Source organism: Streptomyces swartbergensis, assembly GCF_002148965.1.
Taxonomy (GTDB): domain Bacteria; phylum Actinomycetota; class Actinomycetes; order Streptomycetales; family Streptomycetaceae; genus Streptomyces; species Streptomyces swartbergensis.
The window spans coordinates 1-43,479 of record NZ_NGFN01000027.1; the positions used below are offsets into that span (position 1 = coordinate 1).

General features: G+C 70.5%; 42 protein-coding genes and 6 pseudogenes. 23 read left to right on the forward strand and 25 right to left on the reverse strand.

Annotation, left to right across the window (positions count from 1 at the left end; all coding sequences use genetic code 11):
- Positions 1-269: 269 nt before the first annotated feature.
- Positions 270-1,553: a sensor histidine kinase gene (locus CA983_RS07080; protein ID WP_425276427.1), complete on the reverse strand. Its 1,284-nt coding sequence runs from the start codon at positions 1,551-1,553 to the stop codon at positions 270-272.
- Positions 1,554-1,733: 180 nt separating this feature from the next.
- Here CA983_RS07080 and CA983_RS07085 point away from each other — a divergent pair, with 180 nt between their 5' ends.
- Positions 1,734-1,934 carry a hypothetical protein gene (locus CA983_RS07085; RefSeq protein WP_086600016.1) on the forward strand — a complete coding sequence of 67 codons (201 nt, stop codon included), beginning with the start codon at positions 1,734-1,736 and terminating at the stop codon, positions 1,932-1,934.
- 48 nt (positions 1,935-1,982) lie between these two features.
- Here the strand turns inward: CA983_RS07085 and CA983_RS07090 are convergent, their stop codons facing one another.
- Together CA983_RS07090 and CA983_RS07095 are read right to left on the reverse strand one after the other, a co-directional pair.
- On the reverse strand, positions 1,983-2,378 hold the full coding sequence (locus CA983_RS07090) for a guanyl-specific ribonuclease (RefSeq protein ID WP_086600017.1): 396 nt from the start codon (positions 2,376-2,378) through the stop codon (positions 1,983-1,985).
- Positions 2,379-2,529: 151 nt separating this feature from the next.
- Positions 2,530-3,156, reverse strand: a complete 627-nt coding sequence (locus CA983_RS07095) for a dihydrofolate reductase family protein (RefSeq protein ID WP_086600018.1) — start codon at positions 3,154-3,156, stop codon at positions 2,530-2,532.
- A 173-nt stretch (positions 3,157-3,329) separates the two neighbouring features.
- On the opposite strand from CA983_RS07095, the gene CA983_RS07100 reads away from it, so the two are divergent.
- Positions 3,330-4,091 (forward strand): SDR family oxidoreductase, encoded by a 762-nt coding sequence (locus CA983_RS07100; protein WP_086600019.1) that lies wholly within the window; start codon positions 3,330-3,332, stop codon positions 4,089-4,091.
- A 90-nt stretch (positions 4,092-4,181) separates the two neighbouring features.
- On the opposite strand, the gene alc is transcribed toward CA983_RS07100, so the two are convergent.
- Positions 4,182-5,297, reverse strand: a complete 1,116-nt coding sequence (alc, locus tag CA983_RS07105) for an allantoicase (RefSeq protein ID WP_086600020.1) — start codon at positions 5,295-5,297, stop codon at positions 4,182-4,184.
- Between the two features lie 36 nt (positions 5,298-5,333).
- Positions 5,334-6,674, reverse strand: a complete 1,341-nt coding sequence (gene allB / locus CA983_RS07110; protein ID WP_086600021.1) for an allantoinase AllB — start codon at positions 6,672-6,674, stop codon at positions 5,334-5,336.
- Positions 6,675-6,838: 164 nt separating this feature from the next.
- Between allB and CA983_RS07115 the strand changes: the two genes are divergently transcribed.
- A complete protein-coding gene (locus tag CA983_RS07115; protein WP_086600022.1) occupies positions 6,839-7,633 on the forward strand; it encodes an IclR family transcriptional regulator in 795 nt (264 codons plus the stop codon).
- A gap of 20 nt (positions 7,634-7,653) precedes the next feature.
- Here CA983_RS07115 and CA983_RS07120 read toward each other — a convergent pair whose 3' ends face one another.
- Complete coding sequence (locus CA983_RS07120) at positions 7,654-8,556, reverse strand: LysR family transcriptional regulator (protein ID WP_086600023.1); 903 nt, start codon at positions 8,554-8,556, stop codon at positions 7,654-7,656.
- Between the two features lie 95 nt (positions 8,557-8,651).
- On the opposite strand from CA983_RS07120, the gene CA983_RS07125 reads away from it, so the two are divergent.
- Positions 8,652-9,809, forward strand: a complete 1,158-nt coding sequence (locus CA983_RS07125; protein WP_086600024.1) for a nuclear transport factor 2 family protein — start codon at positions 8,652-8,654, stop codon at positions 9,807-9,809.
- A gap of 280 nt (positions 9,810-10,089) precedes the next feature.
- Here the strand turns inward: CA983_RS07125 and CA983_RS07130 are convergent, their stop codons facing one another.
- On the reverse strand, positions 10,090-10,419 hold the full coding sequence (locus CA983_RS07130) for a DUF5955 family protein (RefSeq protein WP_086600025.1): 330 nt from the start codon (positions 10,417-10,419) through the stop codon (positions 10,090-10,092).
- Between the two features lie 207 nt (positions 10,420-10,626).
- Between CA983_RS07130 and CA983_RS07135 the strand changes: the two genes are divergently transcribed.
- Together CA983_RS07135 and aceB are read left to right on the forward strand one after the other, a co-directional pair.
- Entirely contained in the window at positions 10,627-11,241 is a 615-nt protein-coding gene (locus CA983_RS07135) for a nucleotidyltransferase family protein (protein WP_086600026.1), read from the forward strand.
- A gap of 207 nt (positions 11,242-11,448) precedes the next feature.
- Positions 11,449-13,074, forward strand: a complete 1,626-nt coding sequence (gene aceB / locus CA983_RS07140; RefSeq protein ID WP_086600027.1) for a malate synthase A — start codon at positions 11,449-11,451, stop codon at positions 13,072-13,074.
- 1 nt (position 13,075) lies between these two features.
- On the opposite strand, the gene CA983_RS07145 is transcribed toward aceB, so the two are convergent.
- The 4 genes from CA983_RS07145 to CA983_RS07160 form a co-directional block, all read right to left on the reverse strand.
- Complete coding sequence (locus tag CA983_RS07145; RefSeq protein ID WP_086600028.1) at positions 13,076-13,369, reverse strand: Rdx family protein; 294 nt, start codon at positions 13,367-13,369, stop codon at positions 13,076-13,078.
- A complete protein-coding gene (locus CA983_RS07150) occupies positions 13,366-14,286 on the reverse strand; it encodes a HipA family kinase (RefSeq protein ID WP_341866651.1) in 921 nt (306 codons plus the stop codon). The genes CA983_RS07145 and CA983_RS07150 overlap by 4 nt, the downstream gene beginning before the upstream one ends.
- Before the next feature lie 73 nt (positions 14,287-14,359).
- On the reverse strand, positions 14,360-15,676 hold the full coding sequence (locus CA983_RS07155; RefSeq protein ID WP_244206697.1) for a tyrosine-type recombinase/integrase: 1,317 nt from the start codon (positions 15,674-15,676) through the stop codon (positions 14,360-14,362).
- 126 nt (positions 15,677-15,802) lie between these two features.
- Positions 15,803-16,147 carry a hypothetical protein gene (locus CA983_RS07160; protein WP_086600030.1) on the reverse strand — a complete coding sequence of 115 codons (345 nt, stop codon included), beginning with the start codon at positions 16,145-16,147 and terminating at the stop codon, positions 15,803-15,805.
- A gap of 80 nt (positions 16,148-16,227) precedes the next feature.
- On the opposite strand from CA983_RS07160, the gene CA983_RS07165 reads away from it, so the two are divergent.
- Positions 16,228-16,662: a heavy metal-responsive transcriptional regulator gene (locus tag CA983_RS07165; RefSeq protein ID WP_086600031.1), complete on the forward strand. Its 435-nt coding sequence runs from the start codon at positions 16,228-16,230 to the stop codon at positions 16,660-16,662.
- Between the two features lie 46 nt (positions 16,663-16,708).
- A pseudogene (locus CA983_RS47675) lies at positions 16,709-16,838 on the forward strand (DUF427 domain-containing protein); the annotation flags it as partial.
- 41 nt (positions 16,839-16,879) lie between these two features.
- Here CA983_RS47675 and CA983_RS07175 read toward each other — a convergent pair.
- From CA983_RS07175 to CA983_RS07185, 3 genes and pseudogenes are all read right to left on the reverse strand, one after another.
- Complete coding sequence (locus CA983_RS07175; protein WP_244206699.1) at positions 16,880-17,848, reverse strand: heavy metal translocating P-type ATPase; 969 nt, start codon at positions 17,846-17,848, stop codon at positions 16,880-16,882.
- A 58-nt stretch (positions 17,849-17,906) separates the two neighbouring features.
- Positions 17,907-18,035 (reverse strand): annotated as a pseudogene (locus tag CA983_RS49405) (tRNA-dependent cyclodipeptide synthase); the annotation flags it as partial.
- Between the two features lie 246 nt (positions 18,036-18,281).
- Positions 18,282-18,953, reverse strand: a complete 672-nt coding sequence (locus tag CA983_RS07185; RefSeq protein WP_086600033.1) for a CDP-alcohol phosphatidyltransferase family protein — start codon at positions 18,951-18,953, stop codon at positions 18,282-18,284.
- Between the two features lie 146 nt (positions 18,954-19,099).
- Between CA983_RS07185 and CA983_RS07190 the strand changes: the two genes are divergently transcribed.
- From CA983_RS07190 to CA983_RS07200, 3 genes are all read left to right on the forward strand, one after another.
- The gene (locus tag CA983_RS07190) at positions 19,100-19,666 is read left to right on the forward strand and encodes an SRPBCC family protein (protein WP_086600034.1); all 567 of its coding nucleotides are present in this window, start codon (positions 19,100-19,102) and stop codon (positions 19,664-19,666) included.
- Between the two features lie 295 nt (positions 19,667-19,961).
- Complete coding sequence (locus tag CA983_RS07195; RefSeq protein ID WP_086600035.1) at positions 19,962-20,177, forward strand: hypothetical protein; 216 nt, start codon at positions 19,962-19,964, stop codon at positions 20,175-20,177.
- A 147-nt stretch (positions 20,178-20,324) separates the two neighbouring features.
- A complete protein-coding gene (locus CA983_RS07200) occupies positions 20,325-20,873 on the forward strand; it encodes a restriction endonuclease (RefSeq protein WP_086600036.1) in 549 nt (182 codons plus the stop codon).
- 10 nt (positions 20,874-20,883) lie between these two features.
- Here CA983_RS07200 and CA983_RS48870 read toward each other — a convergent pair whose 3' ends face one another.
- Both CA983_RS48870 and CA983_RS46160 read right to left on the reverse strand, forming a co-directional pair.
- Complete coding sequence (locus tag CA983_RS48870; RefSeq protein WP_143645461.1) at positions 20,884-26,466, reverse strand: CHAT domain-containing protein; 5,583 nt, start codon at positions 26,464-26,466, stop codon at positions 20,884-20,886.
- Between the two features lie 113 nt (positions 26,467-26,579).
- Positions 26,580-26,783: a hypothetical protein gene (locus tag CA983_RS46160; protein ID WP_158101844.1), complete on the reverse strand. Its 204-nt coding sequence runs from the start codon at positions 26,781-26,783 to the stop codon at positions 26,580-26,582.
- A gap of 68 nt (positions 26,784-26,851) precedes the next feature.
- Here CA983_RS46160 and CA983_RS47690 point away from each other — a divergent pair.
- Positions 26,852-27,007, forward strand: a pseudogene (locus CA983_RS47690) (helix-turn-helix domain-containing protein); the annotation flags it as partial.
- Positions 27,008-27,128: 121 nt separating this feature from the next.
- On the opposite strand, the gene CA983_RS07210 reads toward CA983_RS47690, so the two are convergent.
- Both CA983_RS07210 and CA983_RS07215 read right to left on the reverse strand, forming a co-directional pair.
- The gene (locus CA983_RS07210; RefSeq protein ID WP_244206712.1) at positions 27,129-27,641 is read right to left on the reverse strand and encodes a hypothetical protein; all 513 of its coding nucleotides are present in this window, start codon (positions 27,639-27,641) and stop codon (positions 27,129-27,131) included.
- A gap of 177 nt (positions 27,642-27,818) precedes the next feature.
- Positions 27,819-28,772: a DUF3179 domain-containing protein gene (locus CA983_RS07215; RefSeq protein WP_244206701.1), complete on the reverse strand. Its 954-nt coding sequence runs from the start codon at positions 28,770-28,772 to the stop codon at positions 27,819-27,821.
- A 202-nt stretch (positions 28,773-28,974) separates the two neighbouring features.
- Between CA983_RS07215 and CA983_RS07220 the strand changes: the two genes are divergently transcribed.
- The 8 genes from CA983_RS07220 (at position 28,975) to CA983_RS07260 (ending at position 37,049) form a co-directional block, all read left to right on the forward strand.
- Positions 28,975-29,430: a MauE/DoxX family redox-associated membrane protein gene (locus tag CA983_RS07220; RefSeq protein ID WP_086600039.1), complete on the forward strand. Its 456-nt coding sequence runs from the start codon at positions 28,975-28,977 to the stop codon at positions 29,428-29,430.
- A 317-nt stretch (positions 29,431-29,747) separates the two neighbouring features.
- Positions 29,748-31,316 carry a radical SAM protein gene (locus CA983_RS07230; protein WP_086600040.1) on the forward strand — a complete coding sequence of 523 codons (1,569 nt, stop codon included), beginning with the start codon at positions 29,748-29,750 and terminating at the stop codon, positions 31,314-31,316.
- Complete coding sequence (locus tag CA983_RS07235) at positions 31,313-32,143, forward strand: class I SAM-dependent methyltransferase (protein WP_086600041.1); 831 nt, start codon at positions 31,313-31,315, stop codon at positions 32,141-32,143. Before CA983_RS07230 ends, CA983_RS07235 begins: the two co-directional genes overlap by 4 nt.
- A 90-nt stretch (positions 32,144-32,233) precedes the next feature.
- A complete protein-coding gene (locus CA983_RS07240; protein ID WP_086600054.1) occupies positions 32,234-32,719 on the forward strand; it encodes a hypothetical protein in 486 nt (161 codons plus the stop codon).
- 176 nt (positions 32,720-32,895) lie between these two features.
- On the forward strand, positions 32,896-33,597 hold the full coding sequence (locus CA983_RS07245) for a Crp/Fnr family transcriptional regulator (protein ID WP_244206703.1): 702 nt from the start codon (positions 32,896-32,898) through the stop codon (positions 33,595-33,597).
- A gap of 111 nt (positions 33,598-33,708) precedes the next feature.
- A complete protein-coding gene (locus CA983_RS07250; protein WP_086600043.1) occupies positions 33,709-34,284 on the forward strand; it encodes a redoxin domain-containing protein in 576 nt (191 codons plus the stop codon).
- Positions 34,285-34,290: 6 nt separating this feature from the next.
- Complete coding sequence (locus tag CA983_RS07255) at positions 34,291-35,175, forward strand: cytochrome c biogenesis CcdA family protein (protein WP_086600044.1); 885 nt, start codon at positions 34,291-34,293, stop codon at positions 35,173-35,175.
- 377 nt (positions 35,176-35,552) lie between these two features.
- Entirely contained in the window at positions 35,553-37,049 is a 1,497-nt protein-coding gene (locus CA983_RS07260; RefSeq protein ID WP_244206706.1) for a vanadium-dependent haloperoxidase, read from the forward strand.
- Positions 37,050-37,103: 54 nt separating this feature from the next.
- Here CA983_RS07260 and CA983_RS07265 read toward each other — a convergent pair.
- The 6 genes and pseudogenes from CA983_RS07265 to CA983_RS07295 all read right to left on the reverse strand — a co-directional run.
- Positions 37,104-37,508, reverse strand: a pseudogene (locus CA983_RS07265) (peroxiredoxin-like family protein); the annotation flags it as partial.
- Between the two features lies 1 nt (position 37,509).
- Complete coding sequence (locus tag CA983_RS07270; RefSeq protein ID WP_341866652.1) at positions 37,510-37,962, reverse strand: universal stress protein; 453 nt, start codon at positions 37,960-37,962, stop codon at positions 37,510-37,512.
- 19 nt (positions 37,963-37,981) lie between these two features.
- Positions 37,982-38,155 carry a hypothetical protein gene (locus CA983_RS44955; protein ID WP_341866653.1) on the reverse strand — a complete coding sequence of 58 codons (174 nt, stop codon included), beginning with the start codon at positions 38,153-38,155 and terminating at the stop codon, positions 37,982-37,984.
- Positions 38,156-38,408: 253 nt separating this feature from the next.
- Positions 38,409-38,633 carry a hypothetical protein gene (locus tag CA983_RS07275; RefSeq protein WP_086600047.1) on the reverse strand — a complete coding sequence of 75 codons (225 nt, stop codon included), beginning with the start codon at positions 38,631-38,633 and terminating at the stop codon, positions 38,409-38,411.
- 542 nt (positions 38,634-39,175) lie between these two features.
- Complete coding sequence (locus CA983_RS07285; protein WP_086600048.1) at positions 39,176-39,871, reverse strand: ester cyclase; 696 nt, start codon at positions 39,869-39,871, stop codon at positions 39,176-39,178.
- A 941-nt stretch (positions 39,872-40,812) separates the two neighbouring features.
- Positions 40,813-40,953 (reverse strand): annotated as a pseudogene (locus CA983_RS07295) (IS5/IS1182 family transposase); the annotation flags it as partial.
- Here CA983_RS07295 and CA983_RS07300 point away from each other — a divergent pair.
- A pseudogene (locus CA983_RS07300) lies at positions 40,948-41,466 on the forward strand (transposase); the annotation flags it as partial. The pseudogenes CA983_RS07295 and CA983_RS07300 overlap by 6 nt on opposite strands.
- 291 nt (positions 41,467-41,757) lie before the next feature.
- On the opposite strand, the gene CA983_RS07305 reads toward CA983_RS07300, so the two are convergent.
- Complete coding sequence (locus CA983_RS07305) at positions 41,758-42,432, reverse strand: lytic polysaccharide monooxygenase auxiliary activity family 9 protein (protein ID WP_483027211.1); 675 nt, start codon at positions 42,430-42,432, stop codon at positions 41,758-41,760.
- Between the two features lie 377 nt (positions 42,433-42,809).
- On the opposite strand from CA983_RS07305, the gene CA983_RS07310 reads away from it, so the two are divergent.
- Entirely contained in the window at positions 42,810-43,070 is a 261-nt protein-coding gene (locus CA983_RS07310; protein WP_244206707.1) for a chaplin family protein, read from the forward strand.
- A gap of 40 nt (positions 43,071-43,110) precedes the next feature.
- Positions 43,111-43,233, forward strand: coding sequence for a hypothetical protein (locus CA983_RS48875; RefSeq protein WP_279628425.1), 123 nt, complete (start codon positions 43,111-43,113; stop codon positions 43,231-43,233).
- Positions 43,234-43,479 lie beyond the last annotated feature (246 nt).

Here is a 43,479-nt window from a genome sequence, read left to right on the forward strand (position 1 = left end):
GCCGTACGGTGCCGGGCCCGGCTGGGGCGGCACGTAATGGGGCGGCGCGTAGGGGCCGTTGGCCGGAGGCGGCGGGTACGGGCCGCCGTTCGGCGGCACGGGCGGCTGGTACGGATTGGTGGGTCCCCCGAAACTCACGTGCAAGTCCCTTCCGTTACTCACGGTGCTGAAGGCGGCACAAACATCAGCCATCGCCTCAGCCAAGTCAACTCGCTTTGGAGCCGGGGGTCATGGGGTCGGCACGCACGCGACCCCGAACTGCCGAACAGTCAGCAACCCCACGGCAGCCTCGCCCGCACCTCGAACCCGCCCTCCGGGGTGTGGCCGTGCTCCAGGCGGCCGCCCGCGAGGGTCGCTCGTTCCGTCAGGCCGATCAGGCCCTGGCCGGATCCGGGGACGGGCGGCACCTCGCCCTCGGGGGGCGGGTTGTGCACGGAGACGGTGAGGCCGTCGCCCGGTGCGCCGGTGACGGTCACCGTGACCTCCGTGCCGGGGGCGTGCTTGCGGGCGTTGGTCAGGCCCTCCTGGACGATCCGGTACGCGGTGCGGCCGACGGAGGACGGGACGTCGGCGGCGTCGTCGACGCGGTGGTCGAGGGCCACCTTCATGCCGGCCTCACGCGACTCGGCGACCAGCGTGTCCAGCGCGCCGAGCGTCGGCTGCGGCCGGCCCGTGTCGTCGGGCTCCCCCGCCCGCAGGACGCCGATGATCTCGCGCAGGTCCTGGAGGGCCTCGTGCGCGCTCTCCCGGATCACACCCGCCGCCCGCGCCGTCTCCGCCGGGGGCGCGTCGGGCCGGAACTCCAGGGCGCCCGCATGCACGCTCAGCAGGGTCAGCCGGTGCGCGAGCACGTCGTGCATCTCCCGCGCGATGTCCTCACGGGCGAGCCGCTGCGCCTGCTCGGCCCGCAGTTCCGCCTCTGTCTCGGCCCGCCGGGCCCGGTCCCTGAGGCTCACCATGAGCTGTCGCTTGGCCCGTACGAACATGCCCCAGCCGACGATCGCCACCGTCAGCAGCACGGCGAAGGGCACGCTCACCAGGTAGGGGACGTCCGCGTCGGGACGCACCCAGTAGTACAGCGGAGCCAGGGCCGCGTTGATGCCACCCACCCAGGCCACGTACCGGAAGGGGCGGTGCACGGCGAGGGTGAACAGCGCGATCAGACCCGCCCCGCCCGCCGTGTCCGAGACGAAGGTGAGGGGAGTCATCGCCACGGCCAGCCCCAGCGGCCAGCGGCGGCGCAGCCAGACGGCCGCGCAGGCCAGCGCCCCGGTCAGCTGGTCGACGGCGGCCAGCCATTCCGGGACATGGGGGTTGTCGTTGAGCGCCTCTATGGCGGCCGCGCCCACCAGCACCGCCAGCAGGAAGCAGGAGAAGTCGACGACCCAGTCGCGGGCGGTACGCCGGGGCCGTCGCCCGGCCCGCGCGGCGTCGGGGTCGAGCTCGTGCAGCAGGGCGGACGGGATGAACCATCTGCGTCCGGTGAACAGCGCAGGTGTCGGTGTCTCGCCCGTCAGAACCGGGGAGGCCTGCCCCGCGTCGTCACCACTCACGGTCGACAAATCTACGCAGGTCCGGGCCCGTTCACCTCTCCCTGGCCGGTATCGTCGACCAAAGTCACCGCATCGCAGACTTTCGGCGCGGGCGGCCGGGGCCGGACAGGGACTTCCGTCCGACGCACGCTCGCCCCGCGGCCGATGTGCGTGGGGGGTCCGCGGGGCGAGGCTCGTGCCATGAAGCAGGTGCTGGAGATTCTCGGCTTCCTCGCCCTCGTACAGGGCGTGGCGGGCCTGGTGCACGAGTTCACCGACTGGAACTGGGGCCTCGTGCAACGACTGGGGTTCCTCGACGGCTACGAGATCTACGCGAGCGTCGTCCTGCTCGTGCTGGGCGTCGCCCTGTTCGCGGCGGCCGGGAGCCGGAAGTCCGTCTGAGCACCCGGGCGGACTTCCGGCCGGCGTTCCGGGAAGTGGCCGCCCGGCTCAGCAGCCGTAGTCGACCAGGTCGAACGACTCGTAGTGGTCGGCCGTGTAGTAGTCCTCCCGGTTCTCCTCACCGGTGACGATGCGCCGCGCACCGCGGGTGGAGGAGCCGGGGGTGATGACCGTGTACTCGTGGTAGTAGCCGGACGACTGGCTCGGCAGGATGCGCTCCCGGTTCTGGAAGACGGTGCCGTCCTGCTCGAACGGGAAGGGGCCGCCCTGCTCGATCAGGTCGAGCGTGTCGTGGGCCTGGGACGGCAGGTCGCCGTAGCAGATGCTGCCGACGGCGGTGGGGGCCGCGTCGGCCGTGGTGGCGGAGACGGTACCGCCGACGAGGAGGGCGGACAGGAGGGCGGCTGCTGCGCCGAGCCGCGAGGCGCGTGGGGGGAAAATCATGCGCACATGATGACGCGCGTAGACCGTGGCATGTCAATGACAAGTTCGGAGATTTTCCCGTCAAGTCCCATCAGTTAGCGGGAAGTTAACCTGCCCCCGGCGCCCTCACGCGCTGTTCACCGGGGCCGGTGAGGGCGTCGGGGCGGGGCGGTCACGCGTTCTCCGGCAGCGTGTACTCGCCGTACTCCGGGCGGCCCGCCACCTCGTACGTCTGGATCGAGACGCCCGTACTGGTGACGCTCCCTCCGGCATGCCGGAACGCGGTCGGTACGGCGCCCTCCGGGAACAGCCGGAACCCGGCGCCGAGCACGACCGGGAAGGTCAGCAGATGCAGGGAGTCGACGAGGCCGTGGGCCAGCAGGGACCGGACGAGGGCGCCGCTGCCGTGCACCTGGATCTCGCCGTCGGTGCGCTCCTTCAGGGCCGTGACCTCCTTGGCGAGGTCTCCGGTGAGCACGGTGGTGCCCGCCCACTCGGGGTCCTTGAGGGTCGAGGACGGGACGTACTTCGGCAGTGCGTTGAGTTTTGAGGCGACCGGATCGGCGGGGTCGGTCACCTTCGGCCAGAAGGTGCTGAAGATGTCGTACGTACGGCGCCCGAGCAGGAAGGCGCGCGGACGTGCGAAGACCTCGTCGATGAACCGGCCGAAGTCCTCGTCGGCGTACGGGAAGCTCCAGCCGCCGTGGGTGAAGCCGCCGCGGGTGTCCTCGTGAGGGCCGCCGGGGGCCTGGTAGACGCCGTCGAGGGTGACGAAGAGGGTGGAGACGAGCTTGCCCATGGCGGGTGCCCTTCTGCTCGGAACGGTGGGGGTCTGTTGTCATCGGTTCAGACCCCGTGGGCGTCCGCAACTCATCGCTCGGCCGTGGGCTCCCGCGGTGAGGGACCACAGGAGCCCACCTCGGCGTCCGTTCACCGCCAGCACCGCTGCCGGCCGGCCGGTGGGATGGACCCATGACTTCTCAAGGAACTCTCGGACATCTCGGAACTCTCAACGGCAAGGCGGCTCTCGTGACCGGCGCCAGCCGTGGCATCGGCGCGGCGACGGCCCTGCGGCTGGCCCGGGAGGGCGCGGACGTGGCGGTCGGCTATGTGAACGGCAAGGAGGCGGCCGAGGACGTCGTACGGGCCGTGGAGGCGCTGGGGCGCCGGGCGGTGGCGGTGCGCGCGGACGCGGCGGACGCCGCCGAGGCGGCCGGTGCCGTGACCGCTGCGGCCGAGGCGCTGGGCGGCCTCGACATCCTGGTGAACAACGCGGGCATGGGGGTGCTCGGGCCGCTGGAGACCCTGTCGCTCGCCGAGGTGGACCGCGTCCTCGCCGTCAACGTGCGCGGTGTCTTCCTGACCTCCCAGGCCGCCGCCGCGCGCATGCCCGAGGGCGGGCGCATCATCACGATCGGCAGTTGCATGGCCCAGCGCGTGCCGGGGCCCGGCGGCACGCTCTACGCCACCAGCAAGGCGGCCCTGGCCGGTATGACCAAGGCCCTGGCCAGGGAGCTGGGCGGGCGCGGGATCACGGCGAACCTCGTCCATCCCGGGCCGATCGACACCGACATGAATCCGGCGGACGGGCCGTACGCGGCCGGCCAGGCGGCGCTGACGGCGCTGGGGCGGTTCGGCACGGCGGACGAGGTGGCGTCGATGGTGGCGTACCTGGCCGGGGCGTCGTACGTGACCGGGGCGGAGTTCCTGGTCGACGGCGGGCACGCGGCGTGAGACAGGGGCGCACCGGAACGACAGGGCACACCGGTGCCAGGGGGCGCACCGGTGCTGTCGGGCCGGTGCGCCCCCTGGGGCGGGGTCGGCTCAGCCGCCCAGCTCCTGGTGACGCGCCGCGAGGCGCCGCGCACCGTCCTCCGTCAGGGAGCCGAACAGCCGCAGCCGGGAGATGCCGCCGTCCGGGAAGATGTCCACGCGCGCGTGCGTGCCGACGGCCGGGACCGGGAGGACGAAGCGGTGGTCGGTGTCGGGCTGGAGGCGCGTGCGGGGCAGGATCTCCCGCCACTGACCGTCCTCGCCGTCGCGCACGGACACCGAGGCCCAGCCGGCGCTGTTGCCCTTGAGGTACGCGGTGTCGATCTCCAGGGCGCGGATCCGGGACTGGGCGGCCAGCCGGTAGCGGATCCAGTCGTGGCCCCGGTCGCGGCGGCGCCGGGTCTCCCAGCCGTCGTCCATCTTGCGGGAGCGGCCCGGCTGGATGGTGTTGGTGGCGGGCGAGTAGAAGAGGTCGGAGGCGTCCTCGACCTGACCGCCGTTCTCCAGGGCGACGACGTCGAAGGTGCCCAGCGCCGCCAGCCAGGCGGGGTCCGGGACGACCTCGCCGTGCACGCGCAGGCGTGCGATGCCGCCGTCGGGGTGCTGGTTGACCCGCAGGTGGGTGAAGCGCTGCTCGACCGCGACGGGGAAGCCGTTCGCCGCGTGGCCGCCGACCGGGGTGCGCGGCACGAGGGTCGTCCACTTCACGTCGTCCCCGAGGAGTTCCCCGGGCGACGGGGAGCCCGGCACGCAGGTGCCCTCGACGGACACGGCCTGCGGGTAGTTGCCGCGGAAGTGCGCCGTGTCGACGACGATCCCCCGGACCACGCCCGGGGCGCCGAGGCGGACCAGCGCCCAGTCGTGGTCCTCCGCGGTCGGCCAGGGGTGCTCGGCGGAGGCGCCCCGGCGGCGGCGCGTCTCCCAGCCGTCCATGATCTTGCCCTTGTGCCCGAAGTGCTCGGGGTCGAACTCGGCGCGCCCGGGCACCAGCAGGTTCTCGCGCTGGGCGAAGAACTCGTCGTTGGCGGCGATGACACCGGCACCGAGGCGCCGGTCGGCGAGGTCGGCGTACTGAGTGAAGGGGAAGTCGGCGGTGCGGTAGTCCGCGTACGGGTCGCCGCCTCCGTAGGGGTTCGCGTCGCCGGTGAAGCTGGGAATCGCCGTCACGGTGATCAGGTCTGCCTTTCGAGTCCGGGATGGGGATCAGTTGGTTCGGGTGAGGAGTCGCCCCTTCGGTTCGGTGAACTCGCCGTCCGCGACGATCCGCTGCCCGCGCAGCCAGGTGGACTTCACGACGCCGTACAGGGTCCTGCCCGCGTAGGCCGTGACGCGGTTGCGGTGCTGGAGGGACGCGGGGTCGACGGTGAACGTCTCGTCGGGGGCGAGGACGGCGAAGTCGGCGTCGCGGCCCGCCGCGATGGCGCCCTTGCGGTCGTCGAGCCCGACCAGTTCGGCCGTCCGCGCGGACATCCAGCGGACCACGTCCTCCAGGCCGTGCCCGCGCCCCCGGGCCTCGGTCCACACCGCCGCCAGGCTCAGCTGGAGTCCGGAGATGCCGCCCCAGGCCGTCGCGAAGTCGTCGGTCTTCAGGTCGGCGGTGGACGGGGAGTGGTCGGTGACGACGCAGTCGATGGTGCCGTCGGCCAGCGCCTGCCAGAGCAGGTCCTGGTTGGCGGCCTCGCGGATCGGCGGGCAGCACTTGAACTCGCTGGCGCCGTCGGGGACTTCCTCGGCGGTGAGGGTCAGGTAGTGGGGGCAGGTCTCCACGGTGACGCGGACGCCCTCCGCCCGCGCCTCGGCGATCATCGGCAGGGCGTCGCTGGAGGACAGGTGGAGCACGTGCACGCGCGCGTGGAGGGCCTTCGCCTCGCGGATGAGCTGGGCGATGGCGGTGTCCTCGGCGTCCCGGGGGCGGGAGGCGAGGAAGTCGGCGTATCTGGGGCCGGGCCGCTGCGGGGCGGAGGCGAGGAGGTGGGGGTCCTCGGCGTGCACGATGAGCAGGCCGTCGAAGGCGGCGATCTCGGCCATGGTGCGGGCGAGCGGGTCCCGTTCGAGGTGGGGGAACTCGTCGACGCCGGACGGCGACAGGAACGCCTTGAAGCCGAAGACGCCTGCCTCGTGCAGCGGGCGCAGGTCCTTGATGTTGTCGGGGAGGGCGCCGCCCCAGAAGCCGACGTCGATGTGCGCCTTGTCGGCGGCGACCTGCTGCTTGGTCCGCAGGTGCGCGACGGTCGTGGTCGGCGGGAGGGAGTTGAGGGGCATGTCGACGAGGGTCGTGATGCCACCGGCCGCGGCGGCGCGGGTGGCGGTCCAGAAGCCCTCCCATTCGGTGCGGCCGGGATCGTTGACGTGCACGTGGGTGTCGACCAGGCCGGGCAGCAGGACGTGGTCGCCCACGTCCTCCAGGCGAGCGGTCTCCGGTACGGGTGCGTCGTACGGGAGGACGGCAGTGATCTTGCCGGCGGCGACCGCGACCGATGCGGCACGCGTCCCCTCCGGAGTGATGACACGCGTCGAGCGAAGCACCAGTTCAGCGTCGGACACCCGGGACCCCTTTCTTCAACGTTCTGTTGAAGGAGTCTTCACTCCCCTTGCGGCCCCGTCAAGGGCACACTGCTACAGGGCACACCAGCACCCCGCCCCTAGACTTTTCCACGAAGCGGAATTAAGATCCCGGGAAGCGAAATGCTACCCGAAAGGAACGCGCCGTGCCGTCCAGCGCCAGCACCACCGACTCCGCCCGGTCCTCCGCCAACGGCGGGGTCCAGTCCCTGGAGCGCGCCTTCGACCTGCTCGAACGGATGGCGGACGCGGGCGGCGAGGTCGGCCTGAGCGAGCTGTCCGCGAGCAGCGGGCTGCCCCTGCCGACCATCCACCGCCTGATGCGCACGCTGGTCGCCTGCGGGTACGTACGGCAGCAGGCCAACCGCCGCTACGCACTCGGCCCGCGCCTGATCCGCCTCGGCGAGTCCGCCTCCCGGCTGCTGGGCACCTGGGCGCGGCCCTATCTCGCCCGCCTGGTCGAGGAGACCGGCGAGACGGCGAACATGGCGCTGCTGGACGGGGACGAGATCGTCTACGTGGCCCAGGTGCCGTCGAAGCACTCGATGCGCATGTTCACGGAGGTCGGCCGACGCGTGCTGCCGCACTCCACGGGCGTGGGCAAGGCCCTGCTCGCCGGTTTCCCGCCGGAGGAGGTGCGCGCCCTGCTCGCCCGTACGGGCATGCCCGCCGCGACGGACAAGACCATCACGACGCCCGACGGGTTCCTCGCGGCGCTGGAGGACGTGCGCCGCCAGGGCTACGCGATCGACGACAACGAGCAGGAGATCGGCGTCCGCTGCCTGGCGGTCTCGGTGCCCGACTCCCCCACCGCCGCGGCCATTTCCATCTCCGGCCCGGCGGGCCGGGTCACGGAGGCGGCCACCGAGAAGATCGTGCCGGTCCTCCAGCAGGTCGCCGGCGAACTGTCCGAGGCCCTGGCGACCCAGAGCCCCGCCTGACGGTTTCACGAACGGCTCGCTCACGATTCCGTGGGACCGGTCGGGGCGAAGGCCGTGGCGAGTCGGTCGAGCAGGAGCGCCGCGGTGGGATGCGGGTCGCGGTGGGGTGTGATCGTGTAGACGCCCCGGGTCGGGGGATCCACCAGGCGCACCGTGGTGACGTCGGTGCGCAGTGCGCACGTCAGTACGCCGGGTATCAGCGCGATGGCGTGACCGGTCGCGACCAGGGCCAGCTTGCCGAGCAGATCGGCCGCGGTGAGGTCGATGCGGGCGCTGACTCCGGCCCGGGCGGCGTGCTGGCGCAGGAGGGCCGCCGAGCCGTCGTTGTCCTCCACCCAGGTCTGTTCGGCCAGCGTCCGCATGTGCACCGGGCCGCGCCCGGCCTGCGGATGACCGAGGGGCAGCGCGACGACCATCTCGTCCAGGCCGAGAAACCGGCGCTCGACCCTCGGGTCTTGGGGCAGCCCCGGCGGTGCGTCCGTGACGACGGCGAGGTCGAGGTCGCCGGCGATCACGCGCTGATGCAGGTCGGGGCTCAGGCCGGGAAGCAGGCTCCAGCGGACGGCCCGGGCGCGCTCCAGCAGGGCCCGGATGGCCTCGGGCACGATCCCCGCCGCCAGTGAGGGTGTCGCACCGACGGCCAGGGGCCGGCTGACCGCCCCGTCGCGGGCGTCACGTACGGCGCGGACAGCGCGGTCGGCCTCGTTGAGGGTGGCGAGGGCGTGGCGCCGGAAGACCTCGCCGGCCGGCGTCGGACGCACCCCGCGCGCATGACGCTCCATCAGGGACACGCCGAGCTGCCGCTCCAGCCCGGCGATCTGCCGGGAGACCGCCGACTGCGTGTGGTGGAGCTCGGCGGCCGCCGCGGACAGCGACCCGAGCCGGCACACCGTCACGAAGGTTCGCCACACCGTCAGGTCCATGATCCCAGTATGACCAGCAAGTATGCGCGTTCCGCAGGGCAGGCCTGCGAAATCTGCGCTGTTCGCAGCCGTCGCGGTGCACGACTCTGACGCACATGACCACACCGCACACGATCGCCGTCCTCGGCCTGGGGCGCATGGGCACCGCGATCGCGACACGACTGGCCGCTCAGGGACACCACGTCATCGGCTGGACCCGTTCCGGACGCACACCGGGCGCCGTCAGGACGACCGGCGACCCGCACGGCGCCGTGGCGCAGGCCGGCCTCGTGCTCCTGGCGCTGTTCGACGGTCCGGCCTGCCGACAGGTCCTCGACGACGTCCGGGGCGCGCTGCGAGCGGACACGGTCGTGGTGAACACCAGCACCATCGCCCCCGCCGAGGCGTCGGAACTGGCCCGGCGGCTCGGCCCGTCCTACGTCCACGCACCCGTGCTCGGCTCGGTTCCGGCCGCGTCCGCCGGTGCCCTGCGCATTCTCGCCGCCGCCGAGGGAGGCGCCCTGGAGCGAGCCCGGCCGGTACTGGAGACGCTGGGCTCCGTGCTGTCCGTCGGGGACGCCGCCACCGCCGCCGCGCTCAAGCTGATCGCCAACAACGGCCTCGCCGGCGCGGTCCTCGCGCTGCGCGACTCACTGCGGCAGGGCGACGCCCTCGGCCTGCCGCGCGCCCAGGTGCTGGACGTGCTCGAACTCGGCCTGCTGGGCGGGCTCGTGACTCACAAACGGGCCTTCCTCACCGGCGAGCCGGCCACTGCCGCGGCCGAGTTCACCATCAGTGCGCTGGCCAAGGACATGGCACTGCTCGCCGCCGCGTCGAACACCCCGTTGCGCAGCGCGGCCGGCCTGGCGGACATCCCCGCCGACCCCGAGGCCGACATCGCCACCGCCGCCACCGTCCCCGCCGTCGATGACGCCGTGCTCGAACCGCTCCGCGCCTACATCCGCGGGCACGCCACCGGCGACCCCGCCCACTTCCGTGACGCGTTCCTGCCCACCGCCCACGTCGAGGGGGTCCGGGACGGCGCGTTCGTCTCATGGCCCCTGGAGGAGTACTGCGCTCTCTTCAAGGGCCGGCCGGCCACGGACGAGCCGACCCGCTCCCGCCGCATCGACACCGCGGACGTCCACGGCACCGTCGCGACCGCGACCATGACACTCCTGCACGGCGCGGACACCTTCACGGACGTCTTCCTGCTGGTCCGCGTGGGCGAGAGGTGGCGGATCGCCAACAAGGCCTACCACCGCCGCTCCTGAGCCGCACCGGCGTGCCGGGCGCCGCGGGGCAGGCTGGACTTTGCGGACGCTCCCCAGGGCCTGTTGCGAAAGTGGCGCCTGCCGCGCGACGCCCGGCACGCTCCCAGCAAGCTCTTCGAGCAGGGGGGAACCCCCCACTCGCCGCACCGGCCGAAAGCCCGAGGACGCCCAGCACGAGGGCTTCCGCCCGGCACTCTCTTCGAGCAGGGGGACGCCCAGAGCACGCACCGGACGCCGCGCGGCCGCCCTTCGGGCGACGACGCCACTCTCGCAACAGGCCCTAGCCCTGCCCGCGCACCGGCCCGCCGAAGAGGTCCACGGCCCGGCGGACCTCCGCCAGTTCCGGGGCCAGCGCGCTCACCGAGCCGATCGCGCCCGCGATCAGCAGGAGGGAGCGGCGCAGCCGCGGGATCTCGGGGGTGCCGTCGGCCGCCATGGCGTCCAGGGCGGCCAGTTCCTCCTCGGCGATGGTCCGGTCGGCGAACTCGCCGGGATGGGCGGCTAGCCGACGGCGCAGCCGGGCGACGGCGGAGCGCAGCTCCGTCACGCGCGGATCCTCGTCGCCGCCGGTCACAGGCCCCTGCCGCCTCTGCTCAACGCTCCGCAACACAGTCCTCCCCCTCGCACTCCGTCGTGCGCGTGCCCTTCCGACGCGAAGTCCCCCACACCGGGCGCCGGTCGGCCGCCCGGCCGGTCGGTGCGGGCGACAGTAAACGACGCGGGCCACCAGGCGCCAGTCCATTGCGTCATCGACTTGCTCCGCTGCGTAACTTCTCGGCCCGAGGTCGTGCGGTATGTCGTGCGGTATGCAGGATCCATGACGACACACAAGACGACGAACAGGGCGCCTGCGGTTGCGGGGGTGCTGCTCGCCGCCGGGGGCGGACGGCGGCTCGGCGGGCGCCCCAAGGCACTGCTCACCCACCGGGGACGGCCACTCGTGGAGCACGCGGTACGGGTGTTGCGCGAGGGCGGCTGCGAGCAGATCCATGTGGTGCTGGGCGCGCGAGCCGACGAGGTACGCGCACGGGCCTCGTTGCCGGGCTGCGTCCTCGTCGGCAATCCCGACTGGGAACAGGGCATGGGGGCATCCCTGCGGGCCGGGCTGGACTCGCTCGCCGGTACGGGCGCGGAGGCCGCCCTGGTCTCGCTCGTCGACCAGCCCGGTATCGGCCCGGAGGCGGTGGCCCGGGTCCTCGGGGCGTACGAGGGCGAGGAGTCGCTGGTGTCGGCCGCGTACGACGGAGTGCGCGGCCATCCGGTCCTGTTCGGTGCCGCTCACTGGGCGGGCATCGCCGCGACTGCGACCGGGGACCGGGGGGCACGCGCCTATCTGAAGGAGCACGAGCCGGGGATCACGCTCGTCGAGTGCGCGGACGTGGCCCGGCCCTTCGACATCGACACGGAGGCCGATCTGGCCCACCTTGAGTGAACGGGTTGGCACGGAGCGCCACCTTGCCTCGATCCAGAGAATCTCGACATCAACAGATGATTGAACTTCCACCATGAGGAAACTAGTATCCACTGATCAGAAGCGCCCGAGGGTTCCGCGGGCGCCGAACGCCGTATCCGGGAAGACTGGCACCCGGTGCCGAACCGCCGGTTCGTCTTCGTAGCTCGCTGAAGGAAGTGACCGTTCATGTCCGCACCAGCGCCGTCCCCGCTGGCCATCGTCGACGCCGAGCCCCTGCCCCGGCAGGAGGAGGTCCTCACCGAAGCGGCGCTCGCCTTCGTGGCCGAGCTGCACCGGCGGTTCACGCCCCGCCGTGACGAACTCCTCGCCCGCCGCGCCGAGCGCCGCGCCGAGATCGCCCGTACCTCTTCCCTCGACTTCCTCCCGGAGACCGCCGCGATCCGCGCCGACGACTCCTGGAAGGTCGCCCCGGCCCCCGACGCCCTGAACGACCGGCGGGTCGAGATCACCGGCCCCACCGACCGCAAGATGACCATCAACGCCCTCAACTCGGGCGCGAAGGTGTGGCTCGCGGACTTCGAGGACGCCTCCGCGCCCACCTGGGAGAACGTGGTCCTCGGCCAGCTCAACCTGATCGACGCCTACACGCGGAACATCGACTTCACGGACCCGAAGTCGGGCAAGTCGTACGCCCTGAAGGCGAACGAGGAACTCGCCACGGTCGTCATGCGCCCGCGCGGCTGGCATCTGAACGAGCGGCACCTCGTCGACGCGGACGGCACCCCGGTGCCCGGCGCGCTCGTCGACTTCGGCCTGTACTTCTTCCACAACGCCAAGCGCCTGCTGGGCCTGGGCAAGGGCCCGTACTTCTACCTGCCGAAGACCGAGTCGCACCTGGAGGCCCGCCTCTGGAACGAGGTCTTCGTCTTCGCGCAGGACTACGTCGGCATCCCGCAGGGCACCGTCCGCGCCACCGTGCTGATCGAGACGATCACGGCCGCGTACGAGATGGAGGAGATCCTCTACGAGCTGCGCGACCACGCCTCCGGGCTGAACGCGGGCCGCTGGGACTACCTGTTCTCCATCGTCAAGAACTTCCGGGACGGCGGCGCCAGGTTCGTCCTGCCGGACCGCAACGCGGTGACGATGACGGCCCCGTTCATGCGCGCGTACACCGAACTCCTCGTGCGTACCTGCCACAAGCGCGGCGCGCACGCGATCGGCGGCATGGCGGCGTTCATCCCGTCCCGCCGGGACGCGGAGGTCAACAAGGTCGCCTTCGAGAAGGTCCGCGCCGACAAGGACCGCGAGGCGAACGACGGTTTCGACGGCTCCTGGGTCGCCCACCCCGACCTGGTGCCGCTCGCCATGGAGTCCTTCGACAAGGTCCTCGGCGACAAGCCGAACCAGAAGGACCGGCTGCGCGAGGAGGTCGACGTCAAGGCGGCCGACCTGATCGCGATCGACTCGCTGGACGCCAAGCCGACGTACGCGGGTCTGGTGAACGCCGTGCAGGTCGGCATCCGCTACATCGAGGCCTGGCTGCGCGGCCTCGGCGCGGTGGCGATCTTCAACCTGATGGAGGACGCCGCCACCGCCGAGATCTCCCGCTCCCAGATCTGGCAGTGGATCAACGCGGGCGTCGTCCTCGACAACGGCGAGCAGGTCACCGCCGACCTGGCCCGCAAGGTCGCCGCCGAGGAACTGGCGAACATCAAGGCCGAGGTCGGCGAGGAGGCCTTCGCGGCCGGCAACTGGCAGCAGGCGCACGACCTGCTGCTGAAGGTCTCCCTCGACGAGGACTACGCCGACTTCCTGACGCTCCCGGCGTACGAGCAGCTCAAGGGCTGACTCAGTCCGCGGACGGCTCGGCGGACGGCTTGTCCGAGTGGCCCAGGGGCTTCCCTGGGGCCACTCGGTCGCGTACGGCCCGCTTCACGGCCGTCGGCTCGGGGAAGCCCTGCTCGCGCCGGTCCCAGACGACCTCGCCGCCGACGCGGACGACGAACACCCCGCCCTTGCCGGGCTTCAGCGCCAGTTCCGTCAGCTCGGACTCGAACGTCGTGAGCAGCTCCTGCGCCAGCCAGGCCGCGCGGGGCAGCCAGCGGCACTGGGTGCAGTACTCGATCTCGACACGGCCACTCATCCGAGGTGCACCGCCCCATCCTGTTCGGCCGCGGGCTTGCCGTGCAGGTCGGGGACCTGCCGGAGCCACGCGGGGCGTCCTTGCCGGCTGCGCGCCGCCCGGCGGGCCTCCTCGGCGGCGAGCTCCTCCCGGCCGGGGAAGTCGGTGGGCAGCCAGGCCCCGGAGGCCCGCACGCGCGCGTGGAGGTACGACACGTACGCCTCGCGTGCCTCCTGCGCGGTGGCGAAGCCCGGCTCGTCCGCGAGCCAGGCGTCCGGGACCTCCGCGAGGATCCGGCGCAGCAGCTCCTCGGTCACCCTGGGGGCGAACTCGGCGTCGGCGGCCCGGACGTCGGGCCCGTAGTGACCGAGGGCGTGGTGCCGGAAGTCGTAGGCCTTGGCGGGGTCGGTGCCGTCCCAGCGATGATGGAACACGAGCGCGGCACCGTGGTCGATCAGCCACAGGCGCGGGGGCGCCACGCCCAGGGTGGGCCAGACCATCAGGTTGGAGCTGTGGACCGTGCGGTCGACGTTCACGGTCAGGGCGTCGAGCCAGACGATCCTGCCCGCCTCCAGGGGATCGACGGGGAAGACCCGCGCGATCTCCGGCGTGAAGTCCCGGGCGCCCGGCAGGTAGTCCATGCCGAGGTTCACACCCGCGCTGGCCGCGTGCAGGCCCCGCACCTCCTGGTGCGGCTCGTCCTGAGCGATCACCGGGTCGAAGTGCACCAGCACCAGCTCGGGGAAGCGCAGCCCGAGGGCGCGGGCCAGCTCCCCCACGATCACCTCGGCGACCAGCGCCTTGCGGCCCTGCGCGGAGCCGGTGAACTTCACGACGTACGTGCCCAGGTCGTCGGCCTCGACGACTCCGGGGACGGAGCCGCCCGATCGCAGGGGCTCGATATAGCGGGTTGCGGTGACCTCTCTCAAACTCTTCAAAGGCCCAGCGACCTGATTGCCTTAGATGCCACGGCAAGCTCCAATGTGATGCAAATCGGCAAAACCTCCCCGCTCAGCCCTGGGGAGAATCTGGGGAGTTTCGGCTGGCGTGCTCCTCTCCCGTTCTCCCCAGCAGTCCGTCAATGGCGGTGCGCCCCTTGCTTCCGGCCTCCGGCATGAAGTGAGCATAGTAACCAAGCGTGACAGCCGGAGACGAGTGCCCGAGCCATCGCGCCAGCGTCACTACGGACTCCCCCGCCTCCAGCATGATCGAGGCGTAGGTGTGCCGCAGCACGTGGAAGCCGTCCTTCGGCGCCGCCTCCCACTGCCAGTCCTTCGCGCCCTTGGCGCGCGGCGGAATGATGCCGGCCTTGGCCAGCGCCGGTTTCCAGGTGTACGTATTCCACGTGTTCACCGCCACGGCGTTGCCGAATCGCGTGGTGAGCAGAAGGGAGAACTTCCTTCGCTGTTTGTCCGCCTCTGGCCTCCCCCACGGAAGCTCCACCTCCACCGGTGGGAACGCCTCGACGTGACGCTTCAGCTCGTCGGCCACCGAGGAGGGCATGTCGACGATGCGCGTCTTCGCCCCCTTCGGCAAGGCGAAGTACAACCTCCCTTTGATCGCCTGTACTTGGCGACGAACGTGGAGGACTCCTCGGGCATAGTCGATGTCCTCCGGGCTCAAACCGAAGACTTCGCCCTGCCGAAGTCCGCACCCCAGTCCGACCACGACGGCTATCCGATGCCGCGGACTGATCCCATCACGGACTCGGAGCGCCCTCTCCAGCGGCCACGCTTCCCGTCGCTCCTTCGGCGCCTTCGGCCAGCGCACGGACTTCGCGTGCATGGGGTTCCTGGCGAGCCGCTTGTCGTCGACGGCAGCCTCCAGAATGCTCGACAGCTCGGACAAGATGCCGCGCCGGTAGTCGACCGAAGAGACTGTCGTCTCCAACGTAGCTATGTACGCGCGGAGTTCGGCCGCCGTGATGTTCCGGAGTGGGAGTTCGCCCAGATGCGGAACGATATGAAGGCGCGCCCTGCGCTCCTGGTTGTCCTGGGTCTTCGGAACACCGCCTCGGCCCGGCGCCCAGTGCAAGGCGATGTAGTCGGCCAGCGTGATGGATCCATCGCGCGGGTCCACGAACTCCCCACGCTCCTCGTCAGTGGCCGCCCGACGAAGCCACGCCTTGGCATCCTCCAGGGTGTCGAAAGAGCGGTCCCGGACCCCGGGAATGCCGGCGACCTTGTACCGCTTCCCCTTGCCGTAGCGAGCGGTTCGTTCCAGCGCATGCCGCCTGATCGGCCCAACCGAGCACAGCGTCAGACACACGACGACCGCGTCGCACGAGGCGTCGGCGGCCGGAAGCTGCTCGGCACGGCCATCCACCACATCGATACCTTTACCCTCTGCCAGGCGTCGCGTATGGCCCTTGTCGGCAACGACGAGGGCAACCCCCTGTCCGCATGGGATCGGCGGGCGCGCGATGGGGCAGAGCCCAAAGGCATCCGCCAGGTGTCAGTCAGTGCCGGACGCGGGCATTCCGGCAGCGGCGAGTGCCTGGCGCAGGTCCGCCGTGGTCGGCGCGCCGTCAGCAGTGCCGTCCGGGTGACGGTAGAGCCGGCAGGACACGCTGGGCCGGGACTCGGCCGTGGCGAACGGGTCGACGTCGTTCAGCAGGATGGTGGGTGATCCGGTCATCTGCCACTGCGCTGCTCCCGCCTCGTCGGACACCTCAATCCAGTCCACAGGTACTTCTCGGCCGTCCAGGGCACTGTCGATCCGGTGGCGTACGACTGAGGCGTTCGGGCAGTCAGGGACCGTCAGGACCGTGATCCGCAGTCTCGTCTCGCGCGGGTTCATTGGAAATCTCCTGGTTCGTCACTGTGTCTGGAACCGTAGACCTTCCAGCCCGCTGGAAGGTCAAGGGCTAGCCTGGAGGTATGCGTATCGGCGAGGTCGCCGCCGCCAGTGGCCTGACGACGAAGACCATCCGTTTCTACGAGCAGGCCGGGCTGCTGTCCGCCCCACCTCGTACCGCGGACGGCTACCGCGACTATCCAGGCCAGACCGTCAAGAGGCTGGCGTTCATCCGCGACGCCCAGGGCGCCGGCCTCACCCTGGCCGAGATCCGCTCCGTGCTCGCCCTGCGCGATGCCGGTTTCTCCCCCTGCACGCACGTCACAGCGCTCATCAACCGGCACCTGGCGGACATCGACCAGCGCCTGGCCGAACTCCGTGCCACCAAGGCGGTCCTGCACGGTCTTGCCGAGCGGGCCGCTGAAACCGATCCGGCCGACTGCACCGACGCCGACGTCTGCCGCATCCTCACCAAGGCCAACGCGCCGTCACCCAACCGCCCAGACGGCCCTGCCTAGCGTGAGTCACCGGGGGCAGCCCCCGGCTCACGACGAGGAGCAGGTCATGCTGCGCGCGGTATGGAACGGCACAGTCGTCGCGGAGGCCCCGCGCACGGCGATCGTCGAAGGCAACCACTACTTCCCGCCTGAGTCGCTGCGCCTTCAGTACTTCACGCCGAGCAGGACCCGCCTGGTACTACCCGAAACCCAGCCCTCTGGCCCGGAAGATCAAGGATCACGTGGCGTTCTGGCGTGGCGTGCGGGTGGAGGGAACAGGAGCCGTCGGCTGCCGAGGATGCCAGCGGCGGCTGAGGGGGCGGAGCGCGACGCCGACCTGCAGGTCCGCGACCAGCCGGAGCAGAGTAGAGCGGCGCCGCTCGGGCATGGTGGCGCGTACGACGAGCCGCCCGTGGCTGTTGAACGTCGCACCGGTGACCACCGAGCCGGGAGCGACCTCCACGGGCACGCTCTCGCCGGTCAGCAGCGACTCGTCCACCGCCGAGGACCCCTCGACGACCTCGCCGTCGGTGGCGATCTTCTCGCCGGGACGCACCACGAACGCGTCACCGACCATCAGCTGCTCCACCGGGATACGCACCTCGGTCCCGTCACGCAACACCGCGACGTCCCTGGCCCCCAGGTCCATCAGCGCCCTGATCGCCTCCCCGGCGCGGCGCTTGGCACGGGCCTCGAAGAACCGACCCGCCAGCAGGAACACCGTCAGGACGACCGCGACCTCCAAATACAGGTGCTTCCCGCCGACACCCAGAGCCCCGGCGCTCCACAGGTAGGCGGCCAGCACGCCAAGGGAGACCAGCGTGTCCATCGTCGCCGCGCCGTGCCGCAGATTGACGGCCGCGGCCCGGTGGAACGGCCATGCTCCCCACAGCGCCACCGGAGTCGCCAGCACCAGCGCAATCCACCGCCAGCCCGGGAACTGCCAGACCGAGATCATCGACAACGCGACCACGGGCAGCGCCAAGACGGCGGAGGCAATCAGGCGGCGCCGCAGGTCGGCAATGCGCCCGGACTCAGCGTCACGCGCGTCAGCGGGCTCTGCCTGCGCGGCGGCTTCCGCGGCGGCGCCGGCGACGGTTGCTCCGTAGCCCACCGCTTCCACCGCGGCGACCAGCTCGCTCGGCGTGACCTGCGGGCCGTAGGTGACGCGCGCGCTGGCCGTGGCGAGGTTCACGCTCGCGGCCACCCCGGGCAGCTTGTTCAGGGGTGGTGGTCATGACGTTTGTGTCTCCTCGTGCGGGGGTTCAGTTCCAGCGTGCCGGAGCGGCCGGCTCGACGATCGCGAAGCCCTGCCCGGGCACGGGATGCCAGCCCAGCTCGCGCCCGTAGAGGCGGCGCAGGAACGCGGGCGGCTGGTGGTAGCAGAAGACCGAGGTCTCGGCGCCCGGCGGCTGGACCGAGGCTCACCCGCTCTGAGTCGGCCGACGGCTGGCGGAGAGCCGCCCGCAAACCGGCTTCCCCCTCGTCCTGGCCTATCACTACCGGTTCGTCACCGGCGCACTCCACCGCCCCGACCAGCCACGGCGGTGTCCACCTCGGCGCCCTGCTCCAGGCGGATGCCAGTGCGCCCGGCTCATACGTTGGCGCGCCGGAGCCGGAGCAGCCGCGTGCTGGTGGTGTCATCGGCGGGTGAGGTGGCGGAGCGCGACGACGGCCTGCATGGCGGCGGCCGGCCGCAGCAAGGTGGGGCGGGGCCGTGCGGGCATGGTGCCGCGGCGCAGCGCGACGGCCGTGACGGTGACGACGGGAAGTGCCCAGGCGGCGACGGCGGCCGTCCGTACGGTGCGGCTGGGTTCATTGCGCAGGGTGAGCCAGCTCCAGTAGGCGGCGTCGGCGAACGTGTCGGCGTAGTCCCCGAAGGGCGAAGCGGTGCCGTAATGATGGGCCAGGCGGCCGTCGGCCAGGTCGAGGGCGATGGCCAGCGGCCCGGACCAGGGACTCGCTCCGCCGGGCAGGGCTGGGAGGTTGGCCCGGATCAAGGTGAGGGCATCAGCGGCGGTGAGCCGCTCGCGCTGTTCCAGCAGTCCCAGATGCGCCGCACTGAGCGCCCAGCTGATCACCACCCAACGCCGCCCCGGTCGGCGGCCCGTGGCCGCGGCGAGCAGCAGACCATGCAGTGCGGTGAGCTGGGCCAGGGCCTGCGGTCGGCGGACTGCCTGGTGCATTGACCGGTGCGTGGCCTGTCCGAGGAAGCGTGCGACGGCCGCGGGCCTCATGTGCCCTTTCCGCAGCTCGGTCAGGAGTGCGTTGGTGGCAGCGCGGCTGTCGGCGATATCGGATACGGACTCCACGCCCTTGTTTCCTTCTCGGTGACGGATTCCGCTTCACGGTATGCGGACGCGCGCCCAGGTGAAGGTGAGCGCGATCACCGATCTGCCGCAGTGTCCGCCATAACCTCGCTGCGGGACGAAGAACAGGCCGGCGGAAGGGTGCGGAGATGGCATTGATCGGCAGGTTGGTCGCCGCGGGAGCCGTAGGTGGTGCGGTGGCCGGGTATCTGGGACTGGTGACGGGGGCGCTTGCGCTGGATGTCGGTGTCGGCCGGCGCATCCGCCCCCTGGGGCCGCAGACGATGGACATCGAGGCGCCGCGCGAGGTGGTCTTCGGGGTGATCACCCAGCCCTACCTCGGGCGGGCCACGCGGGCGATGCGGGAGAAGGTGGCCGTGCTGGAGCGGGGCACTGACATAGTGCTCGCCGCCCACCACACCCCGGTCGCCGGCGGGCGGCTGACGGCGACGACCGTGGAGACGGTGAAGTTCATCCGCCCGGAACGCGTCGACTTCCGCCTGGTGCGCGGACCCGTTCCCGCGGTCACCGAGTCGTTCGAACTGAGCGAGCACGGGCCGGGCACGCGGCTGGAGTACACCGGTGAGCTGGGCACGGACCTGTGGGCGCTCGGCCAGTGGTGGGGCGCCGTGGTCGCCCCGCGCTGGGAGGCGACCGTCGCCTCCTCGTTGTCGGCGGTCAAGCAGGAGGCAGAGCGGCGCGCGGCCCTCAGCTGACACGGCCGGTTCCTCATGTGCCAAGGTCCGGCCCCTTTACATGCCGGGCACGTCCCGGGGGCGAGCAGGTTCCCGGCGCGATCATCATCTTGCTCGGGATGCACCTCCAGTATGGGCATCCCCCGCCGACGAGCTCCGCCTCCACCCACCACATCCGCCCCAGCATCGGCCAGCCGTTCGGCGCCGTGCTCACCGCCCATCTCCTGCGTCACTGACAGCGATACCGGAGCGCTCAGCTTCACCATCAACCTGACACCGACGGAGGCCGACGTCGCCCGGCGACGATGCCACGCTCATGGCCGAGCTCCTCAACGGTGTCCTGTGGGCCCTGGGCATGCTCCGCTCCCGGTCCAACTCCCGGGACGCCGGCGAGCCCGTCCCGGTCGAGGGCGATTACACGGCGGCACTCAAGGGCCTGGATCGGCTTCCGGCCCGCGTGCGGGCCGTGCAGAATGCCGTGATCTGCTCGCACGCCTCAGCGGGCGGGACGCCTCGTCGCCTGGCTACGTAGCAAGCCTGGGAACAAGCACTCTGGCGCGCCCGTCAGTACATGAGTCGCCACGGCTTGACCTCGCCGCCCGCCTCTTCGCCATGACCCAGCGACGGGCTCCGGCGCTGAGGCAGTCGACAATGTGACGGCCTGGAGTAATGTCGGCACGTGACCGAGGACAACCGCACCCTGCGTTACCCGCAACCGGCGATCACCCCTGGGGAGTTCGAGGAATTCGTCGCGGGGGAGCTGCTGGGCGCGGCGGGGTCGGAGGTGGACGACCTCGTGGTCACCGTGCACGAGAAGATCGTTGGCGCCGATGGTGCGTACGACTTCGACGCGACCGTCCGGTACCGGTTCGCGGGAATGGCCTTCCTGGTGGTCGTCGAGGCCAAGCTGCACCGGAATCCGATCAAGCGTGAACTCGTCCAGGTGCTTCACCAGAAGATCCACAGCGTCGGCGCGCATAAGGGTGTAATGGTCGCCACTTCGCCGTACCAGAGTGGTGCGGTCGAGTTCGCGGCGGCGCATGGTATTGCTTTGGTGACGGTCACGGAGAGCCGCTTCGTGTTCGCGACCAGGGACACCGCGACCGCGCGCCCCACGTTCGTGGCGCATTACAGCGGTGGGGCGGGCTCGCGGGGTCTGGTGCTGTCCGCCGACGACGATGATCATGCGGCTTGTGTCGCGACATTCCTGTTGGGACAGCCTGCCTGACATCCTCCGGCTACGTGCCGACGTGGATGTGCGACGCCCACGCCGATGGGTCATCCGGCCATCGGTCGCGCATTCGGCGGGTCGCGCTGTGGACCGCCTCGGCAACGCCCGCTCCGTCGGCGATCGCCGAGTAGATCAGGTCGGCGACGTCCACCGCCTGCCAGTCGCCGATCCGCCACAGGGTGCCGATCACGTGCCGGTAGCCGGCGAGTTGGAAGGCGGAGGCCAGGTGGATCGCCTCGTCGGCCAGCCGACCGCTGGGACGCGCGGTGGAGCACGCGGACAGGAACGCCAGTTCGGCGTCGTCCATCCGGAGCCTGGCCAGGTCCATCACGGTGAGCGGCCGGTTGTGGTGGTCGGCCAGCACCAGCCGCCCGGCCGACGGATCGGCCAGGTCGCTGCGCCCGTGGCAGGCGAAGTGTGCCCACCGGGCCCCGGTCAGCGCGTCGAGCACGGCGTCGTGGGTGGCGGCCGTGCCAGTGCGCACGTCGACCTCGCCGGGGAAGTGCCGGCGCAGCACCGCCGTTTCGGCTTCGGCACCCGACAGATCGGCGTATCCGCCCGGGGTCTTCGGCATCGCCACCACGACCGCCCGACCGGCACGAGGCGGGGGCGAATCCGCTGCGCGTCGGGAATGGGCGAACGCCCGGAGCGTCGGGGTGAGGGAGCACACCACCCGGTCCAGCACCGTGCGTGGCACGGCGTCGGACGCCGTTTCGTGGTGGCCCGCTGCGTGTAGTGGCAGGAACGACAGCAGGCCCGACGGGCACCACCACAGTCGGGGCCAGGACTCGCCGCCGCGTGGCGTCCTGGTGATGTCCACGGCGTCGAGGACTGGACCGGCGACCGTGTCCCACAGCCAGCCGAGCGTGCGCGTCATCCGATCCTGGGCGGCGGCTCGGGTCCGCGCCGAGTTGGCGGTGGTGTCCTCGACCGCCCGGAGGAAGTCGCCGACCTCGGCCAGCACGGCGTCGGGCGTGAGCGTGGGCAGCGGCACGGCCGTGACCTCGCCGTCGGCGGGCAGGATCAGTGCGTAGGAGCCGTACCGGGACACACTGACGATCACCACCTGGCCCTCGTCCGGCGCGAGGTCAGCTACGGCCGGTGGGCGCAGGAAGCGGTCGAACCCGGGCAGCTTCTGGATGTCCGCGACGAGCCGGTCGAACGCCGTGGCCGTCGCACGTCGCGCCACGACATCGTCCGCAGGACCGGGGGAGTCGAGCTCCGCGCACAGCGCGGTGAACCGGTCGGCCAGCTCCGGATGGCGCTCGGCCAGCGCGGTGAGGTCGGTGCGGCTGTCCAGCGCCTGGCTCAGCAGCAGGCCGCGGCCCTGCTCGAACAGCTCAACGGCCTGGGCGACCGACCCGACCCGCACGCAGCACGCCGCGGCGTCCGACCCGGTCCCGTGCGTGCCATCGAGCAGGAACTCCTGGTCACGTCGGGTGAGTTGGCGCGGAACCATCCGGGCCAAGAGATCGATCGTCGCCTGGTATCCGGCCACGGCCTCCGCCCACCGGCCAGCCGCCGCGGCCAGGCTTCCCCACCGCGCCGCCGCCACCGAGCGGACCCGCGGGGGACCCACCTCGGCCGACGCCGCTTCCCGCGCCGCCGCGAGCGCACCGTCGAGGTCCGCATCGGTACCGGTCCGGGCGTGCCGGTCGCGCAGCGCCCCACTCAGGTTGGCCAGGTACGCGGGGCGTTCCGGGTGATCGGCGGGCGCCTCGGCCACCGCGGCGCGCGCGGCCGCCACCGCCGCGTCGAGGTCCGCCGGCCGGCCGCTGTGCTCGTACCGCCCGCGCAGCACCAGGGCGTGGTTCGACCACGCCGGTGCCCGGGCCGGGTGACCGGGTGGATGCGCCTCGACCGCGGACCGGCTGGCCTCCACCGCCTCGTCCAGATCCGTCGCCTCGCCGCCGATCCCGAACCGCGCCTGCAACGCCCCGGCGAGGTTGGACAGGCGTGCCGCCCGGCCGGGGTGCTCGAGCGGGGTGGCGCGCACGGCCTCCCGGCAGACGTCGATCGCCTCGTCCAGGTCCTCGGGGTCGCCCACCGAATCGAAGCGGATCTGCAGGGCGGCGCCTAGGTTCGCCAGCATCAACGCCCGGTCCGGGCTAGCGGCCTGCGCGGCGAGCGCCGCCCGCCGCAGCAGATCGACCGACTCGTCCAGGTCGGTCTGGCTGCCGGTACGCCGGAACCGGGCCAGCAGCGCGGCCCCGAGGTTGCCGAGGAACGCCGGGAGGTGCGGGGAATGCTGCGGTGCGGCGTCGACCGCGGCCCGCCCGGCCTCGACCGCTTCGTCGAGATCCGCGAGCCGGTCGGTGCGCTCGAACAGGATGCGGAGGGTGTCGCAAAGGCTCGTCAGGTAATTGGGGCGGTTGAAGTCGCCGACGGGCGTGGCGGCCACCGCGCTTCGGCCGAGCGCGGCCGCCTCCTCCAGGTCGCCGAGATCGCCGGTGTTCTTGTAGCGCCGACTGAGCGCGCTGGCGAGGTTGGCCTGCCGGCCACCGAACTCGGAATCCCCAGCCGGGGTCGCCGCCACCGCGGCGCGACCGTGCGCTATCGCGCCGGCGAGGTCCGATGTGCGCCCGAAGTGGACGAACTGGACTCGCAGCAGGTCGCAGAGGCCGGATAGGTGCGAGGCCCGTCCGGAATCGTCGACCGCCGTGGCGACCGCGTCCCGGCGCACCTGGATCGCCTCGTCCAGATCCGCCGGATCCCCGGCGCGTTCGAACCGGGCCAGCAGCAGCTCGCTCAGTTCGGCCGCGTCCGGCCCACCGGGTGCGCTCGAGCCGGTGCGCGCCTCCTCGATCCTCCGATCCAGCCCGGCCGCCTGGTCGCCGAACGCCGCCCTGGTCCGCAGCGCGAGGTCGAGATTGGACACCATCGCGGCGTGGTCGGGGTGATCGGGCCAGCCGGTGACCGCGGCCTGGCCGGCCTCAATGGAGGCGTCCAGGTCGGCCTCGCTCGCCAGGTGCTCGAACCGGGTCAGCAGGGCGTTGCCCAGGTTGGACAGGTAGCTGGCGCGGGCGGGCTCGTCGGGTCGGCTAGCCCCGACCGCCGCCCGGCAGAACTCGATCGACTCGGACAAGTCGGCCGGGAGCTTGGCGCGTTCGAACCGGGACAGCAGCGCGCTGCCCAGGTTGGACAGGCATTGGGCGTAGTCGGGGTGGTCGGACCCGGCCACGGCGACGGCCCGCCGCAGCAGGTCGACGGACCGGTTCAGCGCGACCGCGTCGTCGTCGTTCTTCTGCGCCTCCCGCAACTGCGCCCGACCGAGCTTGGCCAGCACCGCGGCCCCGTCCGGCTCGGCCGGCGGTTTGTCGTCCCACAGTTCGCCGATCAGCTCGGGAACGGCGCCGGCGCCCAACGGGTACAGCGGGGCGAGCAGATCCAGCGCGATCATCAGCTCCGGTTCGCCGTCCACCGTGCCGCGGGTGGCGAACCGCAACCAGAACAGCCAGCCCGCGGTCTGCGCAACCTCGATGTCCTCGACCGGATCGGGCACCGAACAGAGCAGGTCCACCACCTCGCCGATCGCGTCGGAGCCGAGCACGACCTCCGGCGCACGAGTGGTGGTGAACCGGTCGACCCGACCGCGGACCTGCCGGATCCGACAATCCCTCGTCGAACCCTGTCCAGGCCGCTCGTCGAGTTCCACCTCCGGGTCCGGATTCTGTTTCGAGCCGGTCTCCTCGGCAGGATCCTGCGCGGCCGGCTCGAGATCGGACCGGAGCATCGAACGGACCGGATCGTCTTCCGGTAAACCATCTCGTGCGCCAACGCCGGTGGCCGCGATGTCCGCCAGAGCATTCCGGGCATCCGAAAGTGCTTGCTGGTCTTCGGATTTGGTGAACGCGGTGCGCAGGGTGGCACTCAGGCCGGTCACGTAGCCGACCAGTTCCGGGTGGCCGTCAGGCACCTCGGTGACCGCGGCCCGACCGGCCGCAATGGCCTCGCGCAAAATGTCGAGATCACCGGTCCGCTTGAACAGCATGTGCAGGCTGATCCCGAGGTTGGACTGGAATCGGGCGTGCCACGGATGATCGACCGGAATCGCCGCGAGAGCCTTTCGGTTGGCCGAAACGGCCTCGCCCACCGTCCGCAGATCATCGGTCTCGTCGAACTGGGCCAGCAGCGAACTCCCGAGGTTGGACAGGCTCGCGGCCCGCATGGGATGGCCGTCGGGGATCGCCGCGACGGCACGACGACCGGCCACAACGGCATCGTCCAATGCCTGCCGATCCCCGGAATGGTCGTACAGCGCGCGCAGCGTGTTCCCGAGGTTGGTCAGGCGGCTGGCCTGGCTGGGATGCCCGTCGGGGGTGGCGGCGTCGACCTGGCGGTGGGCGACGACCGCTTCGTGGAGCAGGTTCACGTCCCCGGTGGCTTCGAACAGCTCCCGCAGGCTCACGCCGAGGTTGGCCAGGACAGCCTGCCGGGCAGGGTGGTCGGCGGGCAGGGAGGCCGACGCGGCGCGCCCGACAGCGACCGCCTCCGCCAGCGCAGCGCGGTCCCCGGTGTGCTCGTACAGCAACTGCAGCGTGCCGCCGAGGCTCGACATGCTCCCCGCCCGACCAGGATCATCCTCCGGCGTGCTCTCCAACGCCGCCCGGCCAACCGCGACCGCCTCCCGCAATATGGCGGTGTCGCCGCTCGCTTCGAACGCGACGCGCAGGGTGTTTCCCAGATTGGACAGGCAGGTGGCCCGGTCGGGATCGCCGACCGGCATCGCGGCGACCGCATCCCGCCCGGCGGTGATCGCCTCGTCGATGGCCCGCGCATCCCCGGCGTGCTCGTGCAGCAACTGGAGCACGACGCCTAGATTGGACAGGCGACCGGCTCGGATGGCCCCTTCCTCTGGGGTCGCGGCCACCGCGGACCGGGCCAGCCCCACCGACTTTCGCAGCACGCTGACGACCCCAGTGCACTCGAACAGGGACCGCAGCGAAAGCCCGACCTCGCTGGCGTGTTCGGGGTACTCGGGATCGCGTTCGTCTATGACCTCGAGCAGGGTCAGGCCCGCGCTCACCGCCTCCTGCAGCATGTCCGCGTCGCCGGTCTCGTCGGCCAGCGCAGACGCCGCGGCATGCATGTTCGACAGACACGGCCCGTACATCGGATGGTCCTCCGGAACGGCGGACAACGCCGTCCCGAACAGGTGAACAGCCTTCTCCAACGCCTCCAGGTCACCGTTGCGCAGGAACCAGTCGAACAATTCCGCACCCTTGTCGGTACAGGCGGCCGGATCCACCCGCCCACCCTCGCGCTTGCGCTCCTTGGGGCGACGGGCCTCTTCGGCGTACAAGCTGCGCAATTGTTCCGGCACCGCATCCGGGTCGGCCTGGTACACCGGCTGGTAGAGGATCGCAGCCATGCGCAGATCCTCGTCCCATTCATCGACCGGCAGCGCCTGAACCCGCAGCCAGTACAGCTCGCCGACGGCCCGCAGCACCTCCAGGTCGGGATCCTCGTCGGACCCGAGCACCCGGGCCAGCAGGGCACCCGCCTCCTCCAACGCTTCCGGCGCCAGCACCCACCGCGAATGACCGGTCTCGATGGCGTGCGCGGTCCGCGCCCGCACGGCCGCGAGCAACTTCTCCCGCACGAACACCTCCGCCCGCCCCGACCGGCGGCAGTCTACCGAGACCGCCGATCAGCGAGGGTCTGGTCCGAAAATAACGTCATGCCGCCGAACAGGGCGTGAGATCATGCGGCCTCGATTGGTTCGAAGCGGACGGTGAGGCCGAGGTCGTTGGCCTGCCGGGTGATGCGGCGCAAGGCGCGTTCGGGGTCGTGCTCGGTGTAGTAGTCGCCGCCGAAGTCGTGGAAGCCGGTGTCGTGGGTGAGCATGTGCATCGAGTGTTCGAGCGCGACCAGGGCTTTCTTCTTGCCTAGTGATGCGTTCCTCAAAGGGGGCGGATGTGCCCCTGGTCAGCGGCTCTGGTCGGAGGCATCGTGCGTGGTAGGAGGCTTGCGCCATGCCAAAGTTGCTGTTCGCGCGGGCTGCGCGCGACGAGAACGAGGAGCGTGAGGTCCGGCGGCTGGCCGGTGCCCGGCATACCCCGGGTGACTGGATCCAGCGTGCCCGGATCATCGAGGCCAGCTGGGACGGGACGCGGCCGGCGGCCATTGCCGCCCAGGTGGGCTGCCACCCCGAGACGGTGCGCCGCCGGCTGCACCGGTCAAGGCCGAGGGCCTCGACGGGCTGGGCGACCGGCCCGGGCCCGGGGCGACGACCCCGGCTCACGGAGGACGTCACTGCGTACCCGGGGCTTGCGGGGATGTCTCGTAGGTGGGGCCGTCGGCGCCGCCGGAGAGTCCGGCCGATCGGCCGGACCGGGAAGCGCCCCACACCACCGTGGCGATCAACATCACCAGCGTGAGCGGGTAGAAGACCGGGCGCAGGGGGATCAGCACCGGCAGCAGCGCCGCGGCTGCGCCGGTGCCGATCACGAGCAGGAAGGTCGGCACGCAACAGGCGAACCCGAGCAGGAACGCCGGCAGAACGCCGAGGAGCCGGGCGTATCGCGTGCGCCGACAGGAGGCGGCCTGCCGGGCAGCGAACGCGGCAACGGCGATATTGCACCCGACGAGCGCGGCCACAACCGTGCCGAGCAGCAGGTTGACCGGGCTGACGAAGACCGCCACATGCCCAGAGGGATGCCAGGCGAGAACCGGCTCGAACAGGTACGGCGCCCGGGCCCTGAACAGCTGATCGGGAGCGGCCTGGAAGACGGAGGCGCCGGTGAACCGGCCCGAGGCAGACACGGCGAGGTCCCCGATGGAGAACAGGTACACCAGGAGTGACGGCCGCGGCGATCAGCGCGGCCCGCCGATGGCGGCGTACTCCGAGGGCTGCCCGCACGCGGCGAGGGGTGGCCGCGACGGCGGCCACGGCCGCGTCCCAGGCGTCGCCGGCCTTCGTGAGGGCTGACACGAGCGAGTTCATTGCCGCACCTGGCTGTTCGGGTAGAACGCGTACCAGGCGAACCACATCGAGTCGAGGAAGTCCGCCGGCTCCCACCGCTCGCCGGCGCGCTGAACGACCCGGGCCGTGCCCAGTTGGTCGTCCCAGCGCGCTTCGACCTGCGTGCCTGCGAGGTCGGCGCGCACGGTGCGGGCCTTGTGGACGAGGTCCTTGTGGATCGACAGCCGCTCGGTGCCGACGCGTACGCCGATCACGACGTCCTTGTCCTGGAAGCGGTCGCTGGTGGCGAGTACGGGGAAGAGCGGGCCGCCGCCCGCGTAGTAGCCGCTGCGGTCCGGGTAGGAGCCGTAGCTGCGCAGCGCCCCCGTCTTGGTGGAGAGCACTTCGGTGTCCGGGTGTGCGGTCCGCCACTGCTTCCAGGTGGTCCACACCAGCGGGACGGTGTCCAGCCTGGTGCCCTTCAGCGGTCCGCTGATGGCGGTGCCGAGGAGCTGGGGCCACTCGGAGCCGGTCTGCCGGTCGTACATCAGCAGGTTGGAGTTGACGAGCCGTCCGGTGGTGCCGAACGTCAGATCCTGGGTGCCGGACGGGGCGGCAAGCCCGATCACCGTGCCGGTCAGCGGACAGTAGGTGACCGCGAGCTGCTTGCCGCCAACGGTGTCGTTGACGATCTCGTGCCACACCAGGACCTGCTGCGGGTACGCCCTCACCTCACCGCCATACTCCAGGCCGAACACCGGCTCGTCGTCGGCAAGGAAGTCCGCCTCACCGGACGGGACAAAGTCGGGCTTGTCGATGGAGGGAATGCCGTCCTTGCCCGGTCCACCGGAGACCGCGGCGCCGGCCAGGGCCTCCAGTGACGGGTCCTGGCCCGGCTGCACGGCCGTCACGGGCTCGGAGGGCCGATCGGAGAGTGCCTGCCAGCCGATGACACCCCCGCCCACCAGCAGGACCGTGGCTGCCCCGATCACGCCCGCACCCTTGAGGGCCTGCCGCCTTGACGGGTGAGGAGACTGCTGACCGTTCACCTGGCACCTCCCGACTCTTTCCGGGGACACCGGCAATGCCGCGCGGCGAACACCGCTTCGCACTTCTCATGGTCCCGCGTACGGGACAGCAGTTCGGTGAGCGCGCTTACAGTTCTCGCCCCGCGCGGGGGCCTACGTTCGGACCATGGTGCTGAGGATCGTGCTGGGCACGGTGTACACGGCGATGGCCATCGGCCAGCTCGCCTCCTTCCCCGACATGCCCGCCATCCTGTCCGCCTACGGACTGATGACCGGCGGCGCCGCCACCGTACTGGCCGTGGCACTGATCGCGGGCGAGCTGGTGTGCGGGATCTGGTTCCTGGCCCGCCCCCGCTCGAAGGCCCCGGCTCCGGTGTGGGCGTACACGGCTGTGTCCGTGGTGTGGACGGTGCTGGCCGTGCAGGCGTACACGCGCGGGCTGACGGTGCCCAACTGCGGCTGCTTCGGGACCCACCTGACCCAGCGGCTGAGCTGGTTGGTCCTGCTCCAGGACGCCCTGACGCTGCTCTATGCGGGGCTGCTGCTGCGCGGCGCCCGCACGACTGCCGCTCGGGAACCAGCTGCCGGAGTGAAGGCGAGGGGTGATGTCCGCATCCCGTGAACGATCCGGCCGGGGCGGTGTGGCGGCGATGGTGGGCACCGGGCTGCTCATGATGGCGTGCTGCGCGAGCCCGCTCGTCGGGGCAGGCGGGGCGCTCGGCGCCGTCGGCGGGGTGCTGCGTAACCCGTGGCTGATCACGGTCGGTGCGGTGGTGCTCCTCACCGGGGCCGTCTACGTCCTGTGGTGCCGTGCCCGCCGTCGTGGGACCGGACGGCGGGATCGGTGCCCCCGTCCCGGCTCCGCCACAAACAAAGACGCTGCGGACCCGCGACGCCCGCTGAACGATGGAGACCACCGCACAGGAGAGGAGTCCGGCGATGACCCAGACCCCAGCGCCACGGCGCAAGGTCGACCGGGACGAGGTGTTCGTGGAGTTCACCAAGTCCATCTGCCCGATGTGCAAGACGCCCGTCGACGCGCAGGTCAACGTCCGTGACGACAAGGTCTATCTGCGTAAACGCTGCCGGGACCACGGCGAGTTCGAGGCGCTGGTCTATGGGGACGCCGAGGAGTACCTGTCCTCGGCCCGCTTCAACAAGCCCGGCACGATCCCGCTCACCTTCCAGACCGAGGTGAAGGACGGCTGCCCGTCGGACTGCGGGCTGTGCCCGGAACACAAGCAGCACGCCTGCCTGGGCATCATCGAAGTCAACACCGGCTGCAACCTGGACTGCCCCGTCTGCTTCGCCGACTCCGGCCACCAGAGCGACGGCTACTCCATCACGCACGAGCAGTGCGAGCGGATGCTGGACGCCTTCGTCGCCTCCGAAGGCGAGGCGGAGGTGGTGATGTTCTCCGGCGGGGAACCCACTATCCACAAGCACATCCTGGACTTCATCGGCCTCGCCCAGGCCCGCCCGATCAAGAACGTCAACCTCAACACCAACGGCATCCGCCTGGCCACCGACAAGAACTTCGTCGCCGAACTCGCCAAGCGCAACCAGGTGCCGGGCCGTTCGGTGAACATCTACCTGCAGTTCGACGGCTTCGACGAACGCACCCACCTTCAGATCCGGGGCCGGGACCTGCGCTCGTTCAAGCAGCGGGCGCTGGACAACTGCGCCGAGGCCGGGCTGACCGTCACCCTCGTCGCCGCCGTCGAGCGCGGCCTGAACGAGCACGAACTCGGGGCGATCATCGAGTACGGCATCGACCACCCCGCCGTCCGCTCGGTCGCCTTCCAGCCTGTCACCCACTCCGGCCGGCACGTCGAGTTCGACCCGCTGCAGCGGCTCACCAACCCCGACGTCATCAAGCTGATCAATCAGCAGCGGCCAGGCTGGTTCCAGAAGGGCGACTTCTTCCCCGTCCCCTGCTGCTTCCCCACCTGCCGCTCCATCACCTACCTCCTGGTCGACGGCGAGCCCGGCAACCGCACCGTCGTCCCCATCCCCCGCCTGCTGAACGTGGAGGACTACCTCGACTACGTCACCAACCGCGTCATGCCCGACGCCGGAATCCGCGAAGCCCTGGAGAAGCTGTGGTCGGCCTCCGCCTTCATGGGCACCGCCACCACCGAGGAGAAACTGCGGGCGACCGCGGAGGCACTGGACTGCACGGACGCGTGCGGCATCGATCTGCCGCAGGCGGTGAAGGACCTGAACGACAAGGCGTTCATGATCGTCGTGCAGGACTTCCAGGACCCCTACACCCTCAACGTCAAACAGTTGATGAAGTGCTGCGTGGAGGAGATCACCCCCGACGGGCGGCTGATCCCGTTCTGCGCGTACAACTCCGTCGGCTACCGCGAACAGGTCCGCGCGCAGATGTCCGGCGTGCCCGTCGCCCAGGTCGTGCCCAACGCGCTGCCGCTCGCCGACCGTCTCACCGCGACGCCGTACGGGTCGAAGACCGCCCGCACCGCTGGAGAGGAGTCCCCGTCATGACCCAGCCGTCCGCCGGCGATGAGCTCAAGGCGTGCTGTGCCGCCGCATACTCCTCCGACGTCGTCGCTCTGCTGCTGGGGGACTCCTACCACCCGGGCGGCACCGCCCTGACCCGCCGTCTCGCCGACGGCCTCGCCCTCACCCCGGCTAGGCGGGTCCTCGACGTCGCCTCCGGCCGCGGCACCACCGCCCTGCTCCTTGCCGGGATCCATGGTGTGGAGGTGGACGGCGTGGACTATTCCGCCGCCAACACTGCCCTCGCCCAGGGCGCCGCGCAGGCCGCGGGACTCGCCGACAGAGCGCGCTTCACCACCGGAGACGCCGAGCAGCTTCCTTACCCCGGCGGCGTGTTCGACGCGGTGGTGTGCGAGTGCGCGCTGTGCACCTTTCCCGACAAGGCACGAGCGGCTGCCGAGTTCGCTCGCGTCCTGAAGCCGGGCGGTCGTCTCGGCATCACTGACGTCACCGTCGACGCCGAACACCTTCCTCCCGAACTCACCGGCCTTGGGGCCCGCATCGCCTGCATCGCCGATGCCCGGCCGTTGGACGAGTACGACGAGATCCTGGCCGCCACGGGTCTGCGCACGCTGCGCACCGAGCGCCACGACCCGGCGCTGCTGCGTATGGTCGACCAGATCGAGGCCCGGCTGAATCTGCTGCGCATGACCGCACCGGCCAAGCTCACCGACGTCGGCGTCGACCTCGACGCCGCCCCCGCCGTCCTCGAAGCGGCCCGCACGGCCGTCGCCGACGGCGTCCTCGGCTACGCCCTGCTCATCGCCGAGCGCACACCCAAGACCGCCGAGAGGAGAACTACCGGTGCGTAGGTAAGCGCGCTCACATACCTGCCCGTGCCATGCGACCTAGCGTCGACACCGAAAGCGACAGAGGGAAACCCACCGGATGGGGTGATCGCCATGGTCACCGCAGCACACGCATCCCTCAAGACCGCCGCGATCCCGGTCCACGCCGTCTGGGGCGCCGCGGCCGGACTGGTCGGCGGCATCGGGTTCGGCATCTGGATGTCGGTCTCCCGGCCGATGATGGACACCGCCATGATCACCATGGTCGCGGGACTGCTCGGCTCGACCAACGCCGTCGTCGGCTGGCTGGTCCACCTCTCGATCGCCCTGTTCGCCGGCACCACCTTCGGCGTCATGCTCGGCCACCTCGCCCAGCGCGTCGCTCCCGCCGTCGTACTCGGCCTGGTCTACGGCGCGGTGTGGTGGTTCCTCGGAGCACTGTGGATCATGCCGGCCAACCTGGGCATGCCCGTCTTCGAATGGAACGACGTCACCGCCTCCAGCCTCGGCGGCCACCTCGTCTTCGGCCTCCTGGCCGGACTCACCTTCTCCTGCATCGCACAGCTGGCGGGCAGGCGGACCGACAGGACCGCGGCATGACACCGATACCGCCGGCGTCAACACCTGGTCCCGGCTCACCGCTCCGGGGCGCTGAACCTCTCCTCGGTGCCCCGGACGACTACTGTCTGGCCAGCAGCGCGGGCGCGCTGGCCCGTCCGGCATGGGGCGCCGCGCCCCCGCCGTGGGCACCGGGACGACGCGAGGAACCACACCACATGAACCACGCAGGCGACGAGGCCGAGAAGACCTGGTGCATCTCCGAGGTCGACATCTTCCGCGATCTCAGCGCAGCGGAGATGGACGCCATCGCCGCCGCCGCGCCCATGAAGACCTACAGCACGGGTGAACTGCTGTACTCCCCCTCCCAGCCCTCCGAGGTGCTGTTCATCCTCAAAAGAGGCCGGGTGCGGATCTTCCGGGTCTCCGCCGACGGCCGCGCCCTGACCTGCGCGATCATCAGCCCGGGCACCATCTTCGGCGAGATGGTGCTGCTCGGGCAGCGGATGTACGACAACTTCGCCGAAGCCCTCGACAACGTCACCGTCTGCGTCATGAGCCGCGCCGACGTCCACCGCTTCCTGCTGTCCGACGCACGGATCTCCGCGCGCATCACCGAGATCCTCGGCCGGCGCCTGACCGACCTCGAACAGCGCCTGTCCGACAGCGTGTTCAAGTCCGTGCCGCAGCGCATCGCCACCACCCTGCTCACCCTCGCGGCCGAGACCCGCCCCCGGGTGCTCGGGGCCCGCAGCCCGCAGATCGCGCTAACTCACCAGCAGATCGCCGCCCTGGCCGGCACCTCCCGCGAGACCACCACCAAGGTGCTGCGGGACTTCGCCGACCAAAACCTCATTCGCCTCGCCCGCGGCCGCATCACCGTCCTCGCCCCAGATCGCCTCGCCGACCACGCGGGCTGACGTCACCAATCCGTAAGCACCGCACCCCAGCCCGACCGCCCCCGGCTCGGCTTACAGTTCAGCCGGCTGCCAACTGCCGATCGCCGACCGCCGCCACCAGGAGTGCCTTTCATGCGTGCCCGCCTGCTGTTCCCGAGTCTTCTGGCCGTCATAGCGCTCGCCCTGGTCGGCTGCGGCACCCAGGACAACAACACGTCCTCCAGCGGCACCGCAGCGGCATCCAGTCCCTCAGCCTCCGGCTCCTCGACGGCGGCACAGGACGGATCCGGAACTTCAGCGGTCCCCCAGGCGCTCCGGTTCACCGGTACGACCGTGGACGCCAAGCCCTTCGACTCGGCCACGCTGGCGGGCAAGCCCACCGTTCTGTGGTTCTGGGCACCGTGGTGTCCCACCTGCAAAGCCCAGGGTCCCGAAACCGCCAGGGTCGCCGCCGAGTTCGAAGGCAAGGCGCACGTGATCGGGGTGGCCGGACTCGACAAGGAGCAGGCCATGAAGGACTTCGTCACGGACACCAAGGTGGGTGCATTCCCGAACCTCTCCGACGAGGCCGGGGAGATCTGGAAGAAGTTCGAGATCACCCAGCAGAGCGTGTACGTGGTCCTCGACAAGGACGGCAAGACCGTCTTCACCGGCAGCCTCCCGGCCGGCAAGGGACTCGCCGACAAGCTCAACCCACTCGTCGGCTGAACCACGATGTCCGACCTGCCCCTCGCCCTGGCCCTGACCGCGGGCATGCTCGCCGCCGTCAACCCCTGCGGCTTCGCCCTCCTGCCCGCCTACCTCTCCCTCCTCGTGCTCGGCGACGACACACCCAGCCGCACGGCCGCCGTCGCCCGCGCGCTGGTGGCGACGGCCGCGATGACCGCCGGATTCGCCGCGGTGTTCGCCCTGTTCGGCCTTGCAATCGCCCCCGTTGCCGGGCAGGTACAACAGCACCTGCCCTGGTTCACCATCGGCTTCGGGCTCCTCCTCGCACTCGTCGGCGGCTGGCTCCTGGCCGGCCGCGACCTGCCCGCCCTGCTCCCCAAACTCCGCCGAGCCCCCACCGTCACCCGCTCCGTGCCGTCCATGGCCCTGTTCGGCGCCGCCTACGCCATCGCCTCCCTCGGCTGCACCATCGCCCCCTTCCTCGCCATCGTCGTCTCCGCCTTCCGCAGCGGATCCACCCTCGAAGGCATCACCCTGTTCACGGCGTACGCGGCCGGGATGGGCCTGATCGTCGGCACCGCAGCCCTGTCCCTCGCCCTCACCCGCACCGCCCGCGTCGGCCGCCTGCGGCGCCTCGGCGCGCTCGCCTCCCGCACCGGCGGCGGCCTGTTGCTCCTGGTCGGCGCCTACGTCGCCTACTACGGCTGGTACGAGATCCGCGTCCAACGGGCCCCCGCCACCCAGGACCCGGTCATCGACACCGCCGGCACGATCCAGCGCACCCTCGCCGACGCCCTCGACGCAACCGGCCCCGCAGTTCTTGCCGCCGTCCTCGCCGCCCTGCTGATCGGGGGCGTGGCCCTCCGCCGCCGACACCCCCGCACGGCAGACCGGGAGTCGGCCGAGCCCGGCAGCGCGCCCGCCCCGTAGCCGGCCGCATTCCCATTCACCATCCCGCGTGACTTCGACAAAGCCGCCCGCGCCCCAGCGCACCTCTCGGGACTGTCTACCGGCACGGGGCCGACCACCACGACCGCGCGAGGCGGACGCCGTTTCCATGACGGATGAGCGGCCCGGCAGACCGCGACGGACGCCTTCCGCTCGTATCAGGGCGACAACGGCGTGCGGCTGTTGGGCCGCTACTGGCTCGTCACCGTGGTGAGCACCGTCTGAGGAGGAATGCGGTCTCGCAGATGTGCAGATATCACTGATTGCCCTTTATCGCGCAACGATTCCTTGATGCCTGATGTCTCATGTGATGAGTGCGATGTCACGCACAACTCATGGGGGAATACGGGGGTATTCGTATGAGTGATCGTCGTTTTGCCGCGCGCGATGCGCGGGTCCGGGCCGCCGAGGCGGAGTTCCAGCGCCACATACCGGTCCACGCCGCCAATGGGGAGGAGACGGACCACCCGTTCGTCGCGAACTACTCGAAGGCGTTGCCGCACAACAAGTTCGGAGAGGTCGACCCGGCCGCGTACCACCTGCTGCGCCGGGCGCTGGCCACGGGCAGCTACGAGGACTTCGAGCGGATCCCGCTCGCGGACACCCGCAAGCTGGTCAACCCGCAGGCCGGGCTGGCCTTCGACCCGCAGGGCCCGGACGCCCAGGCGCTGTCCATGCCGCCCGCGCCGCGCATCGACAGCGCGCAGAACTCCGCCGAGGCGGTCGAGCTGTACTGGATGGCGCTGTGCCGCGATGTGCTGTTCACCCGGTTCGGTGACAGCGAGTTGGTCGCCGAGGCGGCCGGTGAACTGAGCGGGCTGGAGGACTTCCGCGCGCCGAAGCTGGACGGTCGGGTCACCCCGCAGACCATCTTCCGCGGGGATACCCGGGGCGATCTGGCCGGGCCGTACCTGTCGCAGTTCCTGCTCAAGGACATCCCGTACGGCACGCTGCTGATCCCGCAGCGGCAGGACACGCTGGTCCGCCCGGTCGACCATCTGACCACTTGGGGCGATTGGCTGGAGGTGCAGAACGGGTCCGAACCCGAGCCGGACGAGCGGGACTTCGCCACCCGGCGCTACATCCAGACCCCGCGCGACCTGGCGCACTATGTGCACTTCGACGCGCTGTACGAGGCGTATCTCAACGCCGCGCTCATCCTGCTGGGCGACAACGCGCCGGTGGACGCGGGCAATCCGTACCGCTTCTCCCGCAACCAGATCGGCTTCGGGACGTACGGCGGCCCGCACATCCTCTCGCTGGTGACCGAGGTGGCCACCCGCGCGCTGAAGGCGGTGTGGTTCCAGAAGTGGTACGTGCACCGGCGGTTGCGCCCGGAGGAGTTTGGCGGCCGCGTGCACCAGCAGCTGCGCGGGCAGCGCGAGTACCCGATCGACTCCGGGGTGCTGGACTCCGTCGCCGTCAAGCGGGTCTTCGAGAAGCACGGCAGCTACCTGCTGCCGCAGGCGTTCCCGGAAGGCAGCCCGACCCACCCGTCGTACGGTTCCGGGCACGCCACGGTCGCCGGGGCCTGCGTGACCATCCTCAAGGCATGGTTTGACGAGTCGCACATCCTGGCGGACCCGGTCGTCCCCACGACGGACGGCACGGCCCTGGAGCCATACACCGGCCCGGACGCCGACCGGCTCACCGTCGGCGGCGAGCTCAACAAGGTCGCCGCCAACATCGCCACAGGCCGCAACATGGCCGGCGTGCACTGGCGCACCGACTACACCCAGGCCGTCCGACTGGGTGAGGAGATCGCCATCGGCCTCCTGCGCGAGGCCAAGGAGGCCACGCTGGAGGACGCGGTCTTCACCCTCAGCCGCTTCGACGGCACCACCCTCGCCATCTGACCGCTCCGGACCGGCCGAGCCTGGTGCCGCGGGGGTCCCGCGGCACCAGGACGGTCAGCGCAGCGCGTCGAGGGCGGTGAGAATGTCGGCCGGTTCGGCGCGCCGGGTGTAGTCGGTGTCGACGAAGGCCCAGCGGATGGTGCCAGCCCGGTCGATGACGTAGGTGGCGGGCAACGGCAGGGTGCGGGCGTGGCCGCCGTTGACGCGCTGGAGGTCGAAGCCGAGCCGGTCGTAGACAGCGGCCAGGTCACCGGGCAGGTCGAAGGCGAGCCCGTACTGCTTGGCCGTGTCCAAGCCGATGTCGCTGAGGACATGGAAGGCCAGCTGGTGCTTCTCGGTCAGTGACAGGGACTCCTCGGGGATCTGTGGGGAGACGGCCACCAGCCGGGCGCAACGCGCGGCGATGGCGTCGTGGTGCTGCTGGAGCGAGCGCAGCGCGATGTTGCAGTACGGGCACCAGTCATTCGTGGGGGACCGGCACAACCGGTTCGCGCACGTGGTGGATCGGAGCGCGGGCGACTGGTCCGGTGTGCGCGCTGATCGCTGCGCGACGCATGCGGTAGCCCGCCACCAACAGGCCCGCTCCGGCTGCGGCCTTGACGAGGACATGGGCGGGTCGCCCTTCGTGCAGGTCTTCCTTGACGAAGACGGTGGGGAACTTCTCGCGCCACGGCTCGAGCAGCTCCCCCAGTTTCCGTTCCGCTTCCGCCCTGGTCCGTGCGCGTTCGGCGTCCGGCATGCCGTGCAAGTACGGCGCATGCCAGGCATGTACGGCGTGCAGGGGCGCACGGCGCATCTCGGCGACGTGAAACGCGAACTCCAGGACCTCGTAGCAGGTGCCGTCAATGTCGACGGCGACCGCGACGTCGCGGAAGGGCGTGTGGGGCGACGGCTTCCCGTCGCTGTCCGTCAGGTGTTCGTCCTCGGCTGTCTCACCGGCCCGACGAGGACAGCACCCCGCTGCGGGTCTCCAGGCCGGTGATGCCGCGCTGGACGAGGTCGAGGGTGCCGGCCATGGTGCCGAGGTGGACGCCCTCTCCGTTGGTGCCGCCCTGAAGGTCGGCGATGTCGCCGGGCAGGGCCTCCTGGCAGAACGTCCACGCCACCCGCGGGTTGCCGTCTCTGCCCCATGGCGAAGCCCTCGGTCGCTGATGCGGCGGCCGAGGGCTCCAACTGGGGCTGACTACGGTCCGGCGGTAGGCGGGGCCGGAGGGGGAACGGTGCCCGGAGTACCGTTGGGGGGCTGCGAGTGCCAGGAGCGCTCGGTGCCCGGGGTGGGCGTGACATGCTGCACGTCCGCCGTGGGGCGGGTTGCCCACCACATCACGGTCAACAAGCCAACGGCGCACGCACCAGCGATTACGAGCCCAACTGGGGGGCGTCGCGGGGAGCGCACCAGGCGCAGGCCCACCCGGCAACGCACGCCCCCGCGAAGACCATAATCGTCGAGGCGAGGTTGCCGTTTTCGTAGGTGACCAGCAGGGCGTCGTAGTTGGTGAACAGCACCAAGAGGGTCGCATAGAGCACCGCGATGACCGCGCACAGCCCTTCCAGCAGGCGTAATACGCGTCGAACTCTACTCATGCCGTTCTCCCCCTAGCCCGGCCGACCGCAGGGGCCGTCAGTTAGCAGGCGGTACCGACGGCCGGGCCTGGATGTTCTCGGTCAGCCGTCCGTCCGCGTCCGTTTCGACGGAGTGATTCTCTCCTGCCTTCGGTTTGGGTGCGGACGGGGATCCGTACTGGGGTGCGACGGGAGGTCCGGAGGGTTTGATCAGGCCGCGTGCGGCTTCGGCCCGCTGCGCCACTGGCTGCGCGAGGCGGACGCCGATTCCGCCGCAGAGGAGCGCGCCCGGCAGGCCGCGGCGGACGCCTTCCGCACCTATCAGGTCGACGGCGGCGTGCACCTGATGGGCCGCTACTGGCTCGTCACCGCGTTACGCCCGTGAGGCGCCGGATCCGCATCGCACACACCGTCGCACGCCTCCGCTGGGCCGCCGCGGACGGCGCGGCGGGCTGCACCGGCTCCTCCCGCCGGACGGCGGATCGCTGGCCTCGGCCCGTTGTCCACGCGACCGCGTTGCGGAGGCGTCGGGCGGCTCCCCACGACGGCGGTTCTGGGATGGGTCAGGCTTCCAGGGCCCCCAGTTGCCGCAGCAGCCCGAGGTCGTCCCAGTTCCACCAGCTCTCGGCGATCTTGCCGCCCTGGCAGCGGAACGTGGCGTGCCCGGTTCCGGCGACGTCCCGGTCGGTGGGCTCCAGCCCCTGGTAGGTGCCGGTGTGCCGGCCCTGGAAAGTCATCCGGCAGGTCACCAGGTCACCCTCGGCGATCACGCTCTCCACGGTGAGCCGGGGATTGAAGGCGTCCAGGATCTCGCCGTTCTCCCGCTGGGCCTGTGCTAGGTCCACGTCGTAGGAGGAGAGGGCGGGGTCGTGCTCCCGGTAGTTGCCGGTGCACAGCTCGTCGGCGAGGTCGAGGTTCTTGGCGTTGATGACCTCGTCGAAGAAGCGACGGACGACGAGCTTGTTGAGCTGCTCGTCCCGTACGACGTCGAGGTCCGTGAAGGTGGGCGTCTCCTCGCAGGCGGCGACCAGTTCCTCGAAGATGCGGTTGGTCTCGGGGAGGTTGGAGTTCTTCATCGCCTCCTCGTACGACGGGAACTCCACGATCTCGACGACATGGGCGGAGTCCGCGCGGTCCCGCCCGACGATCGAGTGCGTGGCGGTCCGCTTGCCCTGGGTCGCCTCGACCCAGCTGTCCATCAGCCGGTTGAGTTGATCGACATTGCTGGTCTTGCAGTCGATGAGCTGGACGAAGGTCATAAAGCCCCTCCCGTGCGATGAGCGAAGCATGCCAACTAATGGAGTAATTTCAGGCTATACCCGACCTCTCGCCCTTGCCTCTTCCGTCCCTCCAGAGCAGCTCTGGAGCGTGCCTCTTTGGCGCTTCAGCCAGCTGATCCGGGGCTGAAGAACCTGACCCGAACAATGATCGACGGCGGGCGTGACAGGCCGTCCGCCATGGGGAACGCGAACGCCCGTGGACCGGTCTTGCCTGTGCAGCTGACGTCGCTGCTCCGCCAGGGCCGGTGGCGCCATCCCGAGGACGCGGACATGGCAAAGCTGATCCCTCGGTTCCAAACCATTCGTCCTCCGCACGTCCCCTGCGGAGGCTGCGCAGAGTCGTACGCCGACGCCTGCGACACAGCCGAGTACACCACCGCTAGGAGCGTCGATGGCAAGGCGCCGTCTAGGCACTGTCCGGCGGATCTTAAGCAGACGGCACACAGACGGCAGTGGAGAAGCCTGGAGATTGCCTGTCACCGGCATGGTCAGGCACCACCAGCTCCAGCGATGATGAGGGCATTTTCGGGCCAGGCGTAACTCGCGTTTCTGGCCTGCCAGCGGTCGGAGCGGAGCGGCACCATGGCATGGGTAGTAGGAACGGGCGCTTTCTTGGGACTGCTGGCGATCGCATTGGGAATCTGGACGCTACGGACAGGGTGGGTCGCGCCCACGGTGCGTCGCCAAGTCACCAGGCCGAAGCTCCACGGACTCGGCGCCCTGCTTGCGGGCACATCCGTGCTTCTGCAGAGCCTCTTCTACTTTCGAATCTTGCCGAGGGCTTCCTGGGAGGTCCGCTTCTTCGGTGGAAACGCTTTCCTGTTCGCTGGGCTCCTCCTCATCGTCCTCAGCCAACTGCTGCGGCCCCGCCAAAGCCCGGACCACGCCGATCCCTCAAGCGTCTGAAGGATGGTGGCGGATCACGGCCGAAGCCATAAGCGGACAGCTGCCGCGGTGACGGTGCCGTGAAAGACGTAAGCCCGCTTGTCGTAACGGGTGGCGACCGCACGGGAGTTCTTCAGTCGGTTGATGGTCCGCTCAACCTCGTTGCGGCGGCGGTAGCGGTCGCGGCCAGCGTGCTCGCCACCAGCCAGGGCATCGATGCCGGGAAGAAGATCGTCGGGAGGAAGCGGAGCATCGTCACCGACACGATCGGCCTCCTCCTCGCGGTGCTGGTCACCGCGGCGAGCGTGCAGGACTCCATCGCCGGCACCCAACTCCTGGACCAGGTCGCCGCCGAACATCCCCGCATCCGCAAAGTGTGGGTCGACGGCGGCTACCGCCAGCACCTCGTCGAGCACGCCGCCAGCCTCGGCATCGACATGGAAATCACTCAACGCAAGCGCGGGGCCAAGGGGTTCACCCCGATCCCCAAGCGGTGGGTGGTCGAACGGACCTACGGCTGGCTCATGCTCCACCGCCGCCTGGCCCGCGACTACGAAACCCGCCCCACCCGATCCGAAGCCATGATCCACATCGCCATGACCGACCTGATGGCCCGCCGCCTCACCGGCGAGGCCACCATCTCCTGGCGCGACCCGACATCAAAGGATCCAAAACATATACCGGGATGAAGCAACGAGAGAAAACGATCTCTCAGCGACGAGGAACCCTCTTCGCCGAGACCGCCGACCGCCTTCCAGACCTTCCTGGACCAGAACGAGATCCCCCGATCGAAGTCCTGGCGGATCATCTGCAGTTGAGCCCGACCATTCAAGATCCCCGACAGAGTCAAGTGAGGAACGCAGTAAGCCCCGTCGGAGCAGGGCGACCAAATGGGCCCTTGCCCCGACGGGGCTCGGTCGGCCGGGTGGCGGGTTACCGGCGCCCGGCAGAGGCCGGTGCCGTGTGCGGTGCTTTGCGGCTCAGCCGAAGTTCACGTCGCTGCACCACATGTAGGCCTGGTCGAGGTGCGAGGCCTGCCAGATCACGAACACGATGTGGTGTCCGGTGTAGCCGGAGGTCTGGACGGGGAACGTGATGTTCTGTGCCGGGGCGAAGCGGCCGGTCTGCGTGATGAAGTCGAGGTTGCTCCAGCCTAGGGTCTGGGTCTTGGGGTTGAAGCCCTGCTTGCTCACGTAGACCTTGAAGTAGTCGGCACCGTGGGACGCCTGGTCGTACAGCTGGACCGAGAAGTTGTTGCCGATGGTGGTGGCCTTCCACGGTCCGGGCTTGTCCAGGCTGGCGTTCCTCGAGAGGTTGTTGCTGCAGAGTGTCCCGTCGGGGGTCCGTGCCTGGAACTGGCCTCCGAGGCCGTCGCGGAGCGCGCTCATCCAGTTCCACATGGTGTCGGCGTTGGCCTGGAAGGCCTGCCAGCACATGGGGTCTTGGGTCTGCATGGCCGGGTTCGTGTGGTTGTTGCCCCACGTCTTCCAGCACTGGTACGCGCGGGTGGCGGGGCCGACGACGGTGCCGTGAGCCTGGGCGGGGGTTGACCAGGCGAGGGCGCCGACAACCGCGGCGAACAGCATGACGAGCGCCTGGAGAGGCCGGCGGAGGGACGCCATCGAGCGCCCGGTTAACGGGTTCTGGTTGCGCATATGGGGGGACTCCTTCCAGTTGCGAGACTGTTATGGGAGCGCTCCCAAAGTCAGGTCTTCCGAGTGAGATGTCAATGAAGCAGACGGACTTGATTACAGGGGTGGGTGGCGAGCAGGGAATCTGCCGTGAGCCGGGAGTCAGAATTGTTCGCGGGACCGGAAAAGGAGGATGCGGCCTGGACCGGTGCGCCTGGCCGGCGATGCGGACAACGCGCTCATGGTGATCATCACCCTTGCTCTGCCAATTGGGTGATGGGAGTGACGCGTCTGGGAGTAGGGGCGTTCCTCTTCTATGCCGGGGGTGCGTCTTCGGCAGGCTTTGATCGTTCCAGGCAGAGGGAGTAGCAATGGGTGTGCGGACGCAGGAGCGACGGGCGGTGGCTGGTCGGGTGGGTGTGCGCGCGGCTGCGGTGGGCGCGGCGGCTGGGGCCGCGCTGGTCCCGGCAGGTGCAGCGCAGGCGAACGTCATCGGTGTCGGCAACCCGACGTTCGGCAACACCTGCACCAACGTGGGCGGTGCCCAGGCCCAGGGGACGACCGTCGCGTCCTCCGGTATCGGCACGGCAAACGCCGCAGGGCTGCCGCTGAGTCTGCCCCGCAACCGGTGCGGCAACAGCGGCATCATCTGCATCATGTGAATCATGACCCCATCTTTCGCGGCCCAGGGCATCGCCTGCGTTGGTCGGCATCGACGCCTCGGTCGGCACCGTCGGTGATGTCCTGGACAACGCGCTCATGGAGTCCCAGATCGGCCTGTACAAAACGGAGCTGATCATCACCCTTGCTCTGCCAATTGGGTGATGGGAGTGACGCGTCTGGGAGTAGGGGCGTTCCTCTTCTATGCCGGGGGTGTGTCTTCGGCAGGCTTTGATCGTTCCAGGCAGAGGGAGTAGCAATGGGTGTGCGGACGCAGGAGCGACGGGCGGTGGCTGGTCGGGTGGGTGTGCGCGCGGCTGCGGTGGGCGCGGCGGCTGGGGCCGCGCTGGCCCCGGCAGGTGCAGCGCAGGCGAACGTCATCGGTGTCGGCAACCCGACGTTCGGCAACAC

Coding starts and splice junctions, on each gene's coding strand:
- CA983_RS07220 (WP_086600039.1), top strand. CDS start 28,975: ATGGTGCTGAGGATCGTGCTGGGCACGGTGTACACGGCGATGGCCATC.
- CA983_RS07095 (WP_086600018.1), bottom strand. CDS start 3,156: ATGGGCAAGCTCGTCTCCACCCTCTTCGTCACCCTCGACGGCGTCTAC.
- CA983_RS07120 (WP_086600023.1), bottom strand. CDS start 8,556: ATGGACCTGACGGTGTGGCGAACCTTCGTGACGGTGTGCCGGCTCGGG.
- CA983_RS07165 (WP_086600031.1), top strand. CDS start 16,228: ATGCGTATCGGCGAGGTCGCCGCCGCCAGTGGCCTGACGACGAAGACC.
- CA983_RS07235 (WP_086600041.1), top strand. CDS start 31,313: ATGACCCAGCCGTCCGCCGGCGATGAGCTCAAGGCGTGCTGTGCCGCC.
- CA983_RS07255 (WP_086600044.1), top strand. CDS start 34,291: ATGTCCGACCTGCCCCTCGCCCTGGCCCTGACCGCGGGCATGCTCGCC.
- CA983_RS07195 (WP_086600035.1), top strand. CDS start 19,962: ATGGCCGAGCTCCTCAACGGTGTCCTGTGGGCCCTGGGCATGCTCCGC.
- CA983_RS07190 (WP_086600034.1), top strand. CDS start 19,100: ATGGCATTGATCGGCAGGTTGGTCGCCGCGGGAGCCGTAGGTGGTGCG.
- CA983_RS07305 (WP_483027211.1), bottom strand. CDS start 42,432: ATGCGCAACCAGAACCCGTTAACCGGGCGCTCGATGGCGTCCCTCCGC.
- aceB (WP_086600027.1), top strand. CDS start 11,449: ATGTCCGCACCAGCGCCGTCCCCGCTGGCCATCGTCGACGCCGAGCCC.
- CA983_RS07100 (WP_086600019.1), top strand. CDS start 3,330: ATGACTTCTCAAGGAACTCTCGGACATCTCGGAACTCTCAACGGCAAG.
- CA983_RS07240 (WP_086600054.1), top strand. CDS start 32,234: ATGGTCACCGCAGCACACGCATCCCTCAAGACCGCCGCGATCCCGGTC.
- CA983_RS07260 (WP_244206706.1), top strand. CDS start 35,553: ATGAGTGATCGTCGTTTTGCCGCGCGCGATGCGCGGGTCCGGGCCGCC.
- CA983_RS07245 (WP_244206703.1), top strand. CDS start 32,896: ATGAACCACGCAGGCGACGAGGCCGAGAAGACCTGGTGCATCTCCGAG.
- CA983_RS07230 (WP_086600040.1), top strand. CDS start 29,748: ATGACCCAGACCCCAGCGCCACGGCGCAAGGTCGACCGGGACGAGGTG.
- CA983_RS07145 (WP_086600028.1), bottom strand. CDS start 13,369: ATGAGTGGCCGTGTCGAGATCGAGTACTGCACCCAGTGCCGCTGGCTG.
- CA983_RS07085 (WP_086600016.1), top strand. CDS start 1,734: ATGAAGCAGGTGCTGGAGATTCTCGGCTTCCTCGCCCTCGTACAGGGC.
- CA983_RS07275 (WP_086600047.1), bottom strand. CDS start 38,633: ATGAGTAGAGTTCGACGCGTATTACGCCTGCTGGAAGGGCTGTGCGCG.
- CA983_RS07285 (WP_086600048.1), bottom strand. CDS start 39,871: ATGACCTTCGTCCAGCTCATCGACTGCAAGACCAGCAATGTCGATCAA.
- CA983_RS07160 (WP_086600030.1), bottom strand. CDS start 16,147: ATGAACCCGCGCGAGACGAGACTGCGGATCACGGTCCTGACGGTCCCT.
- CA983_RS07090 (WP_086600017.1), bottom strand. CDS start 2,378: ATGATTTTCCCCCCACGCGCCTCGCGGCTCGGCGCAGCAGCCGCCCTC.
- CA983_RS07125 (WP_086600024.1), top strand. CDS start 8,652: ATGACCACACCGCACACGATCGCCGTCCTCGGCCTGGGGCGCATGGGC.
- CA983_RS07135 (WP_086600026.1), top strand. CDS start 10,627: ATGACGACACACAAGACGACGAACAGGGCGCCTGCGGTTGCGGGGGTG.
- CA983_RS07250 (WP_086600043.1), top strand. CDS start 33,709: ATGCGTGCCCGCCTGCTGTTCCCGAGTCTTCTGGCCGTCATAGCGCTC.